Annotated in this window: 42 protein-coding genes, 1 pseudogene and 1 riboswitch (1 of these 44 running past the window's edge); of the genes and pseudogenes, 9 read left to right on the forward strand and 34 right to left on the reverse strand. The window is 71.6% G+C overall.

From position 1 onward, the window contains the following. Positions 1-220 precede the first annotated feature (220 nt). From cimA to ACWDAK_RS24900, 4 genes are all read right to left on the reverse strand, one after another. Positions 221-1831: a citramalate synthase gene (gene cimA, locus ACWDAK_RS24885; RefSeq protein WP_427394917.1), complete on the reverse strand. Its 1611-nt coding sequence runs from the start codon at positions 1829-1831 to the stop codon at positions 221-223. A gap of 329 nt (positions 1832-2160) precedes the next feature. Next, on the reverse strand, positions 2161-2727 hold the full coding sequence (locus ACWDAK_RS24890; protein WP_344640155.1) for a Uma2 family endonuclease: 567 nt from the start codon (positions 2725-2727) through the stop codon (positions 2161-2163). Positions 2728-2831: 104 nt separating this feature from the next. Next, positions 2832-3944: a branched-chain amino acid aminotransferase gene (locus ACWDAK_RS24895; RefSeq protein ID WP_344640154.1), complete on the reverse strand. Its 1113-nt coding sequence runs from the start codon at positions 3942-3944 to the stop codon at positions 2832-2834. 211 nt (positions 3945-4155) lie between these two features. Further along, positions 4156-5193, reverse strand: a complete 1038-nt coding sequence (locus ACWDAK_RS24900; RefSeq protein ID WP_344640153.1) for a 3-isopropylmalate dehydrogenase — start codon at positions 5191-5193, stop codon at positions 4156-4158. 156 nt (positions 5194-5349) lie between these two features. On the opposite strand from ACWDAK_RS24900, the gene ACWDAK_RS24905 reads away from it, so the two are divergent. The 4 genes from ACWDAK_RS24905 (at position 5350) to ACWDAK_RS24920 (ending at position 11562) form a co-directional block, all read left to right on the forward strand. Further along, positions 5350-7458: a PIG-L family deacetylase gene (locus ACWDAK_RS24905; protein ID WP_344640152.1), complete on the forward strand. Its 2109-nt coding sequence runs from the start codon at positions 5350-5352 to the stop codon at positions 7456-7458. A 76-nt stretch (positions 7459-7534) separates the two neighbouring features. Further along, entirely contained in the window at positions 7535-10066 is a 2532-nt protein-coding gene (locus ACWDAK_RS24910) for a YfhO family protein (protein ID WP_427394918.1), read from the forward strand. A gap of 63 nt (positions 10067-10129) precedes the next feature. After that, complete coding sequence (locus ACWDAK_RS24915) at positions 10130-11104, forward strand: glycosyltransferase family 2 protein (protein WP_344640150.1); 975 nt, start codon at positions 10130-10132, stop codon at positions 11102-11104. Continuing rightward, positions 11101-11562 (forward strand): GtrA family protein, encoded by a 462-nt coding sequence (locus tag ACWDAK_RS24920; RefSeq protein WP_344640149.1) that lies wholly within the window; start codon positions 11101-11103, stop codon positions 11560-11562. The genes ACWDAK_RS24915 and ACWDAK_RS24920 overlap by 4 nt, the downstream gene beginning before the upstream one ends. Here ACWDAK_RS24920 and ACWDAK_RS24925 read toward each other — a convergent pair. The 21 genes and pseudogenes from ACWDAK_RS24925 to ACWDAK_RS25025 all read right to left on the reverse strand — a co-directional run bounded on the left by ACWDAK_RS24925 (position 11503) and on the right by ACWDAK_RS25025 (position 42191). Then, on the reverse strand, positions 11503-14886 hold the full coding sequence (locus ACWDAK_RS24925; protein ID WP_344640148.1) for a S8 family peptidase: 3384 nt from the start codon (positions 14884-14886) through the stop codon (positions 11503-11505). The genes ACWDAK_RS24920 and ACWDAK_RS24925 overlap by 60 nt on opposite strands. A 190-nt stretch (positions 14887-15076) precedes the next feature. Further along, a complete protein-coding gene (locus ACWDAK_RS24930; protein ID WP_344640147.1) occupies positions 15077-15232 on the reverse strand; it encodes a hypothetical protein in 156 nt (51 codons plus the stop codon). Between the two features lie 331 nt (positions 15233-15563). After that, positions 15564-16187 carry an LURP-one-related/scramblase family protein gene (locus tag ACWDAK_RS24935; RefSeq protein WP_344640146.1) on the reverse strand — a complete coding sequence of 208 codons (624 nt, stop codon included), beginning with the start codon at positions 16185-16187 and terminating at the stop codon, positions 15564-15566. A 142-nt stretch (positions 16188-16329) separates the two neighbouring features. Next, positions 16330-17910 carry a phosphoglycerate dehydrogenase gene (serA, locus tag ACWDAK_RS24940; RefSeq protein WP_344640145.1) on the reverse strand — a complete coding sequence of 527 codons (1581 nt, stop codon included), beginning with the start codon at positions 17908-17910 and terminating at the stop codon, positions 16330-16332. A 223-nt stretch (positions 17911-18133) separates the two neighbouring features. Continuing rightward, the gene (ilvC, locus tag ACWDAK_RS24945) at positions 18134-19132 is read right to left on the reverse strand and encodes a ketol-acid reductoisomerase (RefSeq protein ID WP_344640144.1); all 999 of its coding nucleotides are present in this window, start codon (positions 19130-19132) and stop codon (positions 18134-18136) included. Positions 19133-19251: 119 nt separating this feature from the next. Further along, entirely contained in the window at positions 19252-19776 is a 525-nt protein-coding gene (gene ilvN / locus ACWDAK_RS24950) for an acetolactate synthase small subunit (RefSeq protein WP_344640159.1), read from the reverse strand. 93 nt (positions 19777-19869) lie between these two features. After that, the gene (locus ACWDAK_RS24955) at positions 19870-21750 is read right to left on the reverse strand and encodes an acetolactate synthase large subunit (RefSeq protein WP_427394919.1); all 1881 of its coding nucleotides are present in this window, start codon (positions 21748-21750) and stop codon (positions 19870-19872) included. Between the two features lie 300 nt (positions 21751-22050). Then, positions 22051-25158 (reverse strand): putative bifunctional diguanylate cyclase/phosphodiesterase, encoded by a 3108-nt coding sequence (locus tag ACWDAK_RS24960; protein ID WP_344640142.1) that lies wholly within the window; start codon positions 25156-25158, stop codon positions 22051-22053. 310 nt (positions 25159-25468) lie between these two features. Then, the gene (locus ACWDAK_RS24965) at positions 25469-28552 is read right to left on the reverse strand and encodes a helix-turn-helix transcriptional regulator (RefSeq protein ID WP_449806502.1); all 3084 of its coding nucleotides are present in this window, start codon (positions 28550-28552) and stop codon (positions 25469-25471) included. A gap of 149 nt (positions 28553-28701) precedes the next feature. Next, positions 28702-28902, reverse strand: coding sequence for a hypothetical protein (locus tag ACWDAK_RS24970; protein ID WP_344640140.1), 201 nt, complete (start codon positions 28900-28902; stop codon positions 28702-28704). A 213-nt stretch (positions 28903-29115) separates the two neighbouring features. Then, entirely contained in the window at positions 29116-30624 is a 1509-nt protein-coding gene (gatB, locus tag ACWDAK_RS24975; RefSeq protein ID WP_344640139.1) for an Asp-tRNA(Asn)/Glu-tRNA(Gln) amidotransferase subunit GatB, read from the reverse strand. A gap of 38 nt (positions 30625-30662) precedes the next feature. After that, positions 30663-30905, reverse strand: a complete 243-nt coding sequence (locus ACWDAK_RS24980) for a hypothetical protein (RefSeq protein ID WP_344640138.1) — start codon at positions 30903-30905, stop codon at positions 30663-30665. Next, a complete protein-coding gene (gene gatA, locus ACWDAK_RS24985) occupies positions 30902-32395 on the reverse strand; it encodes an Asp-tRNA(Asn)/Glu-tRNA(Gln) amidotransferase subunit GatA (RefSeq protein ID WP_344640137.1) in 1494 nt (497 codons plus the stop codon). Before gatA ends, ACWDAK_RS24980 begins: the two co-directional genes overlap by 4 nt. A 6-nt stretch (positions 32396-32401) precedes the next feature. Next, positions 32402-32698 (reverse strand): Asp-tRNA(Asn)/Glu-tRNA(Gln) amidotransferase subunit GatC, encoded by a 297-nt coding sequence (gene gatC / locus ACWDAK_RS24990; protein WP_344640136.1) that lies wholly within the window; start codon positions 32696-32698, stop codon positions 32402-32404. 286 nt (positions 32699-32984) lie between these two features. Next, positions 32985-34757, reverse strand: a pseudogene (locus tag ACWDAK_RS24995) (EAL domain-containing protein); the annotation flags it as partial. Between the two features lie 356 nt (positions 34758-35113). Further along, entirely contained in the window at positions 35114-37378 is a 2265-nt protein-coding gene (ligA, locus tag ACWDAK_RS25000; RefSeq protein ID WP_344640158.1) for an NAD-dependent DNA ligase LigA, read from the reverse strand. Positions 37379-37409: 31 nt separating this feature from the next. Beyond that, positions 37410-38417, reverse strand: coding sequence for a methionine synthase (locus tag ACWDAK_RS25005; RefSeq protein WP_344640134.1), 1008 nt, complete (start codon positions 38415-38417; stop codon positions 37410-37412). 59 nt (positions 38418-38476) lie between these two features. Then, the gene (locus ACWDAK_RS25010; protein WP_344640133.1) at positions 38477-39166 is read right to left on the reverse strand and encodes an SDR family oxidoreductase; all 690 of its coding nucleotides are present in this window, start codon (positions 39164-39166) and stop codon (positions 38477-38479) included. 27 nt (positions 39167-39193) lie between these two features. After that, positions 39194-39718, reverse strand: coding sequence for an LOG family protein (locus tag ACWDAK_RS25015; protein WP_344640157.1), 525 nt, complete (start codon positions 39716-39718; stop codon positions 39194-39196). Between the two features lie 73 nt (positions 39719-39791). After that, a complete protein-coding gene (gene mnmA, locus ACWDAK_RS25020) occupies positions 39792-40931 on the reverse strand; it encodes a tRNA 2-thiouridine(34) synthase MnmA (RefSeq protein WP_344640132.1) in 1140 nt (379 codons plus the stop codon). 75 nt (positions 40932-41006) lie between these two features. Continuing rightward, positions 41007-42191, reverse strand: coding sequence for a cysteine desulfurase family protein (locus ACWDAK_RS25025; protein ID WP_427394921.1), 1185 nt, complete (start codon positions 42189-42191; stop codon positions 41007-41009). A gap of 136 nt (positions 42192-42327) precedes the next feature. On the opposite strand from ACWDAK_RS25025, the gene ACWDAK_RS25030 reads away from it, so the two are divergent. Next, positions 42328-43149, forward strand: coding sequence for an IclR family transcriptional regulator (locus ACWDAK_RS25030; RefSeq protein WP_344640130.1), 822 nt, complete (start codon positions 42328-42330; stop codon positions 43147-43149). Here ACWDAK_RS25030 and ACWDAK_RS25035 read toward each other — a convergent pair. The 8 genes from ACWDAK_RS25035 to ACWDAK_RS25070 form a co-directional block, all read right to left on the reverse strand. After that, complete coding sequence (locus tag ACWDAK_RS25035) at positions 43085-43744, reverse strand: trimeric intracellular cation channel family protein (RefSeq protein ID WP_344640129.1); 660 nt, start codon at positions 43742-43744, stop codon at positions 43085-43087. The genes ACWDAK_RS25030 and ACWDAK_RS25035 overlap by 65 nt on opposite strands. 160 nt (positions 43745-43904) lie before the next feature. Beyond that, a complete protein-coding gene (locus tag ACWDAK_RS25040; protein ID WP_427394922.1) occupies positions 43905-44939 on the reverse strand; it encodes an ABC transporter ATP-binding protein in 1035 nt (344 codons plus the stop codon). 29 nt (positions 44940-44968) lie between these two features. Then, positions 44969-46054: an ABC transporter ATP-binding protein gene (locus ACWDAK_RS25045; protein WP_344640127.1), complete on the reverse strand. Its 1086-nt coding sequence runs from the start codon at positions 46052-46054 to the stop codon at positions 44969-44971. Continuing rightward, a complete protein-coding gene (locus tag ACWDAK_RS25050; protein WP_344640126.1) occupies positions 46051-47049 on the reverse strand; it encodes an ABC transporter permease in 999 nt (332 codons plus the stop codon). Before ACWDAK_RS25050 ends, ACWDAK_RS25045 begins: the two co-directional genes overlap by 4 nt. Positions 47050-47168: 119 nt before the next feature. Beyond that, on the reverse strand, positions 47169-48935 hold the full coding sequence (locus ACWDAK_RS25055; protein WP_344640125.1) for an ABC transporter substrate-binding protein: 1767 nt from the start codon (positions 48933-48935) through the stop codon (positions 47169-47171). Positions 48936-49057: 122 nt separating this feature from the next. Next, complete coding sequence (locus ACWDAK_RS25060; RefSeq protein ID WP_344640124.1) at positions 49058-50044, reverse strand: ABC transporter permease; 987 nt, start codon at positions 50042-50044, stop codon at positions 49058-49060. A 627-nt stretch (positions 50045-50671) separates the two neighbouring features. Beyond that, positions 50672-51463, reverse strand: a complete 792-nt coding sequence (locus ACWDAK_RS25065) for an enhanced serine sensitivity protein SseB C-terminal domain-containing protein (protein WP_427394923.1) — start codon at positions 51461-51463, stop codon at positions 50672-50674. A gap of 248 nt (positions 51464-51711) precedes the next feature. After that, a complete protein-coding gene (locus ACWDAK_RS25070; RefSeq protein ID WP_344640122.1) occupies positions 51712-52500 on the reverse strand; it encodes an enhanced serine sensitivity protein SseB C-terminal domain-containing protein in 789 nt (262 codons plus the stop codon). A 215-nt stretch (positions 52501-52715) separates the two neighbouring features. Then, a riboswitch (glycine riboswitch) is annotated at positions 52716-52820 on the forward strand. 168 nt (positions 52821-52988) lie between these two features. On the opposite strand from ACWDAK_RS25070, the gene gcvT reads away from it, so the two are divergent. The 4 genes from gcvT (at position 52989) to ACWDAK_RS25090 (ending at position 57477) form a co-directional block, all read left to right on the forward strand. Then, positions 52989-54107: a glycine cleavage system aminomethyltransferase GcvT gene (gcvT, locus tag ACWDAK_RS25075; RefSeq protein WP_344640121.1), complete on the forward strand. Its 1119-nt coding sequence runs from the start codon at positions 52989-52991 to the stop codon at positions 54105-54107. Between the two features lie 98 nt (positions 54108-54205). Beyond that, positions 54206-54583, forward strand: coding sequence for a glycine cleavage system protein GcvH (gene gcvH / locus ACWDAK_RS25080; RefSeq protein WP_344640120.1), 378 nt, complete (start codon positions 54206-54208; stop codon positions 54581-54583). Positions 54584-54677: 94 nt separating this feature from the next. Then, the gene (gene glyA / locus ACWDAK_RS25085) at positions 54678-55946 is read left to right on the forward strand and encodes a serine hydroxymethyltransferase (protein ID WP_344640119.1); all 1269 of its coding nucleotides are present in this window, start codon (positions 54678-54680) and stop codon (positions 55944-55946) included. A 163-nt stretch (positions 55947-56109) separates the two neighbouring features. Continuing rightward, positions 56110-57477: an L-serine ammonia-lyase gene (locus ACWDAK_RS25090; protein ID WP_344640118.1), complete on the forward strand. Its 1368-nt coding sequence runs from the start codon at positions 56110-56112 to the stop codon at positions 57475-57477. Positions 57478-57652: 175 nt separating this feature from the next. Here the strand turns inward: ACWDAK_RS25090 and ACWDAK_RS25095 are convergent, their stop codons facing one another. After that, positions 57653-57671, reverse strand: partial view of an antibiotic biosynthesis monooxygenase family protein gene (locus ACWDAK_RS25095; RefSeq protein ID WP_344640117.1) — the 3' portion only. It continues 362 nt past the right edge of the window; the window shows 19 of its 381 coding nt (coding positions 363-381); its start codon lies beyond the right edge, outside the window — the gene reads right to left on this strand; it ends in the stop codon at positions 57653-57655.

A 57671-nucleotide genomic window follows, 5' to 3' on the forward strand; every position in this document is an offset into this window, starting at 1 on the left:
AGGGGCCCTCTCCTCGCCCGCCTCCGATGAGGAGGGGCCCTCTCCTCGCCCGCCTCCGATGAGGAGGGGCCCTCTCCTCACCCGCCTCCGATGAGCTGAGGAGAACCTGGACCGTCCGTCCAGGCCGTCGAAGGCGTCGAACAGGGGTGCGGGGAACCGTGCGGAGGACCGGCCACCGAGGTGCCCGGTCTCTCGCGCGGCTCCCCGCACCCCTGGGGGCTCAGCCCTCCGCCGGATCCAGTCCGGCGTGGAGCAGCCCGTAGGTGTACGCGTCCTCAAGTGCCAGCCAGGACGCGGCGATCACGTTGTCGGCGACCCCGACCGTGGACCAGGTCGATGCGGCGTCGCCGGACTCGATCAGTACCCGGGTCTTGGAGCCGGTGCCGTGCTGGCCCTCCAGGATGCGGACCTTGTAGTCCACCAGCTCCATCCGGGCGAGCTCCGGATAGATGTGCTCAAGTGCCGTGCGCAGCGCCATGTCCAGCGCGTTCACCGGGCCGTTGCCCTCGCCGGTGGCGATCCTGCGTTCGCCCTTGGCCCAGATCTTGACGGTGGCCTCGTTGCCCGCCTTCCCGTCCGGCAGCTGCTCGCTGATGGTGCGCCAGGACTCCAGGGTGAAGAAGCGCTCCCGGCGGCCCTTCACCTCGTCGCGGAGCAGCAGTTCGAACGAGGCGTCGGCGGCCTCGTAGGTGTAGCCGAGGTTCTCCTGCTCCTTGACCCTGGCGACCACCCGGCCCACCAGGTCGCGGTCGGCGGAGAGGTCGTAGCCGAGCTCCTTGCCCTTGAGCTCCACCGAGGCCCGGCCGGCCATGTCGGAGACCAGCATCCGCATGGTGTTGCCGACCAGTTCGGGGTCGATGTGCTGGTACAGGTCCGGGTCGACCTTGATCGCGGAGGCGTGCAGCCCGGCCTTGTGGGCGAAGGCGGAGAGGCCGACGTAGGGCTGGTGGGTGGAGGGGGCGAGGTTGACCACCTCGGCGATGGCGTGCGAGATCCGGGTCATCTCGGCCAACCTGCCCTCGGGCAGCACCCGCCGGCCGTACTTGAGTTCCAACGCGCCGACCACCGGGAACAGGTTGGCGTTGCCGACCCGCTCGCCGTAGCCGTTGGCGGTGCACTGGACGTGGGTGGCCCCGGCGTCCACGGCGGCCAGGGTGTTGGCGACGGCGCAGCCGGTGTCGTCCTGGGCGTGGATGCCGAGCCGGGCCCCGGTCTCCTTCAGCACGTCGGCGACGATCTCGCGGACGCCCGCTGGCAGCATCCCGCCGTTGGTGTCGCAGAGCACGACGACGTCGGCGCCGGCCTGGTGCGCGGTGCGGACCACGGCGAGGGCGTACTCGCGGTTGGCCCGGTAGCCGTCGAAGAAGTGCTCGCAGTCGATGAAGACCCGGCGGCCCTGGGAGCACAGGTACTCCACGCTGTCCCGGACCATCTCCAGGTTCTCCTCCAGGGTGGTGCGCAGCGCCAGTTCGACATGGCGGTCGTGGGACTTGGCGACCAGGGTGATCACCGGCGCGCCGGAGGTGACCAGGGCGGCCAGCTGCGGGTCCTCGGCGGCCCGGCCGCCGGCCCGGCGGGTGGCACCGAAGGCGACCAACCGGGCGGTCCTGAGGTCGAGTTCGGCGGCGGCCCGGGCGAAGAACTCGGTGTCGCGCGGGTTGGCGCCGGGCCAGCCGCCCTCGATGAAGCCGACGCCGAAATCGTCCAGGTGCCGGGCGATGGTCAGCTTGTCGGCGACCGTGAGGTTGATGCCCTCCCGCTGGGCGCCGTCGCGCAGCGTGGTGTCGAACACGTGGAAGCTGTCGTCGGGACGGCTATTGGCCTCGGTCATGACCCTGGGTTCTCCGTTTCCGGGGGTACTGCTGTCGTTTTGCCGGATTCTCCGGCTCCACTGTCCACCATCCCGCGCGCTCCCCGGTGTCCCTCGACCCCTTGTGGGGGCTTCGGCCGGTCCGGGCGGAAACAAAAAGACCCCTCGCGGGTGCGAGAGGTCTGCGCGCGGGTCTGGACGACGGTGATCGCTCCGTACCGGGGGGTTACCGGAGAGCGGTCACTGCGGACCGGCGCGCCTGCTGCTAATAATCAGCGAAAGCGAGGACACCCTTGGAGTGTGGCACACCATCCGGGATCCGGCCTGCCCGTCTCGCGATGCGGGACGTCTCAGACCAGCCGGTCGGTGGCCAGGTCAAAGTCGAAGGGCTTCGGCAGCGGCAGCGGATCGCCGACCGGGACCCCGGTGGTGGTCGTGTAGTCGCCACGCCGGGGAGCGCTGTGCAGGACGATCCGGTTCGCCTGGCGGTCCACCAACAGGTAGAGCGGGATGCCGGCGGCCGCATAGCCCTTCCGTTTGGCCTCGCGGTCCTTGCCCGGGCGGCTGGACGTGACCTCCATGACCATCAGCACCCCCTCCGGCTTGGACCAGGACTCCTGGCCCAGCATGGCGTCGGCCTCGGTGAACGTGCCGTCAGGAATGTACCGGCCGTCCGGCACGATCAGGCCCTTGCCAGGGGCAAAATCGATATCGTCTGCGCACAGCCGGAAGACCTGTCGAACAATCCGGCCGATCGCGGTCTCGTGGCCGCCGTCCGGTGGTGGGGTCACGACGATCTCCCCTTCGATGAGCTCGGCCTTGAACCCCTCGGGGGTATCCAAGGCGAGGAAGGCCTCCAGCAGGCCGTCGTCCTCGCCACCCGCCGTGTCGGAGATGTCGTGCGTCAGCGCGGTCACGAACCCTCCTTCCAGTCCGCAGAACTCAACGAGCGGAGCGATTCGAGGTTACCCACGCCGGGCGTCCCATCCCGCCACGGCGGACCGGGACGCCCGGCCGGAGATCAGACGATCTTGTGCAGCCAGCCATGGGTGTCCGGCACCTGGCCGCCCTGGATGGCGAGCAGGTTCCGGCGCAGCTCCATGGTGATCGGGCCGGGCTCGCCCTTGCCGACCGTCCAGTCCCCGCGGGCAGACTTGACCGAGCCGACCGGGGTGATGACGGCCGCGGTGCCGCAGGCGAAGACCTCCGTCAGGGTGCCGTCGGCGTTGCCCTGCTTCCACTCGTCGGTGGAGATCCTCCGCTCCTCCACGGCGTAGCCGAGGTCGGCGGCCAGCTTCAGCAGCGAGTTGCGGGTGATGCCGGGCAGCAGCGCGCCGGAGAGCTCGGGAGTGACGATCTTCGCGTCCTTGCCCTCGCCGAAGACGAAGTACAGGTTCATGCCGCCCATCTCCTCGATCCACCGGTGCTCGGCGGCGTCGAGCCAGACGACCTGGTCGCAGCCCTTCTCGGCGGCCTGGGCCTGGGCGACCAGCGAGGCGGCGTAGTTGCCGGCGCACTTGGCGGCACCGGTGCCCCCGGGCGCGGCGCGCACGTACTCCTCGGAGAGCCAGACCGAGACCGGCTTGACGCCACCGGGGAAGTAGGCGCCGGCCGGGGAAGCGATGATCATGAAGAGGTACTCGTTGGACGGGCGCACGCCCAGACCGACCTCGGTGGCGAACATGAACGGCCGCAGGTAGAGGCTCTGCTCAGGCTCGCTGGGCACCCAGGCCTGGTCCTGCTGGACCAGCAGCTCCACAGCCTCGATGAAGGTCTCGACCGGCAGCTCGGGCATCGCCAGCCGGCGGGCGGAGGCCTGGAAGCGCTCGGCGTTGGCGGTGGGCCGGAAGGTGGCGATGGAGCCGTCGGCCTGCCGGTACGCCTTGAGGCCCTCGAAGATCGCCTGGGCGTAGTGCAGCGTCATGTTGGCCGGGTCGATCTCCAGCGACGCGTACGGCGTCAGCTGGGCGTCGTGCCAGCCCCGGCCCTCGGTCCAGCGGATGGTGACCATGTGGTCGGTGAAGACGCGGCCGAAGCCGGGGTTGGCCAGCCGGGCCTGCCGCTCCGCGTCGGACAGCGGGTGCGCGGAGGGCTTGAGCTCGAACGTGATGGGCGCCTGGGTGGGCGTACTCATGTCAGTCTGTCCTTCACCGTGGGGTTGGTCCGGGCCCCGCCACCGGTGTTCGAACACACGACGGCACGGCCCACTGTCGATACTCGCATCCAGAGGGCCGTGCCGAACAGCTGGCAAGCTGCTCCGTTATGTGCTCCGGCCCGTCGGCCGGAACTTCCCCGTGAAGGATCCGGCCCGCTAGCCGGGACTCCCCTGCCAGGGATCCGGCCCGCTAGCCGGATACTCGGGCGGCGAGCGCGTCGCCGACCTGGGAGGTGGTCCGGGGGCCCGTGCGCTCGGCCAGGTCGGCCGCGACGGCGGCCTCGACCTTGGCCGCCTCGGCGGTGAAGCCGAGGTGTTCCAGCAGCATGGCGACGGACAGCACGGTGGCGGTCGGGTCGGCCTTGCCCTGGCCTGCGATGTCCGGTGCCGAGCCGTGCACCGGCTCGAACATCGACGGGAACTCACCGCTGGGGTTGATGTTTCCGCTGGCGGCCAGGCCGATGCCGCCGGTGACCGCTGCGGCCAGGTCGGTGAGGATGTCGCCGAACAGGTTGTCGGTGACGATCACGTCGAAGCGCTCGGGCTGGGTGACGAAGAAGATCGTCGCCGCGTCGACGTGCAGGTAGTCGGTGGTGACCTCGGGGAACTCCCGGCCGACCTGCTCGAAGGTCCGGGTCCACAGGTGGCCGGCGTGCACCAGCACGTTGTTCTTGTGGACCAGGGTGAGCTTCCTGCGCGGCCGGGCGGCGGCACGCCGGTACGCGTCGCGCACCACCCGCTCGATGCCGAAGGCGGTGTTGACGCTCACCTCGGTGGCGATCTCGTGCGCGGTGCCGGTCCTCAGGGTGCCGCCGTTGCCGGCGTAGGGGCCCTCGGTACCCTCGCGGACGACCACGAAGTCGATCTCCGGCCGGCCCGCCAGCGGACCGGTGACGCCCGGGAGGAGCTTGCCGGGGCGCAGGTTGACGTAGTGGTCGAAGGCGAACCGCAGCTTCAGCAGCAGTCCGCGCTCCAGTACCCCGGAGGGCACCGACGGGTCGCCGACGGCACCGAGCAGAATGGCGTCGTGGGTCTTCAGCTCGGCCAGCACGCTGTCCGGGAGGGTCTCGCCGGTGCGGTGGTAGAACCGGGCACCGAGGTCGTACTCGGTGGTCTCCACCTCGACGTCGGCGGGGAGGGCGGCGGCAAGCACCTTACGGCCTTCGGCCACCACTTCCTGGCCGATGCCGTCACCGGGGATCACTGCGAGACGAAGGCTGCGAGACATGGCAGGGACCATACTCGCGCGTCCCATGTCGTGACACGTTCTGTCCATCATCCGGACGTCGCGTGTCGCGGGAACGGTGGTACGCAGTTTCGAACGAAGCGGGCGTAACCGGTAATATCCATCCAGAGTTCATGGTTTCTTCACGGGGGATCACAGATGGTCAATCCCATCAGCCGGCGCCGCGCCCTGTGGCTCACCGGCGGGATGGCGGCACTGCCCGCGGCCGGTTACGGCCTGTGGGAGGCCACCCGTTCCGCACCGCCCAAGCCGCACGCCACCAAGGCTCCCCCGGAGACCATCCAGGCCAGCGGTATCGCGGGCAGCTCGGAGCGGATGTCCTTCGTCCATGTGATCGCCCATCCGGACGACAACCTCTACTTCATGAACCCCGACCTCGACCAGGCCGTCGCCACCGGCGCCTCCTGTGTCACGGTCTGCCTCACCGACGGCGAGTCGGACGGCCGCAACGTGCTGCACAGCGAGGCTGGCCACAGGCGCGTCCCCGCCGATCGCCCCGACTACACCAGGGCGCGGATCAACGGGCTCGCCGCCTCGTACGCCGTGATGGCCACCGGCGACGAGAACAGCCCGTGGGACGTGAAGCTGGTCAGCTACCACGACGGCATCTCGGTCGAGCAGCACACCCTGCGGGCCGCTCCCCACGTGCAACTGATATTCCCGGCGCTGGTGGAGGCCCGTGCGGTGAGCACCCCCAGGACGGACAGCCTGCGCGGTCTGTGGCTGGGCCAGGAGGAGCGGATATCCACCCTGCCTCCGGCGCACAGCGGCCTGCCCCCGCAGGCCGGTTACACCCGGGACCAGCTGATAGACACCCTGGTCAACATCATGGACCACTTCCGCCCCACCGTTGTCCGGATGCTGGACCCCAACCCGGACCATGCCCCCAAGGCGCCGCCCAGAGCGCAGGGCCTGCTCTACCTGGACCACCAAGACCACACCTACTCGGCGTACTTCACCCAGGCGGCGCTCGCCAAGCACTGGGGCGACGGCCTGGCCCGGACCGCGACGGTGGAGAGCTACCTCGGCTACGTCAACGCCGAGCTGCCGGCCAACCTGGACCAGGCGACCGTGCAGCGCAAGGCGCGACTGATCGACACCTACGGCTGGGCGGACGACCGCGACTGCGGCGACCCGGCAGGCTGCGGCGACCGCAAGGTCGGCAAGGGCGCGCTGCGCAACGGCTGGGCGCAGAGCACCCGTTACCGCGCGGCGGGCAGCGGCCAGTGGCTCCAGCGGACCGCCGACGGCAGGCTGGCGGCCTTCACGCTGCTGAACGGCGCGGCCGCGTACTGGTACGAGGACGCCAAGGGCTGGCACGGCCCCCGGCGGATCGCGGGCGGAGGTCTGGAGGGACAGCTGCAGGTGATCCGTCAATCCGACGGGCTGCTGCGGCTGCTCGGCGTGCGCACCGTGCTCGGGTACACCTTGCGGGACCACCGCCGTGAGGTCGTCACCTGCGTGCAGAGCCCGGGCGCTCCGGGCGAGCCGCCGTCTTTCGGCGACTGGCAGAGCCTGGGTTCGCCGGACGGTGACGACTCGGTGAAGTCGATGGAGTTCGGCTACCCGTGCGCCCTCGCCCGCCCGGACGGCAGCGTGCAGGTCTTCGTCCGCACCTTCGCGGGCACCGTCGCGGTACGGACGCTGGACGGCGGCTGGAACGCGCTGCCGCTGCCGAGCGGGGTGGGCCAGCAGGTCCAGGACGGCCTCGGCGCGGTGCTCGACGCGAACGGGCTGACCCATGTCTTCGCGGGTGGCAGGAGCGTCGCGCACTGGATGAGCGACACCCCGGGCGGGCCGCTGCGCCCGGCCTCGCCGACCGGTCTGCCGGTGCCGGGCGGCCCGATCACCGCCCTGCTGGCCCCGGACGGCCGGCTGCGGCTGCACTTCCGCGAGCCCAAGTCGGCGAAGGTGCTGACCGCCGAGCTCCAGCCCGGCAGAGGGACCTGGAAGGTTGTCGGCGAAACCATCCCACCAGGTGGTTTCGGCCGGGTCGCGGCCACCGCGAACGCGCTGGCGGTCCGGGACGGGAAGGGGCGCGTCGCCCTCTCCACCAGCCAGGACTGGCTGCACTCCGGCGGCCAGGAGTGGCTGCGCTCCGGACCGCTGCTGACCGGTACCCCCTCGCTCGCCACCGACCGGGCCGGCCTGCCGGTCGCCGTCGCGGTGGGCTGCGACGGCATGCTCTACGTCGCCCGGCGCCCGGCCGAGGACCAGCCGTTCGGCCAGTGGACCATGGCGCCCTGAGGCCGCCGGTTCCCGTGGGACAGGGCCGCTTATGCTCGACCAGTTCAAGACGACCCGCAGCAGGGAGCCGCACGCCGTGAGCCGGAGCACCGCCCTCGTCCGCCGCCTGAGAAGCCCGGAGCTCGGTGCGGCCCTGCTCGCGGCCGGGCTCTCGATGGGCGCCTACTGCCTGGCACTGGCGCTGCGCGGCACGTACCCGTTCGGCGCGCGCTCGCGCGCGGTGAACGACCTGGGCAACCAGTTCGTGCCGTTCCACGCCCACCTGTGGGACCTCCAGCACGGAAACACCACCGGTGACCTGGTCTTCAACTGGAACAGCGGCTACGGCGCGCCGTTCCTGGCGGACTTCTTCACCTATCTGACGAATCCGTTCTCCTGGCTGGTCGGGCTCTTCCCGCGCGACGCGGTGAACTTCCCGGTCTTCCTGGTGACGCTGCTCAGCATCGGCCTGGGCGCGGCCGTGATGACGTACTTCCTGGGCCGGCTGCGCCCCGGGTCGCCGTGGCTGCGCGCGCTGCTCGGGACGGGGTACGGGGTCTGCGCCTGGGCGGTCAACGACGGTTCCCCCGACCCGATGTGGATGTGGGGCCTGGTCTCGCTGCCGCTGGTCGGCATCGCCTGCGACTGGTGCCTGCGCGGCCGCCGCTGGGTGCTCGGCACGCTCTTCGTGGCCGTCGCCTGGGCGGGGAACTTCTACACCGGCGCGATGGCCACCATCGGTGCCGGACTGGTGCTGCTGCTTCGGGTGGTGCTGGACGAGCGGCCGGTCCGGGCCCGGCTGCTGGTACTGGGCCGGGCCGCGGCCATGGTCGTGACCGGGGTGCTGCTGACCGCGCCGGTGATGTTCGTCGGCCTCAAGGCCAGCAAGGCCTCCCAGCCCGCGCCACTCGCCACCTACGACGGACCGCCCGCGCTCACCGACTACCTGGCCCAGCTGCTGCCCGGCGGCCGCTCCGCGGTGAGCGTGCCGAACGTCTTCATCGGGGTGCTCGGTCTGCTGCTGGTCGCCTCGCTGCCGTTCAACCGGCGGCTCGGCGTGCGCGAGCGGGTGGCCTGGTACGCGCTGCTGCTGCTGGTCGCGCTCAGCTTCGTCTGGGAGCCGACCATCCTGCTCTGGCACGGCCTGGCGATCCCCAACGGCAGCCCGTACCGGGCCGCCTTCGTGCTCAGCGGCATGCTGACGATGGCCGCCTGGGTCTCGCTCTCCCGCCGCCCCGACCTCTTCGCGCTGACCGGCGGCGCCGCGCTGGTGGCCCTGGTCGTGCTGGCCGGGCACGGCCGCAGCTCGGTCTACGCCATGACCTGGGTGCTGGTCCTGGCCGGCGGCGCGCTCACCTTCGCCGCGCTCTGGGCGCTGGAGCACTGGCACGGCGACCGCCGGGCCGGGCGCATCGCCGTCCTGGTGCTCACCTGCGGCGTGCTGGCCGGGACCACCCTGTCCACGTACTCGGCCACGGTGATCCGCGACAAGCTGCCGTTCTTCTTCCCCCGCCCCACCATCAACGGGCCGAGCCTGGCCGCGTACCAGGTGCTCAGCCGGCACGACGACTGGCCCGCCTCCCGCACCGACCCGGGCCCGCACGAGTTCGCCTCCAACGACCCGATGCTGCTGGCCGGCGAGGGCGGTTCGTACTACAGCAGCTACCTCCCGGCCACCACCGCCGAACTGCTGCACGACCTCGGCGCGGGCTGGTTCATCCAGGGCCGGCACACCCTCAGCCCGGCCGACCCGGTCGGCCGGGCCCTGTTCGGGGTCACCACCTACCTGGACAGCAGCTCGGACCCGAACGGCTTCACCGCCAAGCACGCCGCCGCCGCGCCGCTGGTCACCGTGCACCCCTCGATCAAGCCGGACACCTCCTCGGTCTGGTCCCGCCAGGAGTCCCTGCTCGGCGCCGAGGTGTACGAGGTCCCGCAGCTGACCCCGACCGCCGGCCCCCGGCCCGCCCTGCACGGCAGCAGCGGCTGGTCCGTCCCGGCCACGCCCAGGGGCAGCGCCTGGACCACCTTCACCGGCAGCTGCGCCCCCGGCAGCAGCGCGTTCTTCTACGCGCCGTGGTTCGGCGGCACGGTGATGGGGATGGGCGCCAAGTACGAGAGCTACGGCAGGCAGCCGATGACCGCCATGCCGATCAGGTCGCTCGGCACGGTCGGCGCCGACGGCAGGGTCCAGGTGCAGCTGCGCGCCTCGGCCGCCGCCCAGATCCCGGCCCAGCCGATCGGCTGCTTCAACCAGCCGGCCCTCGACCGGGCGCTCGCCGGGCTCAAGGGCGCCACCCACGTCAGCGCGGGCGGGCACACCCTGAGCGCCGAGCTGCCCGCCTCCTCGAGCGGTACCGCGCTGGTCGCGCTGCCCGCCGTCACCGGCTGGCAGTGCTCGGTGGACGGCGGCGCCGCCCGCCCGGTGCAGTCCGTGCTCGGGATGATCGGGGTGCCGCTCGGCAGCGGGGCTTCCCGCCTGTCCTGCAGCTACCGCACCCCCGGGCTCGCGCCGGGACTCGCGGTCAGCGGAGTCGGCCTGGTTGTCCTCGTCGGAGTGCCGCTCGCCGCTAGGCTGCGGCGCAGGGGCAAGGCGGTTGGGTCGGCCACCCCGGTACCATCGACGTGATTATCGGGACAAATGTGGCAGTGCGACCAGCCGCCCTGAGTGCCCACTACCGGAGGTGAGCCAGTGCGACTGTCGGTCGTGGTCCCCTGCTACAACGAAGAAGACGTGATCGACCTCTTCGACAAGTCGATCCGCGCCAACCTGGACGAACTGCCGATCGACTACGAGCTCTGCTACGTGGACGACGGCAGCCGCGACGGCACCCTGGAGCACCTGCGCAAGCTCGCCGACGAGCACCCGGGCAGCACTCGGTACGTGTCCTTCAGCCGCAACTTCGGCAAGGAGGCCGGCATGCTGGCCGGCCTGCGCGAGGCCACCGGCGACGCCGTGGTGCTGATGGACGCCGACCTCCAGCACCCGCCGGAGCTGATCGAGCGGATGCTGGAGCTCTACGACCGCGGCCACGACCAGGTGATCGCCCGCCGCACCCGCGAGGGCGACAAGGCCGTCCGCAGCGCCGTCAGCCGGTTGTACTACCAGCTGATCAACAAGTGGGTGGACGTCGAGATCGAGGACGGCGTCGGCGACTTCCGACTGCTCTCCCGCAAGGCCGTGGACGCGCTGCTCTCACTGCCGGAGTACAACCGCTTCTCCAAGGGCCTGTTCTCCTGGATCGGCTTCGACACCGTCACCTTCGACTACCGGAACGTGGCCCGCGAGGCCGGCGAGACCAAGTGGCGGTTCGGCGCCCTGCTGAACTACGGCATGGACGGCCTGATCTCCTTCAACAACCGCCCGCTGCGGCTCGCCATCTACCTCGGCCTCACCCTGGTCGGCCTGGCCGCCCTCTACGCGGCGTGGATCACCGCGTCGGCCATGGTGGACGGGATCGACTCCCCCGGTTACGTCACCCTGATCGTCGCGATAGTCGCTCTCGGCGGCCTGCAGATGGTGATGCTCGGGCTGATCGGCGAGTACATCGGACGGATCTACTACGAGACCAAGCGCCGACCGCACTTCCTGGTGAAGGAGACCAACGCGCCGCGCGCGACCTTCAGGACCGAGGGCTACCGCGGCTCCCAGGAGGAAGAGCGGTGAAGCCGCAGTTCTGGCAGATCGTCAGGTTCGGACTGGTCGGCGTCGCCAACACCGCGACCTTCTACCTGATCTACCTGGCGCTGCACCCCTTCCTGCCGTACTTCGCGGCGTTCACCATAGCCTTCCTGCTCAGCATGGTCGGCTCGTTCTTCCTGCACACCCACTTCACCTACCGGACCAGGCCGACCTGGAAGAAGTTCCTGCTCTTCCCGCTGCCCAACATCACCAACTACCTGGTGCAGAGCACCGGGGTCGTCGCCCTGGTCCGCTGGGTGCACCTGGACAGCAAGATCGCCCCGCTGGTGGCCGCGCTGGTCGCGATCCCGGTCACCTTCGTGCTGTCGAAGATCGTGCTGACCGGCCGGGCCCGGACGCCCGCCCCGGCCGGTCCGCACGGCTCAGCCGGCGTCGACCAGCTGGACGCGGTCGCCGTTCCGGTTGAGGTGGTGGACAAGTAGCAGCCCGGAGCGGTCGCCCGCCGCGCGGCGCAGCTCCAGCGCCCCGCCCGGCTGCTCCCGGGCCAGCACCGCGGCCGGTCCCCCCGGCCCGCTGCGGACGTCCAGCGCCGGGTGCAGGACGTCGATGCCCATGGTGGGCTTCTCGCCGTCCATCCCGATCGAGGAGATGGCGTCCAGGGCGCTCACCGGCCTGCCGCCGGTGAAACCCGTCCACAGTCCGTAGCGGATGCCCGTGGCACCCGGCTTCAGCCGGGGCAGCTTGGCCAGCCGGACCGGCAGCACCACGGTGTCGCCGTCCAGCAGGCCGGTCTCGGTCTCGCCCCAGCGGGCGTTCAGCGGCTGGACGTCCAGCTCCGCGCCGGTGGCGGCGTCCAGGGTGCGGGCCACCAGGACGTCGCTGCCGGGCAGCCGGTCGGCGGCCACGACGGCGTCGGCGACACCGTCGCCGTCGGTGTCAAGGGAGGCCCGGACGGCGAAGTTCCCCACCGGGGTGGCCGCCGGGGCCCAGAAGGTGGCGGCCAGGTAGAGCGTGCCCTGGGCCAGGCCGTCGCCGCCGAGCTCCGGGGCGTCGCTGGCCGCGCCCGCGAAACGCAGGTCGGCGGCCCGGTCGCCGTCCTGGCCGGCGCACGGCCCCGCGCCCTTGCGATCCGGCTCCCGCCCGTCCTGGTGCAGGGCATCCGTGGCGCCGTCCGGGCAGTCGGGCCAGCGCGCGCCCGCTCCGCCCAGCGCGAAGGCGCTGACCAGGCCGCCGCCCGCACCGGGCGCGGCGGTGCCGTTCAGGGCGAGCAGGGTGCTGGACGGCGAGGTGCGCACCTGGGGACCGGCCTTGAGCTCGGAGGCCGGGCGGGGCGCGGCGAACAACGGCACCCGCAGTACCGGCAGCCCCGCGTCGGCCGGGGTGAGCACCAGCCGCCCGGAGAGCTCGGCCCGCCAGCTGCGGGCCCGGCCCGCCTGGAGGAGGTCGACGGTCGGGTCGGGCGAGCGGCCCAGCTGTCCCGGCACGCGCAGCATGACGGTGACCCTGGCCGTTCCCTGGGCCGGGACGGTCACCTGGCGCGGCGTCATCTCGAAGGAAGCGCCCGGGACTTCGGTGGACGACTGGTAACCGGTGGTGTAACCGACCGGATGGGACGAGAAGTTGCGGATCTCCACCTCCCGCTTCAGCGCGGTCGGACCGGTGACCGGCACCGGGCCGAAGGAGACGCCGACCGCGCCGTCCACCGCCCCCTGGCCCGCCGCGTACGCCACGGCGGGTGTCCGTACCGCCTGGTCCGCCTGGGCGCGTCCGGCACCGGCCCGCTCGGGCCCGTACACCGGCCCGGTGCGGTTGTCGCCGAGCCGGGTGTCGGCCGCGGTGTTCATCAGGGCCGCCTTGACCTCGGCGGCCGTCCAGGCCGGGTGGGCGGCCCTGACCAGGGCGGCGAGTCCGGCGACGTGCGGGCTGGCCATCGAGGTGCCGTCCTCGCGCGTCCCGCCGCTACCGCTGCCCGCCCTGGCCGACCAGATGGTCTCGCCGGGCGCCGCGAGGTCCGGCTTCACCACGCCCGGCAGGCCGATGCCGCGCGAGGTGAAGGAGGCCAGGGTGTCGGTGCGCTGCGGCTGGTCCTGGCCGACCGAGCCGTGCAACCGGTTCTCCCTGGCGGCCAGTTGGACCTTCACCGGTCCGCCGGCCATGGCCTTGGTGAGCCGTTCGCCGTCCGCCTTCGCCAGGATCGCCACCGGGATCCGGTCGTCGCCGGCGAGTTCGCCGAGGCCGTCGCCGTCGGCGGCGAACAGCGCGCCGACCGCCCCGGCCGCCGCCGCGTTGTCCGCCCGCAGTGCGGAACCGCAGGCCCTGTCGGCGTCCTTGGTCCGCCAGGAGAGCACCGCCACCTTGCCGCGCAGCCGTTCGGCGTCGGCCGGGCCGAACGGTGTGCAGCCGTCCGACTGGTCGGCTGGCAGGGCGAGTTGACCGCTGACGTCCTCGGTGGACCAGCGGGGGTACTTGGCGCTCCAGTGCGCCGGGACCACTCCGGCCAGCGACTCGGGGGCGAGCACTCGGATGCCGTCCGCGTCGGTGTGCCGGTCGACCGAGGCGGCCACCCCGATGACGCGCGCCGCGGTGCCGGGGCTGCCGCCGATGCCGTACACGTCGCCGTCGTTGCCGATCGCTGCGGCCACCACCGTCCCGAGCCCGGCCAGCCGGTCGGCGGCGATCGCGTCTGCGTCGTCCGGTCCGCCGAAGCGGCCGCCGAGGGAGAGGTTGACCACGTCCAGGCGGTCCGTCAGGTCTCCGTCGCCGTTGGGGTCGGCGGCCAGGTCGAGTGCCTGGGCGAGCTGGTCGGTGGATCCCTCGCAGCCGAAGACCCGGATCGCGAACAGCCTTGCGCCGGGGGCGACTCCGGGGGCGACCTTGAAGGCGGCCGGATCGAGACCGGGACGGTAGGGCCCGGTGTAGGTGCGGCCGTCCGCGGTGACGCCGAGGCCCGCGACGGTGCCCGCGACATGGGTGCCGTGACCGTTGGCGATGCAGTCGATGGGGTTGTCGCCGGGGTGCGGCACCGGCTGCGGATGCGCGGAGGAGGGGTCGGGGTCGTAGTCGTCGCCGACCAGGTCCTTGCCGCCGAACACCTTGGCACTGGGGAACAGCCCGGCGGGAACGGTCCTGGCGCCGGCCGCCGAGCGGAACGCCTCCTCGGTGCCGGGGCCGCCGAAATCCGCGTGGGTGTAGTCGACGCCGGAGTCGATGATGCCGACCCTGACCCCCTCGCCGGTGTTGCCCGGCAACCCCGCGGTGCCCGACCAGACGGCGGGGGCGCCGGTGAGCGGCACCGAGTACCCGTTGGAGCGGCGCTTGAGGGTGATCGGGTGGACCGCCCTGACCCCGGGCAGCCGCCGCAGCCCGGCCAGCCGGTCGGGGGGCGCGGACACCGCGATCCCGGTGATCAGGGTGTGCGTACGGTACAGCTCACGGGCAGCGGGGGCGGCGCGGCGGACCGCGCCGGCCAGGGTGTCCAGCGCCCGGTCGGCCCGGCGGCGCTGTCCTGCCCCGGCCTCGGCGGCGGCCCGGCGGACCTCCTCCGGTGAGCGCTTGGACCGGCGGGCGCCATCGGCCGCCCGGTGCCAGGCGAGGGCCGCGGGTTCGGCGTCCAGCTCCAGCAGGACGCGCTGCGGCGGTCCGGCCCGCCCGGGCAGCGGCCTCGGTCCGGCTGCCACGCCGGGCGGGGCCGCGGTGAGCGCCACGCAGCCCGCCAGTACGGCGAGGGCGGCCCCCAGCCTGGTCGGCCGCCCGCGCCGCGGGGGCCTGGCGGAGGGGTTTCGGCTGGGAACCGGTGGGATGCGCACGGAGCCGTCCTTCCCCGGCAGGGGCGGACAGATCTCACTGCCGCCCGCGCCGCGCGGACGTTGATCACCCCTCCGGAAGGGCTCAAATTACGATCATCGCGCCGGTACGGGCGAGCCGACTCCCTCCTTCGGGGAGGGAGTGCACTCATGCGGGTGACGACCGGTCAGGCTTCCGGGCGAAAGGGCCGGTTCAGCCGACGTGGCCGGTGGCACCGCCGTTGTCGCGGCGGTCCAGGGCGCGCTGGAGCGCGGCGGCGGCGTGCGGGTCGGGCGCCACCCGGCGCCGCCGGCGCGGGGCGCGGACGGGAGTGGTCGGAACGGGACGGCGGTCTGCGGTGGGGGGCATACCGGGCTCCTTCGGGCGAGGGCGCGTACGAGGGCGCGCACCGAGGGGTTCAGGAGGACTGGGAGTGCCGCGCACCGCGCCCTGGCATGGTGGTGGCGGGCGACGGGCCGGCACGCCGGACAGGGGTCGCCTGCCGGTACGCGGACGGCACGCACGGGCCGGCGCTCCCGCTTGTCGGGGCGGCTCACCGTGCGGCTCCTTCCAAAGTACGACGCCGGGCAGGCGCTGTCTGCACGAATAGTTGGATTTCCTAGTATCTGAGACGGCGTTCACCCCGAAGACGCGCGAGGGCCCGGACCGAAGCGGTCCGGGCCCTTCCACCGACGGTCGATCAGTCGTCCAGCACCATGGCCTCGGCGCAGGCCGCGATGGTCAGGATCAGCGCGTCGTCCTGGCCGGGAACGATGGTGACGCCGTAGTGCTCGCTCAGCAGCGACCACTTGCGGTCGATGTGCGCGACCTCCTGCTCGCCATAGGTGATGGCGTACTGGTGGTCGGTGATGTTGCCGGTGACGTGCAGCTCGGCGCCGTTCTCGAAGGTCACCGTGAACTTGTAGACCAGCGGGGAGAACAGGGCCTTCTTCACGGTCGCGATCCGCTGCTCACCACGCTGGATGTAGCGGATGTCGCGGAGCGTCATGATCTTCTCGGAGATCCGGTACAGCTCGTTGCCGTTCACGTCCTGCAGGGCGATGACACCGCTGAAGCTGAACATCCTCTCGTCGACCTGGAAGACGCGCTCACCGTTGCGCTTGATCCAGAAGTCGTGGGTGGGCGAGAAGAACTTCTCGTCGATCTCGTAGGTCACGCCGTTCTGCACCGGCTCCTCACCGGAGAGCAGGCGCTGGCTCAGGCCCTGCAGGAAGTTGTCGTGCTGCTCCCCGTGGCCCTGCTGCGGCTCGCTGCCAAGCAGCTGCTGGGCGAAGCCGAGCAGGTCGCCGAAGCCGTTACTCATGGCGGGATTCCCCTTTTGTCGTGCCATCGTTCGACAAGACTGTAGAGGCCCCTCTCTAGTGGCCGACAGCCCTTCCCCGGTCCTGTTGCACAATCAGCACAACAGCGGGGAAGGGCTGTCGAAAAGTCATCAGCGGCCGGCGTCAGCCGAGGTTGACCGCCCGCGCGAACTGGGCGCCGATCGCGCCGGCGATCTCGGCCAGCACCTCCTGGGACACCTCGCTGTCCACGGTGATCGAGGCCAGCGCGCAGCCGTTGTCCCGGGCGACCTGCATGCCCGCGATGTTGATGCCGGCGTCGCCGAGGATCTTGCCGAGGGTGCCGACCACACCGGGGCGGTCGTCGTACTTGAAGAAGACCATGTGGTCGGTGAGCGCGACGTCCACGTCGAAGGAGTCCACGCCGACGATCTTCTGGGCCAGCTTGGGGCCGGCCAGGGTGCCGGAGATGGCGCTCTCGCTGCCGTCCGAGAGGGTGCCGCGCACGGTGATCACGTTGCGGTGCTCGGGGCTCTCGCTGGAGGTGGTCAGCCGGACCTCCACGCCGCGCTCCTGGGCGAACAGCGGGGCGTTGACATAGGACACCGTCTCGGCCACGACGTCCTCGAACACGCCCTTCAGCGCGGAGAGTTCGAGCACCTTGACGTCGTGCTGGGTGATCTCGCCGCGCACCTCGACGTCGAGGCGGACGGCCACCTCGCCGGCCAGCGCGGTGAAGATCCGGCCCAGCTTCTCGGCCAGCGGCAGCCCCGGCCGGACGTCCTCGGCGATCACGCCGCCCTGGACGTTGACCGCGTCCGGCACCAGCTCGCCGGCCAGCGCCAGGCGGACCGACCTGGCGACCGAGATGCCGGCCTTCTCCTGCGCCTCGTCGGTGGAGGCACCCAGGTGCGGGGTGCAGACCACGTTGTCGAAGGCGAACAGCGGAGAGTCGGTGCACGGCTCCTGGGTGTAGACGTCCAGGCCGGCGCCGGCCACCCGGCCGTCCTTGAGCGCGCTGAGCAGCGCCTCCTCGTCCACGATGCCGCCGCGGGCGGCGTTGACGATCCGCACGGTCGGCTTGACCTTGTGCAGCGCCTCGTCGCCGATCAGGCCGATGGTCTCCGGGGTCTTGGGCAGGTGGACGGTGATGAAGTCCGAGACCTGGAGCAGCTCCTCCAGGGTGACCAGCTTGACGCCCATCTGGGCGGCGCGGGCGGCCTGGATGTAGGGGTCGTACGCGACGATCTTCATCCCGAAGGCGGACATCCGCTGGGCGACCAGCACACCGATCCGGCCGAGGCCGACCACGCCGAGCACCTTCTCGGAGAGCTCGACACCGGTGTACTTGTTGCGCTTCCACTCGCCCTTCTTCAGCGCGGTGTTGGCCGGCGCGATGTTCCGGGCGACCGAGATCAGCAGGCCGCAGGCGAGTTCGGCGGCGGTGACGATGTTGGAGGTCGGGGCGTTGACGACCATCACGCCGGCCTTGGTGGCGGCCGCGACGTCCACGTTGTCCAGGCCCACGCCGGCCCGGGCGACGACCTTGAGCCGCTTGGCGACGGCCAGCGCCTCGGCGTCCACCTTGGTGGCGCTGCGGATCAGGATGGCGTCCACGTCCGCGATGGCGGTCAGCAGTTCGGTGCGGTCCCCGCCGTTGCAGTGGCGGATCTCGAAGTCCGGTCCGAGCGCGTCGACGGTGGCGGGCGACAGCTCTTCGGCGATCAGTACGACAGATTTGCTCACGACGGTTTGTCCTTATGACTGTCCGGTCCCCACCGCCCACGGAGGTGGCGTGACGGGCAGGGGGAAAGTGGCATGCCGCGTAGGTAGACGCACGACGCTGTGAGCCTGACGCGCACTCGGAAGTGTATCGACGGGGCGGGTACGGGGCCGCTCCCGTCCGGCGAAATCACCCGGACGGGAGCAGCCTTGTTGTACAAGGCCGTTGAGCGGCCTCAGCGCGAGGTCACGCCTCCTCGTCGACCCAGCTCATCAGCTTGCGCAGCTTCTTGCCGGTGGTCTCCAGCAGGTGCTGGGAGTCGGCGTTCTTGTACTCGTTGTACTTCGGCAGACCGGCCTTGTACTCGGCGATCCAGGTGTTGGCGAAGGTGCCGTCCTGGATCTCCGCGAGGACCTTCTTCATCTCGGCCTTGGTGGCGTCGGTGATGATGCGCGGGCCGGTGACGTAGTCGCCCCACTCGGCGGTCTCGGAGATCGACCAGCGCATCTTCTCCAGGCCGCCCTCGTACATCAGGTCGACGATGAGCTTCAGCTCGTGCAGGCACTCGAAGTAGGCGATCTCCGGCTGGTAGCCCGCCTCGACCAGGGTCTCGAAACCGGCCTTGACCAGGGCGGCGGTGCCACCGCAGAGGACGGCCTGCTCACCGAACAGGTCGGTCTCGGTCTCCTCGGTGAAGGTGGTCTTGATGACGCCGGCCCGGGTGCCGCCGATGCCCTTGGCGTAGGACAGGGCCAGCGCGAAGGCGCCGCCGGTGGCGTCCTGCTCGACGGCCACGATGCACGGGACGCCGCGGCCCTCCTCGTACTGGCGGCGGACCAGGTGGCCCGGGCCCTTCGGGGCGACCATGCAGACGTCGACGTCGGCCGGGGGCTTGATGAAGCCGAAGCGGATGTTCAGGCCGTGGCCGAAGAACAGGGCCTTGCCCGCCTTCAGGTTCGGCTCGATGGCCTCCTTGTAGACGTCGGCCTGGATCGGGTCCGGCACCAGGATCATGATGACGTCGGCCTCGGCCGCGGCCTCGGCCGGGGTGGTGACGCGCAGGCCCGCCTCCTCGGCCTTGGCGCGGGACTTGGAGCCCTCCAGCAGGCCGACGCGGACGTCGACGCCCGAGTCGCGCAGGGACAGCGCGTGGGCGTGGCCCTGGCTGCCGTAGCCGATGACCGCGACCTTGCGGCCCTGGATGATGGACAGGTCGGCGTCGTCTTCGTAGAACAGCTCGGCCACTTCTGGCACATCTCCTTGCGTGGTGGTGAAGCCGGTTCGGCTAACCGTAGTTGCAACCGGCGAGGGTGTGGGGCGGTACTTCAGGGGGTGAGACGACTGCGTGTCAGACCCGCGGTCCGTCAGGCACTGCGGTCGAGGGCGCGCAGCGAGCGGTCGGTGATCGACCGGGCACCGCGCCCGATCGCCACCAGGCCGGACTGCACGAGCTCCTTGATGCCGTACGGCTCCAGCATCTTGAGCATCGCCTCCAGCTTGTCGGAACTGCCGGTGGCCTCGATGGTCACCGCGTCCGGCGAGACGTCGACGGTCTTGGCCCGGAACAGCTGCACGATCTCGACGACCTGCGAGCGGGTCTCGGCGTCCGCGCGGACCTTGACCAGGACCAACTCCCGCTGGACGGCCTGGGCCTGGTCCAGCTCGACGATCTTTATCACGTTGACCAGCTTGTTCAGCTGCTTGGTGACCTGCTCCAACGGGAGGTCCTCGACGTTGACCACGATGGTCATCCGGGAGATGTCCGGGTGTTCCGTCGGGCCGACGGCGAGGGAGTCGATGTTGAAGCCCCGACGGGAGAACAGGCTGGCGATGCGGGCCAGCACGCCGGGCTTGTTCTCGACCAGGACGGAGAGGGTGTGCTTGGACATGTCGGTCATGGGCTCTCTATCGGGTCGTCTGGGCGGGTGCTCCGGCGAAGCCGGACCGGGTGAGGGCGGGAGGGCGGGCGACGGGCGGGCCGGTCAGTCGAGGTCGTCGCCGAAGTCCGGGCGGACGCCCCTGGCGAACTGGATCTCGTCGTTGCTGGTGCCTGCCGCGACCATCGGCCAGACCATGGCGTCCTGGTGGACGATGAAGTCGACGACCACCGGGCGGTCGTTGATCTCCATCGCCTGCTTGATCACCGCGTCCAGGTCCTCCGGACGCTCACAGCGCAGACCGACGCAGCCCATCGCCTCGGCCAGCATCACGAAGTCCGGGATCCGGGTGCCCTGCCAGCGCTGCGGCTCGATGCCGTCGTCCACGGCCGAGCCGCCGGTGGTCCCGGCCGGCCCGGCGTGCAGCACGGTGTGGGAGTAGCGCTGGTTGTAGAACAGGGTCTGCCACTGGCGGACCATGCCCAGCGAACCGTTGTTGATGACCGCGACCTTGATCGGAATGTCGTTCAGCGCGCAGGTGACCAGTTCCTGATTGGTCATCTGGAAGCAGCCGTCGCCGTCGATCGCCCAGACCGCCGAGTCCGGCCGACCCGCCTTGGCGCCCATCGCGGCCGGGACGGCGTAGCCCATGGTGCCCGCGCCACCGGAGTTGAGCCAGCTGGCCGGCTTCTCGTAGTTGATGAACTGTGAGGCCCACATCTGGTGCTGACCCACGCCCGCGGCGTAGATGGCGTCCGGGCCGACCAGTCGGCCGATCCGCTCGATCACCTGCTGCGGGGAGAGCTCACCCTCGGGGGCGGGCTCGTAGCCGAGCGGGTAGGTCTTCTTCCACTCGTTGAGCTTGACCCACCAGTCGCCGTAGTCGCCCTCGTGCCCGGCGTCGAACTCGGCCTGGACGGCGACGATCAGGTCGGCCAGCACCTCGCGGGCGTCGCCGACGATCGGCACATCGGCCGGGCGGTTCTTGCCGATCTCGGCCGGGTCGATGTCGGCGTGCACGACCTTGGCGTACGGGGCGAAGCTGTCCAGCTTGCCGGTGACCCGGTCGTCGAAGCGGGCGCCCAGGGTGAACAGCAGGTCGGCCTTCTGCAGCGCGGTGACCGCCGGGACGCTGCCGTGCATCCCGGGCATGCCCAGGTGCTGCGGGTGGCTGTCCGGGAAGACGCCCAGCGCCATCAGCGTGGTGACCACCGGCGCGCCGGTCAGCTCGGCCAGGATCCGCAGTTCGGCGCTGGCCTGTGCCTTGAGCACACCGCCGCCGACGTACAGCACCGGCCGCTTGGAGTTCACCAGCAGCTTCGCGGCCTCGCGGATCTGCTTGGCGTGCGGCTTGGTGACCGGCCGGTAGCCGGGCAGCGAGGGCTCCACCGGCCAGCGGAAGGTGGTGGTGGCCTGCAGGGCGTCCTTGGCGATGTCGACCAGGACCGGGCCCGGACGGCCGGTGGCGGCGATGTGGAACGCCTCGGCGATCACCCGGGGGATCTCGGCAGCATCGGTGACCAGGAAGTTGTGCTTGGTGATCGGCATGGTGATGCCGCAGATGTCCGCCTCCTGGAAGGCGTCGGTGCCGATCGCCTTGGAGGAGACCTGACCGGTGATCGCGACGATCGGGACGGAGTCCATGTAGGCGTCGGCGATCGGGGTGACCAGGTTGGTGGCGCCCGGTCCCGAGGTGGCCATGCAGACCCCGACCCTGCCGGTGGCCTGGGCGTACCCGGTGGCGGCGTGCCCGGCGCCCTGCTCGTGGCGGACCAGGATGTGGCGCACCTTGGTGGAGTCCATCAGCGGGTCGTACGCGGGAAGGATGGCCCCGCCCGGGATGCCGAAGACGGTGTCCGCGCCTACAGCCTCCAGCGAGCGGATGAGCGACTGTGCGCCGGTCATCGTCTCTGCGATGGTGTTGTGTCCCGGAGCGTGGGCGGCCGGGTTGTCCCCGCGGCGGGGGGATGCGGCGTGCTCAGTCATCTGCCTGTCTCTTCTCGGGTTCGTTCGGCCCCCGGCAGCCTTGGCGAGGTGCTGCCCTGCTGGTGGGCCGGTCTCCGGCTCTGCCTCAATCGTCCCGATTCGGGATGATCGAAGCCAGTGGTCCTGCGGTGGTCGAGCAGTGTCAGTGCAACAAAAAACCCCTCGTGCCAAGGGCATGCGAGGGGTGGCGCGTCGGTCTCTCACGAGCGGGACTCGGGTGTCCGCTCAGCCGACGCGCCTGCCAAGTACGAGAATTCGGGTGCGCATGGCACCGACCTTCCTCCTCGGCGGTACCGGGTGTCAAGTGGGTGGGACGGCCGTCTCGCTATGCGGACCGCCGTTCGGACCAGCGCAGGATCCCGGCATCGCGCGGCGTTCGGGCAGGTCCAGGGCGGTGTGGTGGTGTACGGCCCGTCCCCGGCCGCCGGCCGCGGGGACCCTCCCCCAGCCCTCGGCCGGTCCGTCCCCGTCGCCGCCCGGCTCCGGACGGACACCCGATCGGGTGTCCGCGGCCAGGTGCGCTCGCCGCGCCGAGAGCGAGCCCGTCGGTCTCGGCATCGGGTAGACCCGCCGGGCCAGCGCCCGGCCCAGCCGCTGCTCGTCCAGCGGCTGGGCGAAGGCCAGCCCCTGGCCCTGGCGGCAGCCCAGCTCCTGGAGCACCGAGAGCTGCCGGGCGTGGTCCACCCCCTCCGCCATGGTGACCAGGCCGAGGTCCCGGCCGAGCCGCAGCGCGTGCCCGGCGAGCGCCCGGGTGAGGGTGGACTCGGCGAGGTCCTGGACCAGGCTGCGGTCCAGCTTGAGCGAGTCGAACGGGAGCCTGGCCAGCGCCCCCAGCGAGCCGCGGCCCGCCCCGAAGCTGGCCACCGAGGTGGACACCCCGTGGCGGCGCAGCGCGGCCAGCCGGCGGCCGATCTCGTCCGCCTGGTCGTCCGGGCCGGTCCTGGCCAGCTCGATCACCAGCTGTTCGGCGGGCAGGCCGGTCTCCCGCAGCACGCTGACGACGGTCTCGTAGACGCCGGGGGCGCAGAGCCGCTCGGCACTCAGCCGTACGGTGACCGGGACCGCGCGCGGTGCGCCCGGCGCGCGGCGGCGGGCGGCGGCCGCGGTGACGGCCTCCTGGAGCAGCCAGCGGGCGAACCGGGTCGCGGCGTCGCCCTGCTCTGCGGTGCGCAGGAACTCGGCCGGGGTGAGCACCAGCCCCTGCGCGGAGCGCCACCTGGCCTGCGCCTCGACGGCCGCGATCACTCCGGTGGCGAGGTCCACCACGGGCTGGTGGAGCAGGGTGAAGCCGCCCTCCCGGACGGCCAGGCGCAGTCGCTCCTCCAGCTCGGACCGGCGCTCCAGTTCGGCCCGCATGGCCGGGCTGTAGAGCACCACCCGGCCCTTGCCCTCGGACTTCGCCCGGTACATCGCGAGATCGGCGTTGCGCATCAGTTCGTCGGTGGCGGCCCTGGGATCGGTGTCCGGGGCGTGGCCGCGCGGGCCGAAGGCGATGCCGATGCTGGCGGCGACGCCGAGTTCGGCGCCGCCGATCCAGTACGGCTCGGAGAGCGCGACCCGGACCCGCTCGGCCAGGTCGTGCACCTGGGCGCGGCCGAGGCGCCCGCAGACCAGGGCGGCGAACTCGTCGCCGCCGAACCGGGCCACGGTGTCCCCGGCCCGGACCGCGCCCTGGAGCCGGCGGGCGGCCTGGATCAGCAGTTCGTCGCCGACCTGGTGCCCCGAGGTGTCGTTGACCGCCTTGAAGCCGTCCAGGTCGAGGAAGAGCACGGCCACGGTGGGCTCGTCGCCCCCGGGGTGCTCGCGCGCACCCTCGGCGGGCCAGTCGTCCCGGCCGGGGCGCTCGCCGAGGGCGGCGCGGACCTGCTGCGCGAACAGCGCCCGGTTGGGCAGGTCGGTGAGCGGGTCGTGGAAGGCGTTGTGGTGCAGCTGCGCTTGCAGCATCACCCGTTCGGTGACGTCCCGGCTGTTGAGGATCAGCCCGTCCCGGTAGCGGTTGACGGTGGACTCTACGTGCAGCCAGTGGCCGCCGCCGGAGCGGATCCGGCACTCCACCCGGGCCGAGGGCTCGGTACCGGCCGCGTCGGCGCCGTGCCTGCCGGGGTTGTGGCCCATCAGCCGGCGCACCTCGGCCATGACCCGCTCCGCGTCGCCGGGGTGGACCAGGTTGAGCAGGTTGCCGCCGACCAGCTCCTCGGGATCGCGGCTGTAGACCGTGAGGGTGGCCGGACTGACGTAGCTGAGCAGGCCGTTGGCGTCGGCGATCATGATGACGTCACTGGAGCCCTGCACCAGGGAGCGGAAGTGCGCCTCCTTCTGGGCGAGTTCCTGTGCCAGCGAGAGGTTGTCCAGCAGCATCACGCCCTGGCGCACCAGCAGCACCAGGCCGAAGGTGGAGGCCGAGACGATCATCACCCGATCCAGTGGCCGTCCGCCCATCACGTTGTAGACGATGCCGGCCAGGCACACGGCGGCCGCCACGTACGGGGTGAGCGCGCTGAAGGTGGTGGCCACCCGGCGGCGCGGGGCGCCGCCGGCCGCCGGGTGCTCGCGGTGCGGGCGGACCCGGTCGTGCGACCAGGGTGCCCAGGCGAGCAGCACACTGCCGGCGAACCAGCCCGCGTCCAGCAGCTCGCCGGAGTGGTAGCTGCTGTGCAGCGCGGGCGAGGTGAACAGGGCGTCGCAGACCACCGTGACGGCCAGCGCGACCATCGCGGTGTGCACCGCCGCCCGGTTGCCGTCGCGGCACCGGAAGCGCAGCCCCATCACCAGGCTGACCAGCAGGATGTCCAGCACCGGGTAGGCCAGGCCCAGGGCCAGCCGCAGCGGTGAGGAGACCTCGCCGGCCGCGACCCGGCCGAGCGCCAGGCTCCAGCTGAGCGTGAACAGCGAACTCGCCACCAGCCAGCCGTCCAGCAACAGGCAGAGCCAGCCGGCCGCGGTACGGGGCCGCTGGGCGAGCACCGTCACGCCGATGATCGCCAGCGGGGCGAAGAGCAGGAAGAGGTACTCCGCGATGGAGTCCGGCGGGACGGGGGCCCGCAGCACCACCTCGTACCAGCCCCAGATGCCGTTGCCGAAGGCCACCATCGAGGAGGAGAGGCCGAACAGCAGCCAGGCCGGGCGGGCCGGACCGCCGGCCGTGCAGCCGTGCAGCAGGCAGGAGAGCGAGGCCGCCAGCGCCGCCCCGGCCAGCCCGAAGTCGCCCATGAACAGGGCGAGTCCGGGCGATCCCCAACCGAGCGAGGCGCCGATCGCGTAACCCAGGCAGAGCGTGATCAGCACGGCGCCGGGGATCCGGCCACGGGCTTCACCACCGCGGGTGCCGTCGCCGCGCGGGGCGCCGCCACGGGAGTCCTCACGGCTGGCCGGGGGCGCGGCAGGCAGCACCGCATCGGTGGAGTTCACTCGACATCTCCCCCTCCGACCCGGGGCGTACATCCGCCCGGGCCTCGGCCGTGCCACCGCGTGAAGTGATCTGACGCCACGTCACTGCAGCATCCCCGCAGGCTGCTTCCGGTACCCACAGGAGGGCTGGACGGAGCGGTTCCGCTACGCCGTACCAGTGTTACCAGTCGGGACACTACACCACTTCGGTCACTCAACGGCACACACATTCAACTTAGAGTAATGGCCTGTGCGTGGTGATGTGCCCCGTTCTCGGCGGGATCGCCCCGGTTGGCAGCGGCGCACGGCCGGGGCGCACGGCTCCTCTGGGCTACGCCCCTACGGGCACCAACTCCTCGTCCGCGAAGAGCCTCAGCCGGTGCGCGAGTGCCGCCGCCTCGCCGCGCGAGGAAACCTCCAGCTTCGCCAGGATGTTGGAGACGTGCACACTGGCGGTCTTGGGCGAGATGTACAGCTCCTCGGCGATCTGGCGGTTGGTCCGGCCCCGGGCGAGCTGCCGCAGCACGTCCCGCTCGCGCGGGGTGAGGCCGAACGGCTCGGCCGGCCCGCGGTCGGGCTCGGACGGGGGTTCCTCGGCCTGCCGCGGCCCGGGGGCGAGGCCGGCTCGGTCGGACAGGCGGGAAATCTCCCACTGCAGTTGACGGTTCTCCCGAGCCTCCGCCAACTCCCGTGCCTCGTAAAGAAGTTCGCCGGCGGCGGCGCGCTGCCCGGCGGCGGCCGCCGCCTCGGCGCCCCGGTACAGGGCGGTCAGCAGCGGCTCGGTGGGCCCGCTCCCGCGCAGCGCCTCGATCGCCGTCGTCCAGTGCACCGGACGGTCGGCCCCCTCGGCCCGGGCCAACTCCGCCTCCAGCAGCCGGAGGCAGCCGATCAGCAGCGGCACCGTGGGGCGGAGCCGGGCGGCCGCGGCGGCGAGCGCGGCGAGCGCCTCTGGCCGGCCCGGCTCCGCGGCGGGCAGGCCCCGGGCGTCGGCCTCGTTCGCCGCCCCGACGAGCAGCAGCGGCAGCAGCCAGCCGGCGCCGCCGTCCAGCAGCTGCCCGTCCGGGTCCGCGTACCGCTCGACGGCGGCCCCCAAGGCGGCCAGCAGCTCGGCCCTGGCCTGGAGCGGGCGGCCGGTCCGGGCGGCGATCCGGACCGCCAGCCGGGCGGCGGGCACCTCGTGCTGCGGTTCGGCGGCCTTGGCCGCGGACCTGGCCTTGGCCAGGTACCGCGCGGCACTCTCCGGGTCGCCCTGCTCCAGGGCGAGGTCCCCGCGCAGCCGGTCCAGGAACTCGTGGTGCGAGTCGCCGCCGGACCGCTCGGCCCAGGCGGTGAGCACTTCGGCGGCCCCGGTGGGGCGGCCGAGCACGATCAGCGCCTCGACCAGGTTTCCGGTCAGGATCGTCCCGGTGTTGGCCAGCAGGCCGAGCCGGCCGGCTGCCTCCAGGCCCTGCCTGGCCAGCCGCTCGGACTCGGCGGCCCGACCCAGCCCGAGCAGATGGCTGGAGAGGTTGTTCAGGCCCCGGCAGTACACGTCGGCGGCCAGCTTCCGGGACTTCTCGACCGCGTCGGTCAGCAGTGCCACGCCCTCGTCCACGTTGCCGAAGAAGGCGTGCAAACCACCCAGGGTCATCCGGGCGTGCTGCTCGACCGCGGCTGCGCCGGTCTGTCTGGCGATCTCCACCGCGTGTTCGGCGAGCGCGATGTCGGTCACGGCCGGGCGGCCCAGCATGTTGTGCGAGGCGACCAGCGCCAGCACCTCCGCCTGCACCGCCGACGGCCGCAGGCCCGCCACCAGCCGCTGGGCGTGCTCGATCTCCTCGTCCCCGCCGGTGCGCTTCAGGTGGACCAGCATGCGCGCCCGGCTCATCCGGAACCAGGCCGCGCGCTCCGGGCTGCGCTCCTCGTCCACCAGCTTCAACGCCCGCTTGGCAAGGCTCAGTCCGCGTTCGCGGTCGCCGCTGCGGCGGGCGGCCACCACGGCCTCGGCGAGCACGTCCACCAGCTGGAGCCGTTCGCAGGACTCGTCGTGGCTGCCCGGCTCGCAGCTGCACGCCGGGTAGGTCTCGGCCCAGTCGTACGGGCGCAGGGTGCTCTCCAGCACCTCCTCGGAGACCTCGTCCCAGAGCTCCAGCGCCCGCTCCAGCATGCGCAGTTGCTCGGCGAAGGCATTGCGGCGGCGGGCCGCCCTGGCGGCGTCCAGCGCGGCCGGCAGGGCGCGCGCCGGATCGTGCGCGTGGTACCAGTAGTTGGCCAGTCGCGCCGGGCGCTTCTCGCAGCCGACCAGGACCTCGTTGGCCTCCAGCACGGTGGCGTAGCGGCGGTTGATCCGGTACCGCTCGCCGGGCAGCAGGTCGTCGGAGACCGCCTCGCGGACCAGGGCGTGCCGGAACCGGTAGCCCTCGCCGTCGGTGTCCGGGCGCAGCACATTGGCGCCCACCGCGTTGCGCAGTGCCTCGATCAGCGCCTCCTCACCCTCGTCCAGGACGGCGGAGAGCAGGGCGTGTTCGACGTAGGATCCGCCCTCGGCAGCGATTCTGACCACCCGTTGGGTATCGTCCGGCAGCGCCTCGACCCGGACCATCAGGATGTCGCGGAGCGAGTCGGTCAGCCCGGCGGGACAGCCGTCCCGGTGCGCGGTGGCGAGCTCCTCGACGAAGAACGGGTTGCCCTCGGAGCGGCAGTGGATCCGGTCGACCAGGTCGCGGTCGAGGCCGTCGGCGCTCCCGCTGCCGAGGATCCCCGCCAGCTGTGCGGCGACCTCATGGCGTCCGAATCTGGCAAGTTCCAGTCGCTGTACCATCCGCAGCCGATCGAGTTCGGCCAGGAACGGACGCAGTGGATGGCGACGGTGCAGATCGTCGCTGCGGTAGGTGGCGACGATCAGGACCCGGGAGCGGTGCAGCGTCCGGATCAGATAGGCGAGCAGCTCGCGGGTGGAGCGGTCGGACCAGTGCAGGTCCTCGACGACCAGCAGCAGGGTCCGGCCGGCGGTGAGCCGCTCGAACAGCCTGGCGGTGTGCTCGAAGAGCAGAGCCCGTCCGAACTCGTCGTTCGGCTCCGCGCCGGTGTCGCCGAACTCCGGCAGCAGCCGGGACAGCTGACCCTCCATGCCCTCGGCGGCCCGTTCGAGTTCGGCACCGAGCGAACGGTGCAGCCGGCGCAGCGCGGTGGCCAGCGGCGCGTACGGCAGGCCCTCGGCGCCGACCTCCAGGCAGCCGCCCAACGCGGCGACCACGCCCTCGCCGCCGGCGGCCGCCAGGAACTCCTCCACCAACCTGGTCTTGCCCACCCCCGCCTCACCGGCGATCAGGATGGTCTGAGGCTCCCCCGCCTCGGCCCTGCGCAGCGCCGCGGCGAGCATCTCGGTCTCGGTGCCGCGGCCGACGAAGACAGGACTGATCGATATCTGCTCCACACCGGCGAGCATGCCATAGGCCCAGGAGGTCGACGGAACGGCCTTTCCGGCGGCCGGAAAACCCGGAGGGGAGGTGCCGTCGGCATCCTCCCCTCCCTGTTGCCCGCCCGCGGGTGCTCCCGGGCCGGTGCCCGGGCCGCCCCCCGCTGTCAGCATTCGACCGGCTGAGCGCTGTACCGGCGGGCGACCGGACGGCGGACGCCCCGCGCCAGCCGGGCGAGGACGCCCCGGTGCTGACGGGCCGTCCGGGCCGCGGTGCGGGCGGTACGGGCCTGGCGTACCAGGCGGACGTGCTCGGCCTCCCGACGCAGTTCCGCACCGCGGTGCTGGATGAGCTGGTACTCGATCATCTGGGTCTCCCCCTAGTGTCGGACGAGTGCCGGCCCCTTCGGCCGGTCCTCCCTCGTCCGCTTAAGAGCTTCCTCTCCCAGAGGGGTGCCCCGCATCGGGAGCATTCCTGATCCTGCCGACCCCCGGAACCTTAGAGAGCCCGTACCCACCCCCGGCAGGGAGTAGGTACGGGCTCAGATACCTAAGTAGGTACTAGCTTCGGCTAAGGATCCTTAGGCCTGAACGCCCAGACGCTCCAGGATCAGGTCCTTGACCCGGGCGGCGTCCGCCTGGCCGCGGGTGGCCTTCATGACCGCGCCGACCAGCGCGCCGACCGCGGCCACCTTGCCGTCGCGGATCTTGGCGGCGATCGCCTCGTTGTCCGCGATGGCCGCGTCCACGGCCGCGCCGAGCGCCGAGTCGTCGGAGACCACGGCGAGGCCGCGCTTCTCGACGACCTCGTCCGGCTCGCCCTCACCGGCCAGCACGGCCTCGATGACCTGGCGGGCCAGCTTGTCGTTCAGCTTGCCCTCGGCGACCAGCGCGCAGACCCGGGCCACCTGGACCGGGGTGATCGGCTGCTCGGCCAGCTCGGTGCCGGTCTCGTTGGCACGGCGGGCCAGCTCGCCCATCCACCACTTGCGGGCCTGGTCGGCGGGGGCGCCGGCCGCGATGGTCTCCTGGATCGGCTCCACCGCACCGGCGTTGAGCACCGCCTGCATGTCCTTGTCGGACAGGCCCCACTCGGCCTGCAGCCGGGCCCGGCGCACCCGGGGAAGCTCGGGCAGCGTGGCCCGCAGCTCCTCCACCCACTCGCGCGAGGGGGCGATCGGCACCAGGTCGGGCTCGGGGAAGTAGCGGTAGTCCTCCGCCTCCTCCTTGATCCGGCCCGAGGTGGTGGAGCCGTTCTCCTCGTGGAAGTGCCGGGTCTCCTGGACGATCTTCCCGCCCTCGTCGAGCACGCCCGCGTGCCGCTGGATCTCGAACCGGACGGCCCGCTCCACGCTGCGCAGCGAGTTGACGTTCTTGGTCTCGCTCCGGGTGCCGAACTTCTCGGTGCCGTACGGGCGCAGCGACAGGTTGACGTCGCAGCGCATCTGGCCCTTGTCCATCCGGGCCTCGGAGACGCCCAGCGCCCGGATCAGCTCACGCAACTCGGTGACGTACGCCTTGGCGACCTCGGGAGCACGCGAACCCGCGCCGGTGATCGGCTTGGTGACGATCTCGATCAGCGGGATGCCGGCCCGGTTGTAGTCCAGCAGCGAGTACTCGGCGCCGTGGATCCGGCCGGTCGCACCGCCGATGTGCGAGGACTTGCCGGTGTCCTCCTCCATGTGGGCGCGCTCGATCTCCACCCGGAAGACCTCGCCGTCCTCCAACTGCACGTCGAGGTAGCCGTTGAAGGCGATCGGCTCGTCGTACTGGGAGGTCTGGAAGTTCTTCGGCATGTCCGGGTAGAAGTAGTTCTTCCGGGCGAACCGGCACCACTCGGCGATCTCGCAGTTCAGCGCCAGGCCGATCTTGATCGCCGACTCCACACCGGTCGCGTTGACCACCGGCAGCGAGCCCGGGAGTCCCAGGCAGGTCGGGCAGGTCTGGGTGTTCGGCTCGGCCCCGAGCTCGGTCGAACACCCGCAGAACATCTTGGTCTTGGTACCCAGCTCGACATGGACCTCAAGGCCCATCACCGGGTCGTACGAGGCGATGGCGTCCTCGTACGGGACCAGGCTTTCGACGCTCACAGCGTCCCCTTCACTAAAAGTCTTGGCGGTGCGGGCGCTCAGCCCAGCAGGACGTCGTCGCGGCCGAGCTGCCGGAGCTCGCGCACCAGCAGGGCGGTGCCGGTGACCAGGGCCACCGCGCCGACCACGGCGTTGACCAGCATCAGCGTGTCGTTCTCGAGACGGGCCTTCTTGACGTCCTTGGCGATCCCGACCACGCCGAAGGCGCTGGAACCGATGGACAGCCAGAGCCCCGGCTTGCTGTGCTTGAAGCCCTTCGCCTTTGCCACGGTGCTGCTCACAGTGCCGGTGCCTCCTCCAGCAGGGTGTGTCCCCACTTGTCGTTGAGTGCGGCCTCGACGGCGCCGCCCACCCGGTACAGGCGGTCGTCCGCCATCGCGGGGGCGATGATCTGCAGGCCGACCGGCAGGTTGTCCTCCGGCGCCAGCCCGCAGGGCAGCGACATGGCCGCGTTGCCCGCGAGGTTCGAGGGGATGGTGCACAGGTCCGCCAGGTACATCGCCATCGGGTCGTCGGCGCGCTCGCCGATCGGGAAGGCGGTGGTCGGCGTGGTCGGCGAGACGAGCACGTCGACTCCGGCGAAGGCGGCGTCGAAGTCGCGCGAGATCAGGGTCCGGACCTTCTGCGCCGAGCCGTAGTAGGCGTCGTAGTAGCCCGAGGAGAGCGCGTAGGTGCCCAGCATGATGCGGCGCTTGACCTCGGGGCCGAAACCGGCCTCGCGGGTCAGGGCGGTGACCTCCTCGGCGCTGCGCGAGCCGTCGTCGCCGACCCGCAGGCCGTAGCGCATGGCGTCGAAGCGGGCCAGGTTGGAGGAGCACTCGCTCGGCGCGATCAGGTAGTACGCCGGCAGCGCCAGGGTGAACGACGGGCAGGAGACCTCGACGACCTCGGCGCCCAGCTCGCGCAGCAGCTCGACGCTCTCGTTGAAGCGCTGCATCACACCGGCCTGGTAGCCCTCGCCGGCGAACTCCTTCACCACGCCGATCCGCATGCCGCGGATGTCGCGCATCTTCGCGGCCTCGACCACGGCCGGGACCGGCGCGTTGATGGAGGTGGAGTCCAGCGGGTCGTACCCGGCGATCGCCTCGTGCAGCAGCGCCGCGTCCAGCACGGTACGGGCGCACGGGCCGCCCTGGTCCAGCGAGGACGAGAAGGCGACCAGACCGTAGCGGGAGACCGCGCCGTAGGTCGGCTTCACACCGACGGTGCCGGTGACGGAGCCCGGCTGGCGGATCGAGCCGCCGGTGTCGGTACCGATCGCCAGTGCGGCCTCGAACGCGGCCAGCGCGGCGGCCGAACCGCCGCCGGAGCCGCCCGGGATCCGGGAGAGGTCCCAGGGGTTGCCGGTCGGGCCGTACGCCGAGTTCTCGGTGGAGGATCCCATCGCGAACTCGTCCATGTTGGTCTTGCCGAGGATGACCACACCGGCGTCCTTCAGACGCGTGGTCAGCGTGGCGTCGTACGGCGGGATCCAGCCTTCGAGGATCTTGGAACCGCAGGTGGTCGGGACGCCCTTGGTGGTGAAGACGTCCTTCAGGGCCAGCGGGACACCGGCCAGCGGGCCCAGCTCCTCGCCCTTGGCGCGCTTCTCGTCGACGGCCTTGGCGGCCTTGAGCGCGCCCTCGGTGTCGACGTGCAGGAAGGCGTTGACCTTCTGGTCGACGGCGCCGATCCGGTCCAGGTGGGCCTGGGTCACCTCGACCGCGCTCACCTCGCCCTTGGCGATGGCGGCGGCGGTGTCGGCGGCGGTGTAACGGTAGAGATCAGTCACGGCTGGTCAGTCCTCCCCGAGGATCTGCGGCACACGGAAACGCTGCTCCTCGGCGGCCGGGGCGCCGGAGAGCGCCTGTTCCGGGGTGAGCGACTGTCGCACCTCGTCCGCCCGCATGACGTTGGTCAGCGGAAGCGGGTGGGAGGTCGGCGGGACGTCCTGTCCGGCGACCTCGGAAACGCGGGCGACCGCGCCGATGATCACGTCGAGCTGCTCGGCGAAGTGGTCCAGCTCTTCGGCCTGCAACTCAAGACGCGACAGCCGAGCGAGGTGGGCGACCTCCTCGCGCGTGATGCCAGGCATGCAGCGATCCTCAAGGTGAGTTCTGGATGAGGCCGGGCACCGGGTGCCCGACCCGGGGCGGGGGTTTTGGGGCACACCCGTCCTCTTGGTCTAGGCACATCCTATTGGGTAGCCGTTCGGCGCCCGCCTCGACTTATTGCGGGTCCCCGGTCCGGCGGGGCCGTCCGGAGCAACCGGACTGCCTCCGGGAGCACGGCACGGTGGACCTGCGGGGCACGGGGAGCCGTGCAGCCGGCCCGGCACCGGGCCGCGGGGTGTCCCGTGCCGCCCCCGCGGCCCCGGGGTGCTACTCGGGCTGGGCGGCGGTGGGCACGGCCTGACCGACGGTGGGAACGGCCTGGCCGACGGTCGGGAAGGGCTGGCCCACACCCGGGAAGGGCTGGCCGATGGCGGAGAAGTGCTGGGCGACGCTCGGGACGGCCTGGGCGACGCTCGGGACGGCCTGGGCGACGCTCGGGACCGCCGGAACGGTCTGGCCGACGGCCGGGCGGGGCTTGGGGACCGGCGGGGCGGCCACCAGCCCGCCCGGAACGGGGGTGTCTACCGTGCGGTGCACCATCAGCCAGGCGGTGGCCTGGTCGGCCGGGAGGGCGGCGGACACCAACCACCCCTGCACCGCGTCCACTCCCAGCCCGTGCAGCTGCTCCCAGGTCTCGTCGTCCTCGACGCCCTCGGCGACCACGGTCAGCCCGAGCGAGTGCGCCAGTTCGACCGAGCAGCGGACCACGGCGGCGTCGTGGTCGTCGGCGACCATCCGGGAGACGAAGGAGCGGTCTATCTTCAGCTCGCCGACCGGCAGGCTGCGCAGCCGTACCAGCGAGGAGTGCCCGGTGCCGAAGTCGTCCAGCGACATGCCCACGCCGTACCTGCGCAGTTCGGCGAGGGTGTCGGCGGCGAGCCGCGAGTCGTCCAGCAGCAGCCGCTCGGTGATCTCCAGTTGGAGGGCGTGCGCGGGGACCTGGTTCCGGTCGAGGTGGGCGGCGACCCGGCCGGCGAAGCCGGGGTTGAGCACGTCGCGGGGCGAGACGTTGACCGCGACCTGGACCTGGAGGCCCTGGGCCCGCCAGGCGGCGAGCTGGCCGACGGCCGCCTCGAGCACGTAGTCGGTGAGCCGTGGCATCAGGCCGCTGGACTCGGCCAGCCCGATGAACTCGTCCGGCGGCACCTTGCCCTGCCCGGGCCGCTCCCAGCGCAGCAGGGCTTCCAGGCCGACCACCCGGCCGTCGAAGGCCACCTTGGGCTGGTAGTGCAGCAGCACCTCACCGGTCTCCAGGGCCCGGCGCAGGTCGCCGAGCAGGCCGATCCGGTACGGGGTGTCGATGTCGCGGGCCTCGTCGTACTGCTCGACGCCGCTGCGCCGGTGCTGGGCGTGGCCCATCGCCACGTCGGCACGGCGCAGCAGGGCCTCGGCGTCCTGCGCGTGCTCGGGGTAGACGCAGACCCCGGCGCTGGCCTCCAGGACCAGCAGCAGGCCGTCGAGCCTGATCGGTGCGGCGAGTTCGGCGATCAGCGCCTTGGCCACCCGCTCCAGGGTCTCCGGGCGGCCGACGCCGGGCAGCAGGACGGCGAACTCGTCGCCGCCGAGCCGGGCGACCACCGGCCGGCCGCCGTTCTGCATGGTCGGCGGGAGGCTGGAGAAGACGTCGTCCGGGTCGTCCCGGCCCGGATGCCCGCCGTGGTGGTGGGAGCCGGTGCGGAGCGCGCGGTGCAGCCGGCGGGCGATGTGGACCAGTAAGCGATCGCCTGCGGTATGCCCGAGCGCGTCATTGAGCGATCGGAAACGGTCCAGATCGAGCAGGATCAGCCCAACGCTGTAGTCCTCCTCACCGTCGTGCTCGGCGATCGCCTCCTGGGCCGCCAGCAGCAGCGCATGGCGGTTCGGCAGATCGGTGAGCGGGTCGGTGAGCTGGTCCCGGGCGCGGTCCCGTGCCATCCGCCAGGCGGCGACCAGCACGGCCAGCGGCACCGCGAAGAGCGGCAGCAGCTCGGGCTCGTACCGGTAGACCAGCACGGCCAGCGGTATGAGCGGCGCGGCGCCGGCCAGCAGCACGCCGAGCAGCAGGACCGCACCTGCCACCCCCTGCGGCGGGCGTGTGGGCGCACCGCCGGTCGTACGATCCATATGCCCTGTCCTCCGTCGGGCCCGCCCCGTCAGGCCGCCTTTCGGTGCGGCACCTGCTGGTGCCGGTGGGCGCCAGTTGACGGGGCGTCCCCTGCGGAACCGGCCTGGAAGTCCGATGCCGCCAACCCCTGCTGACACTCTGTTGCGCACCAGGGTATGCCGACGTACGCCGAGAGGGCGGACTTTCGGACATCCCTGAGCGCGCCACCCGTCGATGGATGCCGCTCAGTGACAGAATGCCCTCTTTCCTGAGCAGGAACCCGGGTGACGCGGCATCAGGACGGTAACGGGGGTCAGCTCTCCGGGGCCTCCTCGGCCGGGGAGGCCAGCCCCAGGTGGGCCCGGGCGGCCTCGGGCCCCTGGTCGAGCAGGACCGCGAAACCCGCGTCGTCCAGCACCGGAAGGCCGAGCTGGACCGCCTTGTCGTACTTGGACCCGGGGTTGTCACCGACCACGACGAAATCTGTCTTCTTCGAGACAGACCCTGTCACCTTCGCACCGCGTGAGGTCAGTGCCTCCTTGGCGCCGTCCCTGGTGTGGCCGGCCAGCGTGCCCGTCACCACCACGGTGAGGCCCTCCAGCGGACGCGGCCCCTTGGTCTCGGCCGCCTCCTCGGTGAACCGGACCCCGGCCGCCCGCCACTTCTCCAGGATCTCCCGGTGCCAGTCCTCCTCGTACCACTCCTTGATGGAACGGGCGATGATCGGGCCGACCCCCTCGGTGGCGGCCAGTTGCTCCTCGCTCGCCGCGAAGACCGCGTCCAGGTCGCGGAACTCGCGGGCCAGCGCCTGGGCGGCCACCGGGCCGACGTGACGGATCGACAGGCCGTTGAGGTAGCGCCAGAGCGGGCGGTCCTTGGCCTTGTCCAGGTTCTCCAGCAGGAGACCGGCGGTCTTCTTCGGCTCGCCCCTGAGATTGGCGAAGAAGGTGACCACCTTCTCCCTGCCCGTCCGGTCGTCCAGCTTGGGCATGCCGGACTTCTGATCGCGGACCATCACCTTGATCGGGAGCAGCTGTTCCCGAGTGAGACCGAAGATGTCCCCCTCGTTCCCGACCGGCGGCTCGGCGGGCTCCAGCGGCTGGGTGAGCGCGGTCGCCGCGACGTAGCCCAGGCCATCGATGTCCAGCGACTCGCGCCCGCCCAGGTAGGCGATCCGCTCGCGGATCTGGGCCGGGCAGCTACGGGCGTTGGGGCAGCGCAGGTCGATGTCGCCCTCGGACATCGGGCGCAGTTCGGTGCCGCACTCGTGGCAGTGCGAGGGCATCACGAACTCTTCTTCGGTGCCGTCCCGCAGGTCCTCCACCGGGCCGAGGATCTCCGGGATCACGTCGCCCGCCTTGCGCAGCACGATGGTGTCGCCCAGCAGCACGCCCTTGGCCTTGACCACCTGCTGGTTGTGCAGCGTGGCGTACTGCACCATCGAACCGGCGACCTTGACCGGCTCGGCCAGCACCGCGAACGGGGTGGCCCGGCCGGTGCGGCCGATGCCGACCTGGATGCTCGCCAGTTTGCCGGTGACCTCCTCCGGCGGGTACTTCCAGGCGATCGCCCAGCGGGGCGACTTGGAGGTGGCGCCGAGCCGGCCCTGCAGGGCGATCTCGTCCACCTTGACGACCACGCCGTCGATCTCGTGCTCGACCGAGTGCCGCTGCTCGCCGTAGTGCCTGATGAACGCCCGCACCTCGTCGAGGGTTTCGACCACCGTGTTGTGCCGGGCGGTGGGCAGGCCCCAGTCGTGCAGCAGCTGGTAGGCGTGCGACTGGCAGTCGATGTCGAAGCCGGCCCGGGCGCCGATGCCGTGCACCACCATGTGCAGCGGACGGGAGGCGGTGACCAGCGGGTCCTTCTGGCGGAGCGAACCGGCGGCCGCATTGCGGGGGTTGGCGAACAGCTTGACCAGGGCCTGCGGGCGCCTGCCCTCCTTGGCGCGCTGCTCGTTCTCCTGCCTGCGGCGCTCGTTCTCGGCGGCGAGCGAGGCGTTGAGCTCCTCGAAGGCCTCGGTCGGCAGGTAGACCTCGCCGCGGATCTCCACCAGCTCGGGGATGTTGTCGCCCCTCAGCTGGTGCGGGATCTCCTTGATGGTGCGGACGTTGGCGGTGATGTCCTCGCCCACCCGGCCGGTGCCCCGGGTGGCGGCCTGGACCAGTCGGCCCCTCTCGTAGGTGAGGTTGACCGCCAGGCCGTCCACCTTGAGCTCGCACAGGTAGTGGTACTTCAGGCCGTCGAGCTCCCGGGCGACCCGCTCGGCCCAGGCGGCCAGCTCGTCGTCGTCCATCGCGTTGTCGAGGCTCAGCAGCCGCTCGCGGTGCTCGACCTTCGCGAAGCCCTCGGCCGGCGCGCCACCGACCTTCTGGGTGGGCGAGTCCGGGGTGACCAGCACCGGGTGCTCGGCCTCGATCGCCTCCAGCTCGCGCATCAACCGGTCGAACTCGGCGTCGCTGATCGTCGGCGCGTCCTGCTCGTAGTAGCGGACGCGGTGCTCCTCGATCTCGACTGCCAGCTCGGCGTGCCGCTTGCGCACCTCCGCCGGCACGTCCTCCCAGCCCTCGACAGCCACCACGCCGCCCTCCTACATCTCAACTACCGTGCTACTCCGGGTTGTCCACCAGGCTCTGCGCCGCCTTCACACTGAGTGACAGTGCCCTGCGCGCGTACCCGGGAGAGGCCCCCGCCAGCCCGCAGGTCGGTGTCACCAGCACCCGGCGGCCCAGCAGCTCCGGAGCGAACCCGAGCCTGCGCCACAACCTCCTGACAACCTGGACACTACCGGCCGGGTCCGACAATCCCGCGTCGGTGGACGGCACCACACCGGCGAGGATCGCCGTGCCCGCCTCCACCGCCTCGCCCAGGTCCTCGTCCTCACGCTCCGTCAGCAGCGAGAAGTCCAGCGACACCCCGGCCACCCCGGCCCGGCGCAGCAGCGCCAGCGGCACCTGCGGGGCGCAGCAGTGCACCACCACCGGCACGTCCAGGCCGCGGACCAGGCCGCGCAGCTGCTCCTCGGCCACCTGCCGGTCCACCGCGCGCAGCCGCTGGAAGCCGCTGGCGGTCTTCACCGCGCCCGCCAGTACGGCGGGCAGCGAGGGCTCGTCCAGCTGCAGTACGGGCTGCGCACCCGGCACCCGCTTGCGCACCTCCGCCAGGTGACGGCGCAGTCCCTCGGTGAGCGACTCCGTGATGTCCCGGCAGGCGCCCGGGTCGGAGAGCGCCTTCTCCCCGTGCCTCAGCTCCACGGAGGCCGCCAGCGTCCACGGGCCGACCGCCTGCAGCTTCAGCGCACCCTGGTACCCCTGGGTGAACTCCTCCAGGGCGTCCAGGTCCTCGCCCAGCCACGAGTACGCCCGCCGGGTGTCCCGGCCCGGCCGGTCGGCGAACCGCCACCCGCTCGGCTCCACCTGCGCGAACAGCTCGACCAGCAGGCCGGCGCCGCGGCCGATCATGTCGGCGCCGGGCCCTCGCGCGGGCAGCTCCGGCAGGTACGGCAGCTGCTCCAGCGCGCCTACGGCGGTCTTCGCGGCCTCACGGGCATCGGTGCCTGGCATCGATCCGACGCCCGTCGCGGCGCCGATCAGCTCGGGAAAGGAGTACTCGCTCACGGGCACGAGCCTAGGCCAGGAACCCGGAGCCGTTGAGGCCCGCCCGCGGCGGCGCGGGCCTACCGGCCCGGACGGACCGTGATGTCGGTGATCTCGGCGTCGCGCGGCAGGTCGAGCGCGGTCAGGACGGAGGTGGCCACCGACTCGGGGTCGATCCAGCGGGAGGCGTCGTACTCCCTGCCCTCCTGCTGGTGCACCGAGACCTGCATCGCGGTCGCCGTCCGCCCCGGGTACACCGAGGTGACCCGCACCCCGTGGCCGTGCTCCTCCTGCCGCAGCGAGTCGGCGAGCGCCCGCAGCCCGTGCTTGCTGGCCGCGTACGCGCCCCAGTTGGCGTTCGCGTTCAGCCCGGCACCGGAGTTGACGAACACCACGTGGCCCTTGGCGAGCCGCAGCGAGGGCAGCAGCAGCCGGGTCAGCTCGGCGGGTGCGACCAGGTTGACGTTCAGCTGCTCCTGCCAGGCCTTGACCGGCAGTTCGCCGATCTCGCCGAGCTGGACCACACCGGCGATGTGCAGCAGCGAGTCCAGTTCGACCGGCAGCTCCTGGTGGCCGAACGCCCAGGACAGCTTGCCCGGTTCGCCCAGGTCGCCGACCAGGGTACGGGCGCCGGGGAAGCGCCCGCGCAGTTCGGCGGCGCGCCGGGCGTCGCGGGCCAGCAGCCACAGCTGCTCGCCGCGTTCGGCGAGCCTGGTGGCGACGGTGGCTCCGATGCCGGAAGAGGCGCCGGTGATCAGGTGTGCACCCATGGCAGGGCTCCTTGCTGGTGTGGGAGGTCAGGCTTCGAGGTGGGCCAGGGCCTCGGCCGGATCGGCGGCGAAGTGGATCAGCTCGGCGAGCGGGCGGGGCAGGAAGCCCTCGGAATCCATCCGCTCCAGCTGGGTGCGCAGCCCCTGGTAGAAGCCCTCGGTGTCGAGCACCACGACCGGCTTGTCGTGCAGGGCGTGCTTCTTCAGCTCCAGCACCTCGGTGACCTCGTCCAGCGTGCCGAGGCCGCCGACCAGCACCACCACGGCGTCCGCCCGCTCCAGCAACCGGGCCTTGCGTTCGGCGAGATCGCGCGTCATCACCAGCTCGTCGGCGCCCTCGTAGGTCTTGTGCGCGAGCAGCTGGACCGAGATCCCGACCAGCCGGCCGCCGGCCTCCTTGACGCCGTCGGCGAGCAGCCCCATCAGCCCGGCGTGCGAGCCGCCCCAGACCAGGGTGTGGCCGTGCTCACCGAGCAGCCGGGCGAACTCGGCCGCCGGGGCGGTGTAGCGCTCGTCGAGGGAGTACGCGGAACAGAAGACAGTGATGTTCATAGTGGTCACCAGGTGTACCACCTCGCGGACCCGCCGGGCACGGGGGTTTCGTCCCGTACCCGGCGGCGGCGTGTCACACGCCGGCGGGGCGCCGCTCGGTGGTGGCGATGGTGGCCGAGCCGACCACCCGGGTGCCGTCGTAGAGCACCACGGCCTGGCCGGGCGCGATCCCCCGCGCCGGGGCGGCGAGGCGGACACGCAGCTCGCCGCCGGTCATCTCGGCGGTCACCGGGACCTCCTCGCCGTGGGCGCGCAGCTGCGCGGTGTACTCACCCGCGCCGACCGGCTCGGCCCCGCACCAGCGCGGCTTGATCGCGGTCAGCGCCAGCACGTCCAGCCCCTCGGCCGGGCCGACCGTGACGGTGTTGTTCACCGGCGAGATGTCCAGCACGTAGCGCGGCTTGCCGTCGGCGGCCGGGCGGCCGATCCGCAGGCCCTTGCGCTGCCCGATGGTGAACCCGTACGCGCCGTCGTGCTCGCCGAGCTTGGTGCCGTCGGTGTCGACGATGTCGCCCTTGGCGGTGCCGAGGTGGCGGGCCAGGAAGCCCTGGGTGTCGCCGTCCGCGATGAAGCAGATGTCGTGGCTGTCCGGCTTCTTGGCCACCGCCAGACCGCGGCGCTCCGCCTCCTCGCGGATCACGTCCTTGGTGGTGTCGCCGAGCGGGAACAGCGAGTGGGCGAGCTGGTCGGCGGTGAGCACGCCGAGGACGTACGACTGGTCCTTGGCCATGTCCACCGCGCGGTGCAACTCCCGCTCGCCGGAGGGGAGGTCGACGATCCTGGCGTAGTGGCCCGTGCAGACCGCGTCGAAGCCCAGCGCGATCGCCTTGTCCAGCAGCGCGGCGAACTTGATCTTCTCGTTGCAGCGCAGGCAGGGGTTCGGGGTACGGCCCGCGGCGTACTCGGCGACGAAGTCGTCGATCACGTCCTCGCGGAAGCGCTCGGCGAGGTCCCAGACGTAGAACGGGATGCCGATCACGTCGGCCGCGCGGCGCGCGTCGCGGGAGTCCTCGATGGTGCAGCAGCCGCGGGCGCCGGTCCGGAACGACTGCGGGTTCGACGAGAGCGCCAGGTGCACCCCGGTCACCTCGTGCCCCGCCTCGGCGGCTCGGGCGGCGGCGACGGCGGAGTCCACCCCGCCGGACATCGCGGCCAGCACACGCAGTCGACGGCCGTCATTGGGACCAGTGGGGGCGCCAGGGAACTCAGTCATGATGCACCCAAGCGTACGTGCTCGCGCGCGTACGGACGCGCGGTGGAAGCTCGGGGGGAGCTTCCCAGGGGCGCGTCAGCGCCGCGCCGCGGCCGCCAGACCGGCGTTGCGGGAGCGCCGGACGGCCGGCTCGATCGCGCCGAGCAGCGCCGTGACGTCGTCCCGGGTCGAGGTGTGGCCGAGCGAGAACCGGAGCGAGGCCCGCGCCAGCAGCGGCTCGGCCCCCATCGCCAGCAGGACGTGGCTCGGCTGCGGCACCCCGGCCGAGCAGGCGGAGCCGGTGGAGCACTCGATGCCCCGGGCGTCCAGCAGCATCAGCAGCGCGTCGCCCTCGCAGCCGGGGAAGGAGAAGTGCGCGTTGGCGGCCAGCCGCCCCCGGGCACTCGGGTCCCCGTTGAGGACGGCGTCGGGTACGGCGGCGTGCACGCCCGCGATCAGTTCGTCCCGCAGGCCCGCGACGAACTCCGCGTGCTCCTCCCGCCGTTCCACCGCGATGGCCGCGGCGGCGGCGAAGCCGGCGGCGGCGGGGACGTCCAGCGTGCCGGAGCGGACGTCGCGCTCCTGGCCGCCACCGTGCAGCAGCGGCACCGGAGTTGCGCTGCGGGACAGCAGCAGCGCGCCGACCCCGTACGGGCCGCCGATCTTGTGCCCGGTGACGGTCAGCGCGTCCAGCCCGGACTCGGCGAAGGAGACCGGGACCTGGCCCAGCGCCTGCACCGCGTCGGCGTGCATCGGGATGCCGAACTCGCGGGCGACGCCGGTGAGTTCGGTGATCGGCTGGATGGTGCCGACCTCGTTGTTGGCCCACATCACGGTGATCAGCGCCACCGACGCCGGGTCGCGCTCGATCGCCTCGCGCAGCGCCTCGGGGTGCACCCGCCCGTAGGGGTCGACCGGCAGGTACTCGACCTGCGCGCCCTCGTGCTCGGAGAGCCAGTGCACCGCGTCCAGCACCGCGTGGTGCTCCACCGGGCTGCACAGCACCCGGCGCCGCGCCGGATCGGCGTCCCGCCGGGCCCAGTACAGGCCCTTGACCGCGAGGTTGTCCGATTCGGTACCGCCCGCGGTGAGGACGATCTCGCTCGGCCGCGCACCCAGCGACAGCGCCAGCGACTCACGGGACTCCTCCACCACCCGCCTGGCCCGGCGACCGGCGGCGTGCAGCGAGGACGCATTGCCGACGACCCCGAGGTGTGCGCTCATGGCGGCGATCGCCTCGGGCAGCATCGGGGTGGTGGCTGCGTGGTCGAGATATGGCATAGCGCTGTCCAGTGTAGGGGCATCCCCGCAGCCTTGATCCCGACGCCCGCGCGCCGGAGGCGATTTGACCATTGCACGCCCGGGAACGCGCCGTTAGCCTCCTGCCCACTGCCAGGGGCACTGAGGGGTGGGCGGAATGTCTCAGACGGTCGACCGGGCGCTGACGATCCTCGCCTCGCTCGGCGACGGGCCCGCCTCGCTGGAGCAGGCGGCGGCCCGGATCGGAGTCCACAGATCGACGGCGCTGCGTCTGCTGCGCACCCTGCAGGAGCACGGCCTGGTGCACCGCCAGGCGGACCACCGCTACCGGCTCGGCGGCCGGATGTTCGCGCTGGCCCGGCAGGCGCTGGAGGGGATCGACGTCCGCCAGGTCGCGGCGCCCTACCTGGCCGCGCTCAACGAGCGGTACGGGCACACCGTGCAGTTGGCGGTGCTGGAGGAGGGCGAGGTGCTCTACCTGGACACGGTGGAGAGCCGCCGTCCCGGGCTCCCCTGCTCCTGGCCCGGCCCGACCGGGCGGATCGGCCGCCGGGTACCCGCGGTGTCCACGGCGGTCGGCAGGGTGCTACTGGCCGACCTGCCGGAGGACCAGCTGACGGCCTATCTCGAAGTCGTGGACCTTCCCGAGCATCCCCTGGGCGGCATCCGCTCCGTCGGGGAGCTCCGGAGCGAGCTGGCCGCGGTCCGGCGCCGGGGGTGGGCGCTGGACCGGGGCGGGCACCGGGAGGCGGTCGACTGCCTGGCCGCCCCGGTCGTCGGCACCGAGGGCCGGGCGGTCGCGGCCTGCGCCGTCCTGGCGCCGGTCCGGCCGGCCCCGACCGGCGAACTGAGCAGCCTGCTCCCCGAGCTGCTCTGCACGGCCGAGGCGATCTCGCTGGCGTACGGCGGCTCGCCTACTCCTCGCTGGTGCGAGAACCGTTGCGGTGCCAGGCGCGCGGCGCGCGCCAGCCGTACTTGAGCGCCAGCATCCGCAGGCCGAAGGCGGTCAGCGCGGCGGCCGAGGCGGTGGCGGTGCTCAGCCGCCCGATCGATATCAAGATCGCCACCAGCGCGGCGCCGACCAGCGCGGGCACCGCGTAGATCTCGCGGTCCCAGCGCAGCAGCGAGGGCGTCTCGGTGGCCAGGACGTCCCGGATCACGCCGCCCCCGGCCGCGGTCAGCATGCCCAGGGCCACCGCGGCGACCGAGCCCAGGCCGTAGTCGTGCGCCTTGGCGGTGCCGGTGACGCAGAACAGGCCGAGGCCCAGCGCGTCCAGGGTCTGCACACTGCGGTTGATCCGCTCCACCTCGGGGTGCAGGAAGAACACCACCAGACCGGCCACCAGCGGGGTCACGAAGTACCCGAGATTGGTGAACGCGACCACCGGCGTGGCCCCGATCACCAGGTCGCGCATGACCCCGCCACCCAGTGCGGTCGCCTCGGCGAGCACACAGATGCCGAAGATGTCCATGTTCTTGCGAACGGCCAGCAGGCCGCCGGACAGGGCGAAGACGAAGATGCCGACGAGGTCCAGCGTCTGCTGGACACCGGGCGGGAAGAGCTGCGAGGTCACCGTCAATTCTTACCTGGGCCGGGACCTGTTCTCGCACACGCTCTCGACCGGGGCGCCCGGGGCAGCGGCCGGCACCCGGTTCCAGGGGCCAGGGGCCAGGGGCACCCTCGCGCGGCTCCCCGTGCCCCTGGGCGGCACCCGACCGGCACCCCCCGGCCCCTTACTCGGGCGGGTTCTCCGGGAAGTGGCAGGCCACCTGGTGCCCGGTCTTCGCCGCCACCAGCTGTGGTTCCTGGCTCGCGCAGACGTCCTGGGCCTTCCAGCAGCGGGTGCGGAAGCGGCAGCCGCTGGGCGGGTTGATCGGCGAGGGGACGTCGCCGGTGAGCAGGATGCGCTCGCGGCGCTCCTTGCGGCGCGGATCGGGCACCGGGACGGCGGACATCAGGGCGTTGGTGTACGGGTGCATCGGCGCCCGGTACAGCGAGTCCCGGTCGGCGATCTCGACGATCTTGCCCAGGTACATCACCGCGACCCGGTCCGAGACGTGCCGGACCACCGAGAGGTCGTGGGCGATGATCAGGTAGGTCAGGCCGAGCTCCCGCTGGAGGTCGTCCAGCAGGTTGACCACCTGGGCCTGGATGGAGACGTCCAGGGCGGAGACCGGCTCGTCCGCGACGATCATCTTGGGCCTGAGGGCGAGCGCCCGGGCGATGCCGATGCGCTGGCGCTGGCCGCCGGAGAACTCGTGCGGGTAGCGGTTGTAGTGCTCGGGGCTGAGGCCGCAGAGTTCCAGCAGGTCCTGTACGGCCCGCTTCACCCCGTGCTCGGTCTCCACCTTCTGGAGCCGGAACGGCGCGCCGACGATGGTGCCGACGGTGTGCCGGGGGTTCAGCGAGGAGTACGGGTCCTGGAAGATCATCTGGATGTCGCGGCGCAGCGGACGCATCGCGCTCACCCCGAGGTGGGTGATGTCCGTGCCCTCGAACTCGATGGTCCCGCCGGTCGGTTCGGCGAGGCGGGTGACCAGTCGGCCCATGGTGGACTTGCCGCAGCCGGACTCGCCGACCACGCCGAGGGTCTCCCCGGCGTTCACGGTGAAGTCGATCCCGTCCACGGCCCGCACCGCGCCGCCCTGGCGCCGCAGCAGGCCCTTGGTGATCGGGAAGTGCTTGGTCAGGCCCGCCACCTTGAGCAGCGGCTCGCGATCGGAGGCCGGCGCGGGCGCGGTGGCAGTCGCGCTCTGACTGTCCGTCATGGGTGCTTCTCCTGAGGGGTGGTGCCGACTCACAGCCGGGGCGCGATCTCTTCGGCGAAGATCCGGTGCCGTTCTTCGGCGGGCAGGTGGCAGGCGGCGAGGTGCCCGGGCGCGGCCTCGGCCAGCGGCGGAAGTTCGCTCCTCGACCTGCCGCCGGTCAGTTCCGCGTACGGGCAGCGCGGGTGGAAGGCGCAGCCGGACGGCACGTTGATCAGGCTGGGTGGAGTGCCCTTGACCGGGACCAGCCGGTCCTGCAGTTCACGGTCGAGCCGGGGCATCGAACCCAGCAGGCCCCAGGTGTAGGGGTGTTCGGGCGACTCGAAGACGGTGGCGGCCGGACCCCGCTCGACCGACTTGCCGCCGTACATCACCAGGATGTCGTCGGCCAGCTCCGCGACCACGCCGAGGTCGTGGGTGATGATGATGACGGCGGAGCCGAACTCCTGCTGCAGGTCCCGGATCAGGTCCAGGATCTGTGCCTGCACGGTGACGTCCAGGGCAGTGGTCGGCTCGTCGGCGATCAGCAGCGAGGGGTCGTTGACCAGCGCCATGGCGATCATCGCGCGCTGGCGCATACCGCCGGAGAACTCGTGCGGATAGGCGTCGACCCGCTTGTCCGGCTGGGGGATTCCCACCCGGTCCAGCATCTCGACGGCCCGCTTGCGGGCGTCCTTCTTGCCGACACCGGGGTGGTGCGCCCGGTAGCCCTCGATGATCTGGGCGCCGACCGTGTAGTACGGGTGCATCGCGGTCAGCGGGTCCTGGAAGACCATGGCCATCTTCTGGCCGCGCAGCTGCCGGACCCGGTCGGGGGCGGCGCCGACCAACTCCTCGCCGTCCAGCCAGACCTCGCCGCTGATCCGGGGGGCGCCACGCTTGGTGCCGGTGCGGTGCAGGCCCATGATCGAGAGCGAGGTGACGGACTTCCCGGAGCCGGACTCGCCGACGATGCCGAGCGTCCTGCCCTTCTCCAGGTCGAAGTTCAGACCGTCGACGGACTTGACCAGGCCGTCGTCGGTGGGGAAGTGCACCCGCAGGTCGCGCACGGAGAGGAAGGGCCGCTCCCCCACGGTCTGCTCCGGGGCGGGCGCGGGGGTCTTCTCGGTCTTGCTCATGCCAGCCTCACCCGGGGATCGACAACGGCGTACAGGACGTCAACCAGCAGGTTGGCCAGGATGATGAAGAAGCCGGCGAAGAGCGTCACACCCATGATCACCGGCAGGTCGCTGGCGCTGATCGCCGCGACCGCCTCGTAGCCCAGACCACGGAAGTTGAAGGTGGACTCGGTGAGCACCGCGCCGCCGATCAGGGCGCCGAGGTCCATGCCGAAGATGGTGAGGATCGGGGTGAGGGTGGAGCGCAGGGCGTGCTTGCCGATCACCGTCCGCTCGTTCAGGCCCTTGGCCCTGGCGGTACGGATGTAGTCCTCGCCGAGCACCTCGAGGAGGGTGGCCCGGGTGAGCCGGGCGTAGGTCGCCGCGTACAGGAAGGCGAGGGTGATCCAGGGCAGGACCAGGTTCTGGAACCAGGCGACCGGGTCGTCGCCGAGGTTGACGTAGTCGTGCGGGAACCAGCCGAGCTGGTACACGAAGATCGCACTGGCCAGCATGCCGGTGAAGTAGATCGGCAGCGAGACGCCGGCGAGCGCGGTGGTCATGGTGATGCGGTCCAGCATGGTGCGGCGGCGCAGGGCGGAGACCACACCCGTGGCGGTGCCGAAGACCAGCCAGATGACGGAGGCACCGGCCGCGAGCGAGGCGGTGACGCCCAGTCGGTCGAGCAGCAGCGGCCAGACCGCCTGCTCGGTCTTGAAGGAGTACCCGAAGCACGGAGCGGCGCAGTGGGTGACGTCGACACCGGTGCTGTAGTCGCGGCCGACGAACAGGCCCTTCAGGAACAGGAAGTACTGCTCCGGGATCGACTTGTCGAGGCCCATCTTGTGGCGGATGCCTTCGACCGCGGCCTTGTCGGCGATCTTGCCGACGTACAGCAGCGCGGGGTCACTGCCGGTGAGCTTGGGCACCATGAAGAAGATGCCGAAGGTGACCGCAGAGACCACCAGCAGCATGACGACGACGTTGACCAGCCGTCGGATGAAATACACGAGCACTGCGGTCGGCGCCGCCGGGACCGGCCGACGGACCCCGGTAGGGGTGCCGGCCGGCCCGGACGGAGCCTTCACCTGCCCTTCGGACTAGCGGAGCGAACTAGGGACGCGGGCGGTGCGGATCACTTGCCGTCGGAGACGCCGAGGGCCTGGAAGTCCACTTCCTGCAGGGCGTCGTTGAAGTAGACGTTGGTCAGGCGCGGGTTGCGGTAGTTCAGCGCCTTGTCGTCCACGATCGGCAGCCAGGTCGCGTTGTCCGTGATCTTGTGGTTGATCTGCTTGTAGATCTCCGCGGCCTTGGCCGGGTCCTGCTCGGCCGCCGCCTGGTCGAACCAGGCGTTGATCTGCGGGTCGTCGGTCTCGGGGTAGTTGGCGTTGCCCGTCTTGGTGATGAACCGGCCGTCGGCCTGCGGCTGCAGGAAGCCGGCGCCGTTCGGGAAGTCGGCACCCCAGCCCATCACGATCAGGCCGTAGCCCTTCTGGTGGACCACGTCGGGCGCGCCGATCACGGACTGGTACAGCTTGCCGTCGTACTGGTCCACGTTGACCGTGACGTTGATGGCCTTCAGCGCGGTCTGCAGGGCGACGGCGGTGTTGACCTCCTTGTCCTTGTTGCCACGGACCGCGATGGTGGTGGTGAAGCCGTCCGGCTTGCCGCAGGCCTTCAGCTCCTCCTTGGCCTTGTCGAGCTGCGGCTTGCCCTGGGTCAGGCCGTACGGGTCGTAGTTGTCGTAGCCGGCGATGTTGGGCGGCAGCATGTTCCCGGAGATCGCACCGGCGTAGGAACCACCGCGGGCGGTCTGCAGCGCGGTGGTGTCGGCGGCGTACATCACGGCCTTGCGGCAGTGGATGTTGTCGAACGGCGCGACCTTCGGGATGATCGAGATGAAGCGGATGAAGCCGGTGAACGGGTCGTCCGTGTTGGCCTTCAGACTCGGGTCCGCGAGGACCTTGGCCTGGGCGGCCTGGGAGAGACCGGTCTGGGAGTAGTCGATGTCCGCGGTGCCGTTGAGCAGCCGGGCGTCCATGTCGTCCGAGTTGGTGGTGACGGTCAGCTTGACCACGTCCGGCAGCGCCTTGCGGTACGGGTCGCTGGCCGGGTCCCAGTTCTCGTTGCGGACCAGCTCGATGCCCTTGCCGGGCTCGATCGACTTGAACTTGTACGGGCCCGAGGAGACCGGGTGGTCACCGTACTTGGCACCGGTGTCCAGCTTCTGCGGCACGGGCGCGGCGGGGCCCATCGCGAGCAGGTACGGGAACGAAGAGTCCGGCTTGGCCAGGTGGAAGACGATGGTGGTGTCGTCCGGGGTCTCGACCGACTTCAGACCCAGCTTGTTGGGGTCGGAGTCGGTGTAGGGACCCTTGTAGTTCTGGCCCTGGTCCAGGTCGTTGATCAGGTATGTCGGGCCGCCGGCGACCACGTCGGCGGCGAACGGCCGCTCGATGCCGTACTTGATGTCCTTCGAGGTGATCGGGGAGCCGTCCTCGAACTTCAGGCCGCTCTTCATCTTGAAGGTGTAGGTCTTGCCGTCGCTGGAGATCTCGGGCTGCGCGCTGGCCAGGTCCGGCACCAGCTTCAGGCCGTCCTTGCCCGGCTTGGCGTCGAAGGACAGCAGGGTCCGGGTGTAGAAGCGCTCCATGTTCCAGACCGAGGCGTAGTAGGCGCGGCCCGGATCCCAGGAGTCGGCGTCGGTGCTGGTCCAGAGGTTGAGGGTGCCGCCCTTCTTGTCAGAGGGGTTGACCACCTTGTCCACGGCGGCGTTGAAGCCGGCGCCGGAGGTGCCGGAGGCACCGGAGGTACCACCGCCCTTCGAGCCGCCGCAGGCTGAGGTGGTGAGGGCCAGCGTGGCCACCAGGGCGGCGGCGGCGAGCGTCCGGTTTCGCTTCATGAGTACGGATCCTCCTGAAGATGCGCGGGCCTGAGCGGTCCGCCGAGGGCTGTGGGGCACCCGAGTCGGGCAGTGGCCGGAAACGGCCGGCCGGCCTTGGGAGTTGGGGTGGTGCAGCGGGCTCAGTTGCCCTTGGGGTCGAGCGCGTCGCGCAGCCCGTCACCGAAGAGGTTGAAGGCGAGCACGGTGATGAAGATCGCGAGGCCCGGGATCACCATGTAGGTGGGATCGACCTGGTAGATCTTGGTGGCGTCGGAGAGCATCTGTCCCCAGGAGGGCGTCGGCGGCTTGACGCCGGCGCCGAGGAAGCTGAGTGCCGCTTCGCTCAGGATGTTGGTGGGGATGATCAGGGTCGCATAGACCAGGACCGGCGCCACCAGGTTCGGGAGCAGCTCGCGCAGCAGGATGTGACCGCTGCCGGCGCCGAGGCTGCGAGCCGCGTCCACGAATTCGCGTTCGCGCATCGACAGCGCCTGACCGCGGACGATGCGTCCGATGTAGGGCCAGCCGAAGAAGCCGATCACCAGGACCAGAATCGCCATTCGGACGCCGGTTCCGCTCAGCCCGAGCAGTCTGTCGGGCATCACGGACACCAGCGCGATGCTGAAGAGCAGTTGGGGGAAGGCCAGCAGGACGTCCATCACCCGGCTGATCGCCGCGTCCACCCAGCCGCCGAAGTAGCCGGCGGCGACGCCCATCAGTACACCGATCACCACCGAGACGCCGGCGGAGAGGAAGGCCACGGTGAGCGAGATCTGGGCGCCGTGAACGATGCGGCTGAAGACGTCACGGCCGAAGACCGGGTCGACGCCCAGCAGAAAGTCGCCGCTGATCCCGCCGAAGGGGTGCTTGGGAAGGCCGGTGTCCGCGTTGATCTGGTCCGGATGCGGCTGGTCCGCCGGATGGCCGAACAGCGAGGTCAGTACCGGCGCGAGGATCGCCGCCAGGATCAGCAGGATCACCACTATGCCGCCGGCCATGGCTATCTTGTCGCGTTTCAACCGGCTCCAGGCGATCCGGCCCGGTGAGCGGCCCTCGATCTGCTTCGACGGGGCCTCGGCGGGTCCGGCTTCAGGGGCGGACCCGGTGGTCTCGGTGGGTGTGGTCATGTGTCAGTTCGTTCCCCTCGCCGACGGTGGCCGGCCCACGGTCCTGGCCGTACCCGGAGTGACCGGACCCGGTCAGGGCCCGGGCCGAGGACGGTCCGGTTGTCGCGACATTTGCGGTGTGGTGCGGGTGCGTCGGTGCGGTGGTGCCCGGGTGCGGCAGTGAAGAAGTGATTGTTCACGGGTGCACTTGACATCGCGCCGGACGTCGGGCGCGCGGTGGAAGTGCGAACAGTGCCAAGTGGTGCGGGAGTTGCATTCGGAGCAGGACATGCCGAAGTGCTGCCGCGCAGCGTGCACAGCGCGCGGGGTCAGGCAGTCGGCGCGATGTCGCCCTTGTGGGGCGGGCGCCGTCATTGCTTGCGCAGACTCTCCGTCATTCGGACAACCTTGCGCCAGCCCTGGCAGCCGAAGGATGCAAAGCTGTGATCTGCGGGCATGCACGGTGAATCCGGCCGCATGAGGCCCTTCAGCCACCTGGCGCAGTGCCGGTAAGATGCCACACGCATGCGAACTGACATGCCGTCCGAGCCCTGCGGCCACCCGGCGCCCACAGGGCCGCCCGGGCGGGATTGCGGCTCGGCGGGCGGCCGGTCACGCGGTCGCCCTCCCTCCGGGGGGTCTCCCCGGTCAGCGGGTCGGGTGGCCCTGCCAGGCGTCGCGGTCGAAGAACGGGCGGGCGCAGGCGCGCAGCCACATCGCGACCGGGTCGTAGTCGTCGGCCATCAGCACGGTGGAGACCGCTAGCCCCTCTGGCGCATGGGCGGCCGCCCGCTGCACCAGGGCCCGGGCGGCCTCGACGGCGGGCGGCGAGGTGTCGTACAGGTCCAGCCCGATCGCCAGGTACGGTTCGCCGAGGGCCGGCTGCACCCAGGCCCGGCGCAGCGAGCGCAGCGGGCGCACCTCGGCGGCCTGCTGCTCCAGCACCGCGTAGAACTGGGGTGCCTGCACCTGGGGTTCGCCCAGCTGGAGCGGCCCCGCGGGCAGCCGGTCCAGCCCGGCCGCGATCCGGCGCAGGTCGGCCCACGGGACGCCGATGCCGCCGCCCGGCACATGGGGATTGAGCCACAGGCCCCAGCGGGTCCGGTAGAGCGCGTTCGCGACCTCCAGCCCGGAGATCACCTCATGGCCGCGGGCCCAGCCGCTCGCGGTCAACTGCTCGGGCGAGGTGACGGCGGGTGCGTAGCCGTGCCCGCCGATGTCCATGTTCCCGTACTGGGCGTCGGGGCTGCCCGGCGTGCCGTGCCACAGCAGCATCCACACCTGACCCTCGGCCAGGGCGCGCAGCAGGTTCTCGTACGCCTCCCAGCGCTCCGGTGCGACGTCGCGCAGGGCACGCTCGATGGCAGCCGGATCGGCCGCCGGACGTGCGGCCGGGGGCTGGCCCCAGCCCGGTGCGCCGCCTGCCACTGTGCCGTTCATGCCCCCGCCTCCGGCCGGGTGCCCCGGGCGAGCGCTCCGGGCATGGCGGACGTACGCGTCCACCGCCCCCTGGTCCGGGGTGCCCCGATGCCCTGCTCGCTCACGTCGGGCCCTCTCCGTACTCGTCCGTCGGCACGCGCTGCCGCTACTCGGACAGCGGGCCGCTCACCCGACCGTACGCCGCTGCCGGGCAGCAGCCTATGGGGCGGCGCCGACGGACTTGACACCACCGCCCCTTACTCACCAGCTCAGCCCCGGACGTAGAACGGCTGCACCCGGGTGAGCAGCCACTCCACCACCGGGTCGGCGACCAGGTCGAGCAGCACCAGGTGGACGCCGTACGGCAGCGGGGCGGTTCCCAGCGCACGGCCGAGCGCCTCGTTGGCCTGTGCCGGATCGGTCAGCAGGTCGGGGTCGAACTGCACCCCGACGAACAGCGCCGGGGCGTCCCCCTCCACCGAGGCGCAGGCCCGACGGGCCGTCAGCACCCCGGGCAGAGTGGCGAGTTCGGCGGCGGCGGCGGCCAGGAAGGCGTACGGCTCCTCGTGCGGCTCGGGTTCGCGCAGCGCCACCTTGGCGCCGTCCGGCTGCCCCTGCCAGCGGTCACCCTGCGGGCCGCGCCGCAGCTCGCCGACCCCCTCGGGCGGGATCGGGATGCCCACCGGGGCCTGAGGGTTGACCGCGATCCCGACCCCCAGCGGCAGCCCGCGGGCGAACTCCCAGACCGGGGCGACAGCGAACGGCATCCCGGGGGCGTGCTGCAGGAACACCTCCTGCGAGGAGAAGACCGGGACGTACGGCGCGCCGGCCAGCTCGATGGTCGGCAGGTCCAGCGAGGCGCCCTGCGGGTCGGCACCGGCCGGCAGCGGGATCCACACCTGGCTGCGGGCCAGCACCTCGACCACCCTGGCGGTCGCGCCGGGCTCGCCGAGCGCGGCGGTGAGCACCTGCTCCAGCTCGTTGGCGGGCCAGCCGCCGCCCGTCGGGGCCGTACCGGGCTCAGCCCATGCCTGCGTCTCGCCAGCCGGGTAGCTCATCGGCTCCTGCCCCTCCAACCTGACCGGGTGCTGCCCCGGTCTCCACCGCTGCCAGAAGGGTAGCGGGAGGCGGTCCGTCCCCGATGCGCCCCCGTACCGCAAGGGTGAACCCGCCCCACCTGGGGAGGAGATGTCCGACCCCTCTCCCCCTCGGCCCACCCGGCATGCCATGATGAGCGCGCTCATACGCAGCGCCCAATTTCATACTGGCCGTTCGAACCCGCGCGGGAGAGTCCGGAGTGCCCTGCACGGGCACGGGCCGGCGCCGAAGGAGCAAGTCCTCCCCGGAATCTCTCAGGCACCCCTACCGCACGGGCGAGGCAGATCTGGAAAGTGGACACGGCCGCGCCGTGCGCCCACCCACGGTGCAAGCCGCCATCCTTGGTTAGCGGTGAAGCTCTCAGGTTGTGACGACAGACGGGGAGACTCCACCCCCGTGTGCCCGTACGCAGGTCAACCCCTGAGTGCCCCAGCCAAGGAGTTCCGCCGTGTCCCTCCGTCACACCGCGCTCGACGCCCTGCACCGCTCCCTCGGTGCGACCATGACCGACTTCGCCGGCTGGGACATGCCGCTGCGCTACGGCAGCGAGCGCGAGGAGCACATCGCGGTCCGCACCAAGGCCGGCCTGTTCGACCTGTCGCACATGGGCGAGATCACCGTCTCCGGCCCGCAGGCCGGCGAGCTGCTCGACCACGCACTGGTCGGCTTCATCTCGGCGCTCGGCGTGCTGCGCGCCCGCTACACCATGATCTGCCGCGAGGACGGCGGCATCCTCGACGACCTGATCGTCTACCGCACCGCGGAGGACGAGTACATGGTGGTCGCCAACGCCTCCAACGCCCAGGTGGTGCTGGACGCGCTCACCGAGCGCGCGGCCGGCTTCGACGCCGCGGTCCGGGACGACCGGGACGCCTACGCGCTGCTCGCCGTCCAGGGCCCGGAGGCGAACGCCATCCTGGCCTCGCTCACCGACGCCGACCTGCCGGGTCTGAAGTACTACGCGCTGCTGCCCGCCACGGTGGCCGACCGTCAGGTCTGGCTGGCCCGTACCGGTTACACCGGCGAGGACGGCTTCGAGGTCTTCTGCGCCCCCGGCGACGCCGAGCACCTGTGGAACGCGCTGAGCGCGGCCGGTGCCGACAAGGGCCTGGTCCCGTGCGGCCTGTCCTGCCGGGACACCCTGCGCCTGGAGGCGGGCATGCCGCTGTACGGGCACGAGCTCTCCACCGAGCTGACCCCCTTCGACGCCGGGCTCGGCCGGGTGGTCCGCTTCGACAAGACCACGGGCGGCGGCGAGTTCGTCGGCCGCAAGGCGCTGGAGCAGGCCGCCGCCGAGGCCGAGTCCAAGGCGCCGCGCAAGCTGGTCGGCCTGGTCTCCGAGGGCAAGCGGGTGCCGCGCGCCGAGTACTCGGTGGTCGACGCCGAGGGCACCGTGATCGGGCGGATCACCTCCGGCGCCCCCTCCCCCACCCTGGGCAAGCCGATCGCCATCGCGTACGTGGACGTCGCACACGCCGCGCCCGGTACGGCAGTTGCGGTGGACGTCCGCGGCAAGCACGAGCCGGTCGAGGTCGTCGCGCTGCCCTTCTACAAGCGCGCCCGCTGAGCCCACGGCCCGCCCCGGCCGTCTCATAACCCCCGCCTGTCCGGTCCGCTCAGCGGACGGCTTCGCCCTACCCTCTTGCGATCCTGGAGAATGACGCCATGAGCAACCCCACGCACCTGCAGTACAGCAAGGAGCACGAGTGGCTGACCGCCGCCGACGAGGACGGCGTGTCGACCGTCGGCATCACCGAGCACGCGGCCACCGCGCTCGGTGACATCGTGTACGTCCAGCTCCCGAACGTCGGTGACACCGTCACCGCGGGTGAGTCCTGTGGCGAGCTCGAATCCACCAAGTCGGTCAGCGACCTGTTCTCGCCGGCCACCGGTGAGGTCGTGGAGATCAACCAGGCCGTCATCGACGACCCGGCCCTGGTCAACGGCGAGCCCTTCACCGGCGGCTGGCTGTACAAGGTCCGCGTCACCGCGACCGACGAGCTGCTCGACGCCGCCGGGTACGACGCCTTCATCGGCGCCTGACCCTTCCGGCCCCTCGGGGGCGGCGGCCGCAGCGCGGCGGCCGCCCCACGCCTCCTCAGGTCCCCTGCCCCGCCCCACAGGAAGACCCATCTCCATGACGGTTCTGAACCAGTCCCTGCACGCGCTCGACCCCGAGATCGCCGCGGCGGTCGACGCCGAGCTGCACCGTCAGCAGACCACCCTCGAAATGATCGCCTCCGAGAACTTCGCCCCCGTGGCGGTCATGGAGGCCCAGGGCTCGGTGCTGACCAACAAGTACGCCGAGGGCTACCCCGGCAAGCGCTACTACGGCGGCTGCGAGCACGTCGACGTGGTCGAGCAGATCGCCATCGACCGGATCAAGGAGCTGTTCGGCGCCGAGCACGCCAACGTCCAGCCGCACTCGGGCGCGCAGGCCAACGCCGCCGCGATGTTCGCGCTGATCCAGCCGGGTGACACCATCCTGGGCCTGAGCCTGGCCCACGGCGGCCACCTGACCCACGGCATGAAGATCAACTTCTCCGGCAAGCTCTACAACGTGGCCGCGTACCACGTGGACGAGAAGACCGGCCTGGTCGACATGGCCGAGGTCGAGCGCCTGGCCAAGGAGCACCAGCCGAAGCTGATCATCGCCGGCTGGTCCGCCTACCCGCGCCAGCTGGACTTCGCCGAGTTCCGCCGCATCGCGGACGAGGTCGGCGCGCTGCTGATGGTCGACATGGCGCACTTCGCCGGCCTGGTCGCCGCCGGTCTGCACCCGTCCCCGGTCCCGTACGCGGACGTGGTCACCACCACCACCCACAAGACCCTGGGCGGCCCCCGCGGCGGTGTGATCCTCTCCAAGGCCGAGTTCGCCAAGAAGATCAACTCCGCGGTCTTCCCCGGCCAGCAGGGCGGCCCGCTGGAGCACGTGATCGCCGCCAAGGCCGTGGCCTTCAAGGTCGCCGCCTCGGAGGAGTTCAAGGACCGCCAGCGCCGCACCCTGGAGGGGGCCAAGATCCTGGCGGAGCGCCTGCTCCAGGACGACACCGCCGCCGCCGGCGTCTCCGTCCTCTCCGGCGGCACCGACGTCCACCTGGTCCTGGTCGACCTGCGCAACAGCGAGCTGAACGGCCAGGACGCCGAGGACCGGCTGCACGAGGTCGGCATCACCGTCAACCGCAACGCCGTCCCGAACGACCCGCGCCCGCCGATGGTCACCTCCGGCCTGCGCATCGGCACCCCGGCCCTGGCCACCCGCGGCTTCCAGGCCGAGGACTTCCGCGAGGTCGCCGACGTCATCGCCGAGACGCTGCTGCCCTCCTTCGACGAGGAGAAGGCCGCCGCGCTCCGGGCCCGCGTCACCGCGCTGGCCGCGAAGTACCCGCTCTACCCGGAGCTGTAGGCCTCCCCGGGAGCCACCGGCGTCCCGCCCTGGGTGACCGGCCTCACTCCGCCGCCGTCACCTGGAACTCCGGGGCACCGCGCACACTGGACAGTGAGCGCGGTGCCCCGACCCATGTACCGCTAGCAAGTCCTTCCACGAGACCCAGACAAGGACGTCCACCGTGGCCATCAGCGTCTTCGACCTCTTCTCCATCGGCATCGGCCCGTCCAGCTCGCACACGGTCGGCCCGATGCGGGCGGCCCGGATGTTCGCACGCCGCCTGAAGTCGGAGGGACTGCTGGCCCAGACGGCCTCCGTCCGCGCCGAGCTGTTCGGCTCGCTCGGTGCCACCGGCCACGGCCACGGCACCCCCAAGGCCGTGCTGCTCGGCCTGGAGGGCAACTCCCCCCGCACCGTCGACGTCGACAAGGCCGACCTGGACGTGGAGCGGATAAACGCCGAGAAGCGCCTGCTCCTGCTGGGCGACCACGAGATCCCCTTCGACCCCGGCACCCAGCTGATCCTGCACCGCCGCCGGTCCCTGCCCTACCACGCCAACGGCATGACCCTGGCAGCGTACGACGCCGACGGCGTCCCGGTGCTGGAGAAGACCTACTACTCGGTCGGCGGCGGCTTCGTGGTGGACGAGGACGCGATCGGCGCTGACCGGGTCAAGCCGGACGACACCGCGCTGCGCTACCCCTTCCGCACCGGTGAGGAGCTGCTGCGCCTCACCCGGGAGACCGGCCTGTCCATCTCCGGTCTGATGCTGGAGAACGAGAAGGCCTGGCGCAGCGAGGCCGAGATCCGGGCCGGGCTGCTGGAGATCTGGGCCGTGATGAAGGAATGCGTCGCGGCCGGCATGGCCCGCGAGGGCATCCTGCCGGGCGGGCTCAAGGTCCGCCGGCGCGCCGCCGCCGGGGCGCGGGCGCTGCGTGCCGAGGGCATCGGCCCGGCGAACGCGATGGAGTGGGTCACCCTCTACGCGATGGCCGTCAACGAGGAGAACGCCTCCGGCCAGCGGGTGGTCACCGCCCCCACCAACGGCGCGGCGGGCATCATCCCGGCCGTCCTGCACTACTACCTGAACTTCATCCCGGGCGCCGACGACGAGGGCATCGTCCGCTTCCTGCTGGCGGCCGGCGCGATCGGCATGCTCTTCAAGGAGAACGCCTCCATCTCCGGCGCCGAGGTCGGCTGCCAGGGCGAGGTCGGCTCCGCCTGCTCGATGGCGGCCGGCGGCCTGGCCGAGGTCCTCGGCGGCACCCCCGAGCAGGTCGAGAACGCCGCCGAGATCGGCATCGAGCACAACCTGGGCCTCACCTGCGACCCGGTCGGCGGCCTGGTCCAGATCCCCTGCATCGAGCGCAACGGCATGGCCTCGGTCAAGGCCGTCACCGCCGCCCGGATGGCCCTGCGCGGCGACGGCCGCCACCACGTCTCCCTCGACAAGGCGATCAAGACCATGAAGGAGACCGGCGCCGACATGAAGATCAAGTACAAGGAGACCTCGCGCGGCGGCCTCGCGGTCAACGTCATCGAGTGCTGACGCCCCCGCGCTGAGCAAGCCCGAAGTCCCCGGTCCGCGCCCTGCGGGCCGGGGACTTCCGGTCATCGGAGTGCGAAGGTTCTCTGATGCGGCGCCGGATCGGGCTCGCGAGGGGCACGCCCACCCGTTCGATGCGAGCTTGTGGCGGAACGGTCGCCGAGGTGACTTCGGCTGGTCAGCCTGCTGTCGGGCTC

This window comes from Kitasatospora sp. NPDC001175, from assembly GCF_053598215.1.

What these genes read in the sequence shown, in the direction of transcription:
- cimA (WP_427394917.1), bottom strand. Translation starts at nt 1,831, where the DNA reads ATGACCGAGGCCAATAGCCGTCCCGACGACAGCTTCCACGTGTTCGAC.
- ACWDAK_RS24895 (WP_344640154.1), bottom strand. Translation starts at nt 3,944, where the DNA reads ATGAGTACGCCCACCCAGGCGCCCATCACGTTCGAGCTCAAGCCCTCC.
- ACWDAK_RS24900 (WP_344640153.1), bottom strand. Translation starts at nt 5,193, where the DNA reads ATGTCTCGCAGCCTTCGTCTCGCAGTGATCCCCGGTGACGGCATCGGC.
- ACWDAK_RS24905 (WP_344640152.1), top strand. Translation starts at nt 5,350, where the DNA reads ATGGTCAATCCCATCAGCCGGCGCCGCGCCCTGTGGCTCACCGGCGGG.
- ACWDAK_RS24930 (WP_344640147.1), bottom strand. Translation starts at nt 15,232, where the DNA reads ATGCCCCCCACCGCAGACCGCCGTCCCGTTCCGACCACTCCCGTCCGC.
- ACWDAK_RS24935 (WP_344640146.1), bottom strand. Translation starts at nt 16,187, where the DNA reads ATGAGTAACGGCTTCGGCGACCTGCTCGGCTTCGCCCAGCAGCTGCTT.
- ilvN (WP_344640159.1), bottom strand. Translation starts at nt 19,776, where the DNA reads ATGTCCAAGCACACCCTCTCCGTCCTGGTCGAGAACAAGCCCGGCGTG.
- ACWDAK_RS24955 (WP_427394919.1), bottom strand. Translation starts at nt 21,750, where the DNA reads ATGACTGAGCACGCCGCATCCCCCCGCCGCGGGGACAACCCGGCCGCC.
- ACWDAK_RS24970 (WP_344640140.1), bottom strand. Translation starts at nt 28,902, where the DNA reads ATGATCGAGTACCAGCTCATCCAGCACCGCGGTGCGGAACTGCGTCGG.
- gatC (WP_344640136.1), bottom strand. Translation starts at nt 32,698, where the DNA reads ATGCCTGGCATCACGCGCGAGGAGGTCGCCCACCTCGCTCGGCTGTCG.
- ACWDAK_RS25010 (WP_344640133.1), bottom strand. Translation starts at nt 39,166, where the DNA reads ATGGGTGCACACCTGATCACCGGCGCCTCTTCCGGCATCGGAGCCACC.
- ACWDAK_RS25015 (WP_344640157.1), bottom strand. Translation starts at nt 39,718, where the DNA reads ATGAACATCACTGTCTTCTGTTCCGCGTACTCCCTCGACGAGCGCTAC.
- mnmA (WP_344640132.1), bottom strand. Translation starts at nt 40,931, where the DNA reads ATGACTGAGTTCCCTGGCGCCCCCACTGGTCCCAATGACGGCCGTCGA.
- ACWDAK_RS25025 (WP_427394921.1), bottom strand. Translation starts at nt 42,191, where the DNA reads ATGCCATATCTCGACCACGCAGCCACCACCCCGATGCTGCCCGAGGCG.
- ACWDAK_RS25030 (WP_344640130.1), top strand. Translation starts at nt 42,328, where the DNA reads ATGTCTCAGACGGTCGACCGGGCGCTGACGATCCTCGCCTCGCTCGGC.
- ACWDAK_RS25040 (WP_427394922.1), bottom strand. Translation starts at nt 44,939, where the DNA reads ATGACGGACAGTCAGAGCGCGACTGCCACCGCGCCCGCGCCGGCCTCC.
- ACWDAK_RS25045 (WP_344640127.1), bottom strand. Translation starts at nt 46,054, where the DNA reads ATGAGCAAGACCGAGAAGACCCCCGCGCCCGCCCCGGAGCAGACCGTG.
- ACWDAK_RS25055 (WP_344640125.1), bottom strand. Translation starts at nt 48,935, where the DNA reads ATGAAGCGAAACCGGACGCTCGCCGCCGCCGCCCTGGTGGCCACGCTG.
- ACWDAK_RS25060 (WP_344640124.1), bottom strand. Translation starts at nt 50,044, where the DNA reads ATGACCACACCCACCGAGACCACCGGGTCCGCCCCTGAAGCCGGACCC.
- ACWDAK_RS25065 (WP_427394923.1), bottom strand. Translation starts at nt 51,463, where the DNA reads ATGAACGGCACAGTGGCAGGCGGCGCACCGGGCTGGGGCCAGCCCCCG.
- ACWDAK_RS25070 (WP_344640122.1), bottom strand. Translation starts at nt 52,500, where the DNA reads ATGAGCTACCCGGCTGGCGAGACGCAGGCATGGGCTGAGCCCGGTACG.
- gcvH (WP_344640120.1), top strand. Translation starts at nt 54,206, where the DNA reads ATGAGCAACCCCACGCACCTGCAGTACAGCAAGGAGCACGAGTGGCTG.
- glyA (WP_344640119.1), top strand. Translation starts at nt 54,678, where the DNA reads ATGACGGTTCTGAACCAGTCCCTGCACGCGCTCGACCCCGAGATCGCC.